The sequence below is a fragment of the Nitrospira defluvii genome (genome assembly GCF_905220995.1).
Classification (GTDB): domain Bacteria; phylum Nitrospirota; class Nitrospiria; order Nitrospirales; family Nitrospiraceae; genus Nitrospira_A; species Nitrospira_A defluvii_C.
The window spans coordinates 287,085-344,447 of sequence record NZ_CAJNBJ010000017.1 but is presented as its reverse complement, the minus strand read 5'-3'; the positions used below and the strand labels follow the sequence as shown (position 1 = coordinate 344,447).

52 protein-coding genes and 3 pseudogenes (2 of these 55 running past the window's edge) are annotated in these 57,363 nt (G+C 59.4%); 40 read left to right on the top strand and 15 right to left on the bottom strand.

Going from position 1 to position 57,363, the window contains the following annotated elements; all coding sequences use genetic code 11:
* Nucleotides 1-640, top strand: partial view of a hypothetical protein gene (locus KJA79_RS16735; protein ID WP_213043203.1) — the 3' portion only. 95 nt of this gene lie to the left of the window's left edge; 640 of the gene's 735 nt are visible here — the last part of the coding sequence; its start codon lies beyond the left edge, outside the window; it ends in the stop codon at nt 638-640.
* Nucleotides 641-877: 237 nt separating this feature from the next.
* A complete protein-coding gene (locus KJA79_RS16730) occupies nt 878-3,004 on the top strand; it encodes a two-component system response regulator (RefSeq protein ID WP_213043202.1) in 2,127 nt (708 codons plus the stop codon).
* Here the strand turns inward: KJA79_RS16730 and KJA79_RS16725 are convergent.
* The 3 genes from KJA79_RS16725 to KJA79_RS16715 all read right to left on the bottom strand — a co-directional run bounded on the left by KJA79_RS16725 (nt 2,970) and on the right by KJA79_RS16715 (nt 7,057).
* Entirely contained in the window at nt 2,970-4,667 is a 1,698-nt protein-coding gene (locus KJA79_RS16725) for a tetratricopeptide repeat protein (RefSeq protein ID WP_213043201.1), read from the bottom strand. The two genes, KJA79_RS16730 and KJA79_RS16725, sit on opposite strands and share 35 nt — an antisense overlap.
* A gap of 102 nt (nt 4,668-4,769) precedes the next feature.
* Entirely contained in the window at nt 4,770-6,191 is a 1,422-nt protein-coding gene (sthA, locus tag KJA79_RS16720) for a Si-specific NAD(P)(+) transhydrogenase (protein WP_246507741.1), read from the bottom strand.
* Nucleotides 6,188-7,057, bottom strand: a complete 870-nt coding sequence (locus tag KJA79_RS16715) for an HDOD domain-containing protein (RefSeq protein ID WP_213043200.1) — start codon at nt 7,055-7,057, stop codon at nt 6,188-6,190. Before KJA79_RS16715 ends, sthA begins: the two co-directional genes overlap by 4 nt.
* Nucleotides 7,058-7,167: 110 nt before the next feature.
* Here KJA79_RS16715 and KJA79_RS16710 point away from each other — a divergent pair, with 110 nt between their 5' ends.
* The 3 genes from KJA79_RS16710 to KJA79_RS16700 all read left to right on the top strand — a co-directional run bounded on the left by KJA79_RS16710 (nt 7,168) and on the right by KJA79_RS16700 (nt 9,056).
* Nucleotides 7,168-7,695: a sll1863 family stress response protein gene (locus KJA79_RS16710; protein WP_213043199.1), complete on the top strand. Its 528-nt coding sequence runs from the start codon at nt 7,168-7,170 to the stop codon at nt 7,693-7,695.
* Nucleotides 7,696-7,818: 123 nt separating this feature from the next.
* On the top strand, nt 7,819-8,721 hold the full coding sequence (locus tag KJA79_RS16705; RefSeq protein WP_213043198.1) for a CoB--CoM heterodisulfide reductase iron-sulfur subunit B family protein: 903 nt from the start codon (nt 7,819-7,821) through the stop codon (nt 8,719-8,721).
* A gap of 17 nt (nt 8,722-8,738) precedes the next feature.
* A complete protein-coding gene (locus KJA79_RS16700) occupies nt 8,739-9,056 on the top strand; it encodes a cupin domain-containing protein (RefSeq protein WP_213043197.1) in 318 nt (105 codons plus the stop codon).
* Nucleotides 9,057-9,105: 49 nt separating this feature from the next.
* Here the strand turns inward: KJA79_RS16700 and KJA79_RS16695 are convergent, their stop codons facing one another.
* The 7 genes from KJA79_RS16695 to KJA79_RS16665 all read right to left on the bottom strand — a co-directional run bounded on the left by KJA79_RS16695 (nt 9,106) and on the right by KJA79_RS16665 (nt 15,822).
* Nucleotides 9,106-9,861, bottom strand: a complete 756-nt coding sequence (locus KJA79_RS16695; protein ID WP_213043196.1) for a Tll0287-like domain-containing protein — start codon at nt 9,859-9,861, stop codon at nt 9,106-9,108.
* 21 nt (nt 9,862-9,882) lie between these two features.
* On the bottom strand, nt 9,883-10,920 hold the full coding sequence (locus tag KJA79_RS16690; RefSeq protein WP_213043195.1) for a substrate-binding periplasmic protein: 1,038 nt from the start codon (nt 10,918-10,920) through the stop codon (nt 9,883-9,885).
* The gene (locus KJA79_RS16685; RefSeq protein WP_213043194.1) at nt 10,920-11,549 is read right to left on the bottom strand and encodes a hypothetical protein; all 630 of its coding nucleotides are present in this window, start codon (nt 11,547-11,549) and stop codon (nt 10,920-10,922) included. Before KJA79_RS16685 ends, KJA79_RS16690 begins: the two co-directional genes overlap by 1 nt.
* A gap of 61 nt (nt 11,550-11,610) precedes the next feature.
* Nucleotides 11,611-11,958 (bottom strand): hypothetical protein, encoded by a 348-nt coding sequence (locus KJA79_RS16680; RefSeq protein ID WP_213043193.1) that lies wholly within the window; start codon nt 11,956-11,958, stop codon nt 11,611-11,613.
* A gap of 105 nt (nt 11,959-12,063) precedes the next feature.
* Complete coding sequence (locus KJA79_RS16675; RefSeq protein WP_343224270.1) at nt 12,064-12,987, bottom strand: multicopper oxidase domain-containing protein; 924 nt, start codon at nt 12,985-12,987, stop codon at nt 12,064-12,066.
* 251 nt (nt 12,988-13,238) lie between these two features.
* Nucleotides 13,239-13,844 (bottom strand): Crp/Fnr family transcriptional regulator, encoded by a 606-nt coding sequence (locus KJA79_RS16670; protein WP_213043192.1) that lies wholly within the window; start codon nt 13,842-13,844, stop codon nt 13,239-13,241.
* A gap of 91 nt (nt 13,845-13,935) precedes the next feature.
* Nucleotides 13,936-15,822 (bottom strand): transketolase, encoded by a 1,887-nt coding sequence (locus KJA79_RS16665; RefSeq protein ID WP_213043191.1) that lies wholly within the window; start codon nt 15,820-15,822, stop codon nt 13,936-13,938.
* A 315-nt stretch (nt 15,823-16,137) separates the two neighbouring features.
* Between KJA79_RS16665 and pyrR the strand changes: the two genes are divergently transcribed.
* From pyrR to KJA79_RS16610, 11 genes are all read left to right on the top strand, one after another.
* Nucleotides 16,138-16,698 carry a bifunctional pyr operon transcriptional regulator/uracil phosphoribosyltransferase PyrR gene (pyrR, locus tag KJA79_RS16660; protein ID WP_213043190.1) on the top strand — a complete coding sequence of 187 codons (561 nt, stop codon included), beginning with the start codon at nt 16,138-16,140 and terminating at the stop codon, nt 16,696-16,698.
* Nucleotides 16,699-16,712: 14 nt separating this feature from the next.
* A complete protein-coding gene (locus KJA79_RS16655; protein WP_213043189.1) occupies nt 16,713-17,633 on the top strand; it encodes an aspartate carbamoyltransferase catalytic subunit in 921 nt (306 codons plus the stop codon).
* A gap of 58 nt (nt 17,634-17,691) precedes the next feature.
* Complete coding sequence (locus KJA79_RS16650; protein ID WP_213043188.1) at nt 17,692-18,984, top strand: dihydroorotase; 1,293 nt, start codon at nt 17,692-17,694, stop codon at nt 18,982-18,984.
* A gap of 12 nt (nt 18,985-18,996) precedes the next feature.
* The gene (locus tag KJA79_RS16645) at nt 18,997-19,500 is read left to right on the top strand and encodes a DUF4149 domain-containing protein (RefSeq protein WP_213043187.1); all 504 of its coding nucleotides are present in this window, start codon (nt 18,997-18,999) and stop codon (nt 19,498-19,500) included.
* 9 nt (nt 19,501-19,509) lie between these two features.
* On the top strand, nt 19,510-20,694 hold the full coding sequence (gene carA, locus KJA79_RS16640) for a glutamine-hydrolyzing carbamoyl-phosphate synthase small subunit (protein ID WP_213043186.1): 1,185 nt from the start codon (nt 19,510-19,512) through the stop codon (nt 20,692-20,694).
* Nucleotides 20,687-21,655 carry a signal peptide peptidase SppA gene (gene sppA, locus KJA79_RS16635; protein ID WP_246507737.1) on the top strand — a complete coding sequence of 323 codons (969 nt, stop codon included), beginning with the start codon at nt 20,687-20,689 and terminating at the stop codon, nt 21,653-21,655. Before carA ends, sppA begins: the two co-directional genes overlap by 8 nt.
* A gap of 50 nt (nt 21,656-21,705) precedes the next feature.
* Entirely contained in the window at nt 21,706-22,686 is a 981-nt protein-coding gene (locus tag KJA79_RS16630) for a M48 family metallopeptidase (protein WP_213043185.1), read from the top strand.
* A gap of 21 nt (nt 22,687-22,707) precedes the next feature.
* The gene (carB, locus tag KJA79_RS16625) at nt 22,708-25,977 is read left to right on the top strand and encodes a carbamoyl-phosphate synthase large subunit (protein WP_213043184.1); all 3,270 of its coding nucleotides are present in this window, start codon (nt 22,708-22,710) and stop codon (nt 25,975-25,977) included.
* A gap of 136 nt (nt 25,978-26,113) precedes the next feature.
* Nucleotides 26,114-26,590 (top strand): transcription elongation factor GreA, encoded by a 477-nt coding sequence (gene greA, locus KJA79_RS16620; RefSeq protein WP_213043183.1) that lies wholly within the window; start codon nt 26,114-26,116, stop codon nt 26,588-26,590.
* A gap of 79 nt (nt 26,591-26,669) precedes the next feature.
* Nucleotides 26,670-27,470: an SAM hydrolase/SAM-dependent halogenase family protein gene (locus tag KJA79_RS16615; protein ID WP_213043182.1), complete on the top strand. Its 801-nt coding sequence runs from the start codon at nt 26,670-26,672 to the stop codon at nt 27,468-27,470.
* A 343-nt stretch (nt 27,471-27,813) separates the two neighbouring features.
* Nucleotides 27,814-28,962: an efflux RND transporter periplasmic adaptor subunit gene (locus tag KJA79_RS16610; protein ID WP_213043181.1), complete on the top strand. Its 1,149-nt coding sequence runs from the start codon at nt 27,814-27,816 to the stop codon at nt 28,960-28,962.
* 22 nt (nt 28,963-28,984) lie between these two features.
* Here KJA79_RS16610 and KJA79_RS16605 read toward each other — a convergent pair whose 3' ends face one another.
* Together KJA79_RS16605 and bioA are read right to left on the bottom strand one after the other, a co-directional pair.
* Nucleotides 28,985-30,211 (bottom strand): hypothetical protein, encoded by a 1,227-nt coding sequence (locus KJA79_RS16605; protein WP_213043180.1) that lies wholly within the window; start codon nt 30,209-30,211, stop codon nt 28,985-28,987.
* 175 nt (nt 30,212-30,386) lie between these two features.
* Nucleotides 30,387-31,769 carry an adenosylmethionine--8-amino-7-oxononanoate transaminase gene (bioA, locus tag KJA79_RS16600; protein WP_213043179.1) on the bottom strand — a complete coding sequence of 461 codons (1,383 nt, stop codon included), beginning with the start codon at nt 31,767-31,769 and terminating at the stop codon, nt 30,387-30,389.
* A gap of 143 nt (nt 31,770-31,912) precedes the next feature.
* On the opposite strand from bioA, the gene lepA reads away from it, so the two are divergent.
* From lepA to KJA79_RS16545, 11 genes are all read left to right on the top strand, one after another.
* On the top strand, nt 31,913-33,724 hold the full coding sequence (gene lepA, locus KJA79_RS16595) for a translation elongation factor 4 (RefSeq protein ID WP_213043590.1): 1,812 nt from the start codon (nt 31,913-31,915) through the stop codon (nt 33,722-33,724).
* Nucleotides 33,721-34,500, top strand: a complete 780-nt coding sequence (lepB, locus tag KJA79_RS16590; RefSeq protein ID WP_213043178.1) for a signal peptidase I — start codon at nt 33,721-33,723, stop codon at nt 34,498-34,500. The genes lepA and lepB overlap by 4 nt, the downstream gene beginning before the upstream one ends.
* A complete protein-coding gene (gene rfaE1 / locus KJA79_RS16585) occupies nt 34,461-35,534 on the top strand; it encodes a D-glycero-beta-D-manno-heptose-7-phosphate kinase (RefSeq protein WP_213043177.1) in 1,074 nt (357 codons plus the stop codon). Before lepB ends, rfaE1 begins: the two co-directional genes overlap by 40 nt.
* Nucleotides 35,515-36,306: a 3-deoxy-manno-octulosonate cytidylyltransferase gene (gene kdsB / locus KJA79_RS16580; protein ID WP_213043176.1), complete on the top strand. Its 792-nt coding sequence runs from the start codon at nt 35,515-35,517 to the stop codon at nt 36,304-36,306. Before rfaE1 ends, kdsB begins: the two co-directional genes overlap by 20 nt.
* A 34-nt stretch (nt 36,307-36,340) precedes the next feature.
* On the top strand, nt 36,341-37,942 hold the full coding sequence (gene pyrG / locus KJA79_RS16575) for a CTP synthase (protein ID WP_213043175.1): 1,602 nt from the start codon (nt 36,341-36,343) through the stop codon (nt 37,940-37,942).
* Between the two features lie 151 nt (nt 37,943-38,093).
* On the top strand, nt 38,094-38,927 hold the full coding sequence (gene kdsA / locus KJA79_RS16570; protein WP_213043174.1) for a 3-deoxy-8-phosphooctulonate synthase: 834 nt from the start codon (nt 38,094-38,096) through the stop codon (nt 38,925-38,927).
* Nucleotides 38,894-39,931, top strand: coding sequence for a KpsF/GutQ family sugar-phosphate isomerase (locus KJA79_RS16565; RefSeq protein ID WP_246507733.1), 1,038 nt, complete (start codon nt 38,894-38,896; stop codon nt 39,929-39,931). Before kdsA ends, KJA79_RS16565 begins: the two co-directional genes overlap by 34 nt.
* 33 nt (nt 39,932-39,964) lie before the next feature.
* Nucleotides 39,965-40,579 carry a CDP-diacylglycerol--glycerol-3-phosphate 3-phosphatidyltransferase gene (pgsA, locus tag KJA79_RS16560; RefSeq protein ID WP_213043173.1) on the top strand — a complete coding sequence of 205 codons (615 nt, stop codon included), beginning with the start codon at nt 39,965-39,967 and terminating at the stop codon, nt 40,577-40,579.
* A gap of 48 nt (nt 40,580-40,627) precedes the next feature.
* Nucleotides 40,628-41,278 (top strand): glycerol-3-phosphate 1-O-acyltransferase PlsY, encoded by a 651-nt coding sequence (gene plsY / locus KJA79_RS16555; protein ID WP_213043172.1) that lies wholly within the window; start codon nt 40,628-40,630, stop codon nt 41,276-41,278.
* A 285-nt stretch (nt 41,279-41,563) separates the two neighbouring features.
* A complete protein-coding gene (gene plsY / locus KJA79_RS16550; RefSeq protein ID WP_213043171.1) occupies nt 41,564-42,199 on the top strand; it encodes a glycerol-3-phosphate 1-O-acyltransferase PlsY in 636 nt (211 codons plus the stop codon).
* A gap of 393 nt (nt 42,200-42,592) precedes the next feature.
* On the top strand, nt 42,593-43,009 hold the full coding sequence (locus tag KJA79_RS16545) for a hypothetical protein (protein ID WP_213043170.1): 417 nt from the start codon (nt 42,593-42,595) through the stop codon (nt 43,007-43,009).
* Nucleotides 43,010-43,169: 160 nt separating this feature from the next.
* Here the strand turns inward: KJA79_RS16545 and istB are convergent.
* Nucleotides 43,170-43,745: pseudogene (gene istB, locus KJA79_RS16540) on the bottom strand (IS21-like element helper ATPase IstB); the annotation flags it as partial.
* Nucleotides 43,746-43,810: 65 nt separating this feature from the next.
* Here istB and KJA79_RS22870 point away from each other — a divergent pair.
* From KJA79_RS22870 to KJA79_RS16520, 3 genes and pseudogenes are all read left to right on the top strand, one after another.
* Nucleotides 43,811-44,489: pseudogene (locus KJA79_RS22870) on the top strand (IS3 family transposase); the annotation flags it as partial.
* A 564-nt stretch (nt 44,490-45,053) separates the two neighbouring features.
* Nucleotides 45,054-46,613 carry a group II intron reverse transcriptase/maturase gene (gene ltrA, locus KJA79_RS16525; RefSeq protein WP_213043166.1) on the top strand — a complete coding sequence of 520 codons (1,560 nt, stop codon included), beginning with the start codon at nt 45,054-45,056 and terminating at the stop codon, nt 46,611-46,613.
* 86 nt (nt 46,614-46,699) lie between these two features.
* Nucleotides 46,700-47,284 (top strand): annotated as a pseudogene (locus tag KJA79_RS16520) (transposase); the annotation flags it as partial.
* A gap of 271 nt (nt 47,285-47,555) precedes the next feature.
* Here the strand turns inward: KJA79_RS16520 and merR are convergent.
* The gene (gene merR / locus KJA79_RS16515; RefSeq protein ID WP_213043165.1) at nt 47,556-47,954 is read right to left on the bottom strand and encodes a mercury resistance transcriptional regulator MerR; all 399 of its coding nucleotides are present in this window, start codon (nt 47,952-47,954) and stop codon (nt 47,556-47,558) included.
* A 222-nt stretch (nt 47,955-48,176) separates the two neighbouring features.
* Here merR and merT point away from each other — a divergent pair, with 222 nt between their 5' ends.
* The 5 genes from merT to KJA79_RS16490 all read left to right on the top strand — a co-directional run bounded on the left by merT (nt 48,177) and on the right by KJA79_RS16490 (nt 50,918).
* A complete protein-coding gene (gene merT / locus KJA79_RS16510; RefSeq protein WP_213043164.1) occupies nt 48,177-48,527 on the top strand; it encodes a mercuric ion transporter MerT in 351 nt (116 codons plus the stop codon).
* Between the two features lie 11 nt (nt 48,528-48,538).
* Nucleotides 48,539-48,817, top strand: a complete 279-nt coding sequence (gene merP / locus KJA79_RS16505) for a mercury resistance system periplasmic binding protein MerP (RefSeq protein WP_213043163.1) — start codon at nt 48,539-48,541, stop codon at nt 48,815-48,817.
* Nucleotides 48,818-48,825: 8 nt separating this feature from the next.
* On the top strand, nt 48,826-49,071 hold the full coding sequence (locus KJA79_RS16500) for a hypothetical protein (RefSeq protein ID WP_213043162.1): 246 nt from the start codon (nt 48,826-48,828) through the stop codon (nt 49,069-49,071).
* A gap of 40 nt (nt 49,072-49,111) precedes the next feature.
* Nucleotides 49,112-50,548 (top strand): mercury(II) reductase, encoded by a 1,437-nt coding sequence (merA, locus tag KJA79_RS16495; protein WP_213043161.1) that lies wholly within the window; start codon nt 49,112-49,114, stop codon nt 50,546-50,548.
* A 196-nt stretch (nt 50,549-50,744) separates the two neighbouring features.
* Nucleotides 50,745-50,918, top strand: coding sequence for a hypothetical protein (locus tag KJA79_RS16490; protein ID WP_213043160.1), 174 nt, complete (start codon nt 50,745-50,747; stop codon nt 50,916-50,918).
* Here KJA79_RS16490 and KJA79_RS16485 read toward each other — a convergent pair whose 3' ends face one another.
* Nucleotides 50,919-51,392, bottom strand: coding sequence for a hypothetical protein (locus KJA79_RS16485; protein ID WP_213043159.1), 474 nt, complete (start codon nt 51,390-51,392; stop codon nt 50,919-50,921).
* 791 nt (nt 51,393-52,183) lie between these two features.
* On the opposite strand from KJA79_RS16485, the gene KJA79_RS16480 reads away from it, so the two are divergent.
* The 5 genes from KJA79_RS16480 to KJA79_RS16460 all read left to right on the top strand — a co-directional run.
* A complete protein-coding gene (locus KJA79_RS16480; protein WP_213043158.1) occupies nt 52,184-52,549 on the top strand; it encodes a hypothetical protein in 366 nt (121 codons plus the stop codon).
* Between the two features lie 151 nt (nt 52,550-52,700).
* Nucleotides 52,701-53,978 carry a TolC family protein gene (locus tag KJA79_RS16475; RefSeq protein WP_213043157.1) on the top strand — a complete coding sequence of 426 codons (1,278 nt, stop codon included), beginning with the start codon at nt 52,701-52,703 and terminating at the stop codon, nt 53,976-53,978.
* Nucleotides 53,979-54,026: 48 nt separating this feature from the next.
* Nucleotides 54,027-55,676 (top strand): efflux RND transporter periplasmic adaptor subunit, encoded by a 1,650-nt coding sequence (locus tag KJA79_RS16470; RefSeq protein ID WP_213043156.1) that lies wholly within the window; start codon nt 54,027-54,029, stop codon nt 55,674-55,676.
* A gap of 13 nt (nt 55,677-55,689) precedes the next feature.
* Nucleotides 55,690-56,046 (top strand): hypothetical protein, encoded by a 357-nt coding sequence (locus tag KJA79_RS16465; RefSeq protein ID WP_213043155.1) that lies wholly within the window; start codon nt 55,690-55,692, stop codon nt 56,044-56,046.
* Between the two features lie 67 nt (nt 56,047-56,113).
* Nucleotides 56,114-57,363: the start of an efflux RND transporter permease subunit gene (locus KJA79_RS16460; RefSeq protein WP_213043154.1), read on the top strand. Its footprint extends 1,921 nt past the window's final position; the window shows 1,250 of its 3,171 coding nt (coding positions 1-1,250); its start codon is at nt 56,114-56,116; the stop codon falls past the right edge of the window.

The following is a 57,363-nucleotide window of genomic DNA, read 5'->3' as shown; positions in this document are numbered from 1 at the left end:
GCTCTACCTGATGTTGGCGGAACATGACCGCGCTCTCGTCGCCCAGCGTAACGCCACCGCCATCCTCACGGCAGAGCGCAGCGCCCACGCCACGGCCAGAACCCTGGCCTGGTTCATTGAATCGTTGGGCGGCGACAGCCTCGCCGCGATCCAGCAGACGCTGGAACAACATGCGCCGCAAGCCAATCTGTTATCGTCCGCCGTCATCACGGAAGACAACGTGGTCGTGGCTGCAGGCAATCCCGCCGCCATCGGCACGCAACTGCACGACGCGGCCTGGATGAACGCGCGTAAAAGCCAGAGCAGCATCATCACATCCGGCATGGAAAAGGGGAGGCCGGCGGTGATCGTGGTTGAGCCGATCCGTCGGGACAACCGGATTGCCGGCTGGGTCCGACTTGCCGTGGCCACGCCCCCGGATGCCGCCGCCCCGCGGTCGGAGGACGATCTGGCCCTGGATGTCGCCCTCGTGATCGTCCCGCTGCTGCTCATGATGGTCACGCTCCTGTTACTGACCATGGGCGGACTCATGAGCCGGGTCCGGAAACTCCTCGGCCGCATCGTGATCGAGGCCCGTGAACAGGTCCCCCAACCTCTGGATGCGGGTATCGACACGCCGAGTCATGGCGGTATCGCATGACCAGGGACCCGACGCCCTTCGCTCTCCCGTGAGTGCCGATTGGCCCCGGGAGATTCCCTAGCAGATGCACGCCTCAACAACTGCTAATTCGCTGGCACTTCCTCAAAACTTTGATAGGCTGATGCGAGTGAAAGGCAGGAGCGTCGTTCCCGTTGCCCCAGGGTCCATAGCCGGGGCCGTCAGTCCCTCGTATGCCGATGTGCGGCACCATCTCCATGTTCGAGTGAGACCGAGATTATGAGTCAAGCCCGTCCGACCATTCTCATCGCCGATGATGACCCTGTGACACGGTTGTTCGTGAAGAACGCGCTGGAGCCGGCCGGCATGGTGGTCGTGGAAGCCACCGGCGGCAAGGAGGCGTTGAGCAAGTTTGAGGCGGAACCGGCTGATCTCGTGATTCTCGACATCATGATGCCGGAGGTCGACGGGTACCTGACCTGTTCCAGGATTCGTTCGTTGCCGCGCGGCAAGCGTATCCCCATTTTGATCCTCACCGGCTTGGACGATGTGAATTCCATTGCCCAGGCCTATCAGCACGGCGCCACCGACTTCATCACGAAGCCGGTGAATGCCACGATCCTGTGCCATCACGTCCGCTACATGCTCCGCACCAACAATGTTCTGCATGCATTGATCCGGAGCGAATCCCGGCTGGAGCTCGCGCAGCGCATCGCCCGCATCGGCAACTGGGATTGGAACCCCAAGACGAATCGCTTCGCCATGTCGAACGAACTCTGTCGATTGGTCGGCGTGCGCCCGCAGGATTTCACCGGAACCTTTGAGGGTTTTTTGAATCTCGTGCATCCGGACGACCGCCCGTTGGTGACGGGCGCGCTGCAAAAGCTGGTCGCCCAGCAGACCCCCTGCGACATTGATCACCGGATCGTGCTGCCGAACGGCACCGACTTCATTATCCATCTGCAGGCCGAGGCCGTGCGGGAAGAGGAAGTGGATGAGGTCACGGTCATCGGCACGGCTCAGGACATCACCGAACGGAAGCAGGCCGAACGTGCCATCCATCAACTGGCGTACTACGACAGTTTGACGGGCTTGGCCAATCGCGTGTTGTTCAAGGACCGATTGTCGAATGCGATCTCCTACGCCGCGAGACACGATCAGCACCTGGCAACGCTCTTCATCGACTTGGACCGCTTTAAAATCATCAACGACACGCTTGGCCACACGGTGGGCGATCTACTCCTCACGCGCGTCGCGGAACGGTTGAGCGAGTCCGTTCGGCAGAGTGACTCCGTCAGTCGGCATGCCGACCATGAGCCGGTCCATGCGCTGGCGCGACTCGGGGGCGACGAGTTCACGATTCTCCTAACGGCCCTGCCGCAACCGGAAGACGCGGGCCGGGTCGCCCGGCGCATTCTGGAATCCTTGGCCCATCCCTTCATTATCGAGGGGCATGAAATTTTTATTTCGGCCAGCATCGGCATTTCGATCTATCCGTCGGACGGGTCCACGGTCGAAGCGCTGCTCAAGAACGCCGACACCGCGATGTACCACGCGAAGGAACAGGGTCGGAACAACTGCCAGTTCTATTCATCCGGACTCAACGCCGCCGCGGCCGAACGGCTCGACCTGGAAAACGAACTCCGCCGCGCGTTGGAGCGGGAAGAGTTCGTGGTCTTTTACCAGCCGAAACTGAACATCCACTCGCGCACGATTTTGGGCGCCGAAGCGTTGGTGCGCTGGAAACATCCCAAACGCGGCCTGGTCCCGCCCGGCGTGTTCTTGAACGCCGCGATCGACACCGGCTTGATTCGTTCCATGGATGAATGGGTGCTGCGTGAAGCCTGTCGCCAGGTGAAGGCCTGGGAGACGGCAGGACTTCCTGCGATCTCGATCTCGGCCAACGTCTCCAACTCCTTGTTTCACGGGCGCACACTGCCTGCGACCGTGGCCGATGCGCTGCGGGATTCCGGGCTGAATCCGTCGCAACTCGAACTCGAGCTCACGGAGTCGATCGCCATGCGGGACGTCGAAGCCTCGGTGACCATGCTGGAAGGCCTGCGAACGATGGGCGTCCGCCTCTCGATCGACGACTTCGGCACCGGCTACTCGTCGCTCAGTTATCTCCAACGGTTCCCGCTGAGCCGCCTGAAAATCGATCAATCCTTCGTCCGGGACCTCTTGACGAACGAAAACAACGTGAAGATCACGCGGGCCATCATCGCGATGGCGCACAGTTTGAACCTCTCGGTGCTGGCGGAAGGCGTGGAGACGGAAGGGCAGTTGGCACGGTTACGAGAAGAAGGGTGCGACGAGGTGCAGGGATACCTGTTCAGCCGCCCTGTCTGCGCGGAAGATTTCGAGAAACTGCTCAGGGGCGATGCCGATGCCCGTACAGCAGCGTGATGTTGATCCGCCGGTTGGTGAATCCTTCCTTAAAGGCGATGTCGTCGGTTTCGTGAAACAGGTCTGAGTTGAACAGCACCGCCCGGTTCGCCCGGTAGGGGATCGTGATCTCGCGAGCACCCTGCTCCTTTAGCCAGTCATAGATCCTGCCGCGGGCGCTGTCGCTGTTGTACGTTTTGAAGTCCCAGTCCCTCGGCGCTTCTTTGTCCCAGACCACCAGACCACCGCTCTCCGGATCGAGATTCGCCTCGTCGGGGGTGATCCAGAAGTTGACGTTCACGGCCGCCGCATCGGCATGGATATTCAGGCCGCGCCTGGCGCTGTCGTGTTTGAAGGCCCAGGCCTGCGTGAGGCGGTGCCTGCCGAAAATGCGCGGGAGCCGCCGGCGGAGTTCCTCCGCAATTTGCAGGAGCAGGGGAGAGGCAAACCCGTCACCCAGAAAGGCCCCGATGTAGCCGTTCTCGTAATCCTTCTTCCAAATCGTCGACGTCCAGCAAAACTCCCGCAGTCTACGCAGCGCCTCCTCCGACAAGAGTCCGTCGATCGTCGTGACTTCCGGCTGGGTCCCCAGATACCGCGCCTCGATCGCGGCACTGTCCAGATCGGACGCCAACGCGCCTTCCGGCATCGTGTCACAAGGCGCGAGGTACAACAGCTGGTTGAATGAAGGTGCGATCGGCTGGAGATCGGCAGGGGAGACCAGGACCCGGTTTCCAGGGGTCGCACCGGGCGCCGCCTCAATCTGCGCCAGCACATGAATGAGCGCCTCATGGTACCCACGCCAGGTGTCTCCCAGAAGGCCACGCTCAAGAAGATAGGCGACCTGCTCGGCGTCATGCTTGAGCCGGGAACGGAAGACCGAGGTGTCGGTGACCGGTCGCCCATGCGCATGTTTTGCCTGGGCCGTTTCGGCAAAACAGCGCAACGCCCGCGGCATCTCCTCCCGCCAGATCCAGGCGATCCCCAGGTTATAGAGTGCCGTGCCATAGCCGGGATGGGCCTGCAGGGCCCGTTCAAAACTGCGGATGGCCTCGTCGGTCTGCCCCTGTTCCAACAGCACCAGCCCGAGATTGTTGTGTGCCTCGGCATGATTCGGCTTCAACGCGATGGCTCGCCGGTAGGCCCCGGCTGCTTCCTCTAGGCGGCCCTGTTCTTTCAACACCACCCCGAGATTGTTGTGCGCCTCTACATGTTCGGGATTGAGCCGAAGCACCTCTTCATAGGTGGCCTGCGCTTCAGGCAATCGACGCAAATCTTTGTAGGCGTTGCCGAGATTCGTGCGAGCTTCGATGTAGCGCGGATTGAGTTGGATGGCTCGGCCGTACGCTTCGAGCGCCTCGTCTAACAGCCCGGCCCGCTGCAAGACGACGCCGTGATTGAAACAATAGACCGGATTGCGGGAGTCGGCGGCGCGGGCCTCGGCAAGCCGGGACAGCGCTTCTTTGAGGTGGCCCCGCCGGTACAGGAGGAGACCCAAGCCGTGAAGGGCATCAGGATTCGACGGGCGCCGGTCCAGCAGGAGGCGATAGCCGCGTTCCGCTTCATCCAACCGGCCGGCCTGGTGATGCAGTTGGGCGTCACGCAGGAACGTCGACTCACCAACTGCGTGTTTGGCCTGCTTGCCGTGCAATTTTTCTTCGCGGCGCCGCTCTTCACGGTTCATGCGAACACCCTCCAGTGATCGGACGACCGGCCGATCCGGAGAGTAGCGCACATTGGGTGTGGGGGTCAAAGCGGAAGGGGAGAGGGACGGCCAGAACGGACGTTACGCGGCTTTGGCCAGTTCCTGTCGTTTGCGGCGCTGTCCCAGAATGTCCAAGGCGGCAACGCGATAGGCTTCGGCGAACGTGGGGAAGCCGAAAATGGTATCGATGAAGCGATCGATATTCGCACCGTCCTGCAAGGCCATCTGTCCCAGGTGAATCAGTTCGGTGGCATTCTCACCGACGATTTGCACGCCGAGGAGACGTTCGCCCGAAGGATCGGTGACGAGTTTCAACAGGCCGTCGCAAGCACCGGTAATCTGCCCCTTGGCGATTTCCGTAAACGGGGCACGACCCACGAGAGGCCCGCGATAGCGGGCCGCGGCTTGCTCCTCATCGAGTCCGATGGACGCGATTTCAGGAATAGTGTAGATCCCGATAGGGACCTGGTTGGCCGAATCTCCGACGGGTAGCCCGAGCGCCTGACTGACGGCGCGCCGGCCGTCCTCCATCGCCTGTGACGCCAATGCCGGGGGGCGCCCCAACATGTCACCCGCGGCATAGATGTGCGGGACCACCGTCTGCCCATGATCGTTGACCGGCAGTAGCCCCTTCTCATCCAACGACAGGCCCGCCGCCTCAAGGTTCAGCTCCTCGATATTCGGTTGACGTCCCAGCGCCACCAGCATCTTTTCACTCTTGACCACCATGCCGTTCGCCAACCTCGCGACAACGGACGACACACCGTCCCAGGCCACCTCAGTCACGGTCTGGCCGAGGTAAAACCGTCCACCCTGGCGTTCCAGTCCACGCTGGAAGACTGAGACGATCTCCGAATCCATAAACGGCAAGGGACTTTTAGCCCGATCGATCAGCGTCACCTCCACGCCGAGCAACGCGAACGTCGAGGCATACTCACAGGCAATGGGCCCTCCGCCGAGCACAGTCAGCGAGCGAGGCAGGTAGATCATCGACAAAATGGAATCGCTGTCCAACACGTGCTCATGATCGACCGGCACTTCCGGAATCGAGCAGGGACGGGATCCCGTCGCCAACACGATGGTCTCGGCGAGAAGGGTCTGGGAGGCCCCGTCGATCGTTTCCAATTGCACTTCATGGGGCGACACCAGCCGCGCACGGCCATGCCGGTAGGTGACGCCGTTTCGGGCGAGTTGATCGGCCATATAACATTCGTGGGCCTTGACCACTTCGTCCAACCGGTGTAGGAGGACGGTCATGGGGAGATCGAGCCGCAGCCGGCCCTCGAACACTTCGTTCGAACGTTTTAGCCGCTCGAACTGTAGCGCGGTCTCGCGGAGCGTCTTGCCGGGAATGGTACCGCGATAGACACAATTACCGCCGATGCCTTGTTCCTGCTCGATCAGCACGACCTTCTTGCCGGCCTTGGCGCCCTGAATGGCGGCCTTTTGGCCGGCTGGTCCGCTCCCGACTACCACGATGTCATAGGCGCTGCTCGGCATCATAACGGCATCGCCTCCACGACGGCGCGGATCTTGTCCTTGTGAGCCAGCAGCGCATCAACATCCTTAGGGTACAGATTGAGATCGGCGAAGACCACATGCTCACGCAAGGTCGCCTCATCCAGGGCTTCCGGATCGAGAAAATGTTTGGCCATGCGACCGGCGAGGCAGGTGGTCATACATTCCTGCTTGGCGGTTTTGGCATAATTGTAGTCCGAATGAAACCCGATCGACTCCACAACCGGCGGCGGCAAGCCCCATTCGTCTGCGACCAGGAGGCCAACCTGGATATAATAGCCGTCTAACAATTGATGCACCAACTCTTTGCTGAGGGTTGTCCCTTGCTCCTTGGACAGGGCGACCAGGGTTTGCAACACGACGGGCCGACCGATGCCATGCAGAAGGCCGCACAGGTAGGCGCTTTCCACATTGAATCGCCGCATGCGCGCAATTTCCTTGGCGTAGGCGCCGCTGGCGAGCGAATAGTGCCAGAGCCCCTTGACTTCATCGTCCCATCCCGGCACTTTGAAGGCGCTGCCTTTGATGGACGCGGAGAAGGCCAGCTCGGACATCAGGTTCATGCCCAGCATGGACACCGCATGTTGAAGCGAGACGACCGGATTGCGGGTCATATAGGCCGGAGAATTGGCGATTCTGATCACATGGGCGGCCAAGGCCTGGTCCTGGTGAATCAAGGCGGCGAGTTTGGCCGCCTCTGCATCGGGATCGTAGACCATCGCCAGAATCCGTGAAGCGACCTGCGGCAGGAGCGGCAATTCAATGGCGCCCTTGCGGATACGTTCAATCAGGAGTTGTTCCAACGGATCGGTAGGAACGGGGGTTGTTGCTTGAGGAAGTTCACCGCTCATAGGTCTTACACCACGGGTCAAGGTTGCGGGACGATCGTCGTTGTAGTTCCTTCTCGGCTCTTCTTGCCGAAAACCTTAACCGGCCATGGAACGGGGGGAGGGCAGAGAACATGCCACATGCATTGACGAATTCGCCTCCGGTCCGTACCCTGACTGGCCGATCATCGCATCCTGCCAGGACCATCCTGGTGCTAGCCGGCAGAGCCCTGCTCTGTTGGTCTTTCGTGGCACCGTCGCCGGCGATCATCGGGACGGAAGCGCTCGCCGCCGCGGACCAGCCACAACCGTCCACAACGGACAAGGTCCTGCGGGACACCAAAGAAGCCGTCGAGTCCACCAAACAGTACACGCTGCAGCAAAAAGAGGCGTTTCAGAAGACCTTTCAGGCCGAACTGACCGAGATGCAGGGAAAGATCGCCGAGCTGCAAAAGAAGACCAACGCCGCTTCGGTGGAAGCCCGATCAGAAATGCAGAAAGCGCTCCAGGACCTCGAACGCAAGAAGAACGAGGCACGGAAGCAGCTCGATGACGTGAGCCAGTCCACCAGTTCAGGCTGGAGCAAACTGAAAGAGAACCTGAGCCGGACCCTTGACGATTTAAAGCAGAGCTACAAAGAGACGGTGTCTAAACTTCCGTAACCGTGGCCGGCGTGATGCGGCCTCCCTGTCGTGGGCTTGACTCCTTCGGCCAGACACTGTTCATTGAGGGGGGAAATCGGCTATCGTGACGACGAGAGCCCGGCTCCAAATACGACGAGACCTATGCCATTAAAATTTGCCCTCTATCCCGGGTGCGCCGCCAAGGGCGCCACTCCAGAACTGTATCAATCCACCATGGCCATCGTCGGTCGCCTGGGCATCGAGGTCATCGAGCTCGCCGCCTCCTCCTGTTGCGGAGCCGGGGTGATCGGGGAAGCCGACCCGGACCTTGCCCTCGCGCTGAATGCCCGCACCTTCGCCCAGGCCGAGCGCTTGGGGTTGGACGTGATGACTATCTGCGGCACATGTCAGGGGGTGATGAGCGCAGCCAATCGACGGTTAAAACAGGAACCGGCCACACTGGAACGAATCAATAAGATCCTGGCACAGGACGGTATCACCTACGGCGGCAGCGTCCAGGTCAAGCATCTCCTCTGGATCGCCGTGCGCGATCTCGGGATCACCCGGGTGACCGATACCGTCCGTTCGTCGTTTCGTGATTTTCGCATCGCTCCCTTTTACGGCTGCTACATGCTGCGCCCCTCCTGGGAACTGGGCTTCGACGATCCCGAGAACCCCAGCTCCTTGGAAAAGATCATTCGCGCCGTCGGGGGAGAACCGGTGGCCTATGCGGGGCGGACCAAATGTTGCGGGTTCCCCATCATCCTGGAGAAAGAGGCCATCGCCGTGGCCATGGCCGGTACCAATATGAAGGATGCCCGGGACCATGGAGCCGACTTCATGGTGACGCCCTGTCCCCTGTGCCACATGAGCCTCGACATTTACCAGGAACGCGCGGGGCGGGCGGTCAAGACGGCACTGAACCTCCCCATTCTCCATCTCCCGCAACTGCTCGGCCTGGCCATGGGCATTCCCGCACAGGACTTGGGACTGTCCAGACATTTGATCTCAGTCGATAGCATCGTGACTCGGTTACAGTCACGTCACACGGAACATTCAACCTGACCCGCGGAGCGCCCAACATGAAGGTGATCGCCCTTTCGGATATTCAGCAGTTCAGTCCAGACAAGATGAAGAAGAACAATCTGTTCGAAACATCCCGGTTTTTTTGTGACGTGTACTGTTTTGAACCGGGGCAGGAACAGAAGGGACATATCCACGGCGAACAGGACAAGGTCTACATCGTGCTGGAGGGCGAAGGCACCTTTCAGGTCGGGTCGGAGAAGCAAGTATTGGGACCGGGACAGGGCACGATGGCGCCGGCAGGGGAGGAGCATGGCGTGAAGAACCATACTGCACAGCGGCTGCGAGTACTCGTGTTCGTCGCGCCGAATCCCTGACAGGCCACGACTCACACCTTCGACGACAACGCGCAGAAGTCCTAGGCGGTTAGCGGTTGCTCAGCGGGGCGGTCACCGTGATCGCACCGGCGAGATCCCCTTCCTTATGGCCTTCCTTCGGATAGCCTGAAATATCCAGCATCCCCTTGGGTTCTCCGTGGCAGGCGAGACAATCCTTGGCGTAGTAGATCGGCATCACCACGCGCAGCGTCTTTCCCTCCTCGGTCAATTCGCTCACATAGGCCTCTGCGCGCGGCCTGGCAGCCAGCCACTTCAGCACGGACGCCTCGTACTCATCCGGTTCGTTTTTCGGATTTCGCGCGTCAAGCGCAGTCTGTTTAAGACGCACGTGCGAAGACTTGGAAAACCGTGCCGAAGCCTGGCTACCCCAGGTGGCCGGAATAAAGTTTTTGTATCCGATCCCGCGCTGATTGATGACGACTTGCGCATCTCGCACCACATCGCGGCTGGCCTGCACCAACACAGGCAGCAGTTCCTTGGCAAGCGGGGGAATGACGATGGACACGGGAGCCGTCGGCAAGGCGGTCAGATCGATGCCGGACTTAGCCCGGAACTCCCGGACCAACTCCGCCTCAAACAATTCCGGCGTCAGTCCCTTATCCCCTTTGTGAGGATCGTCGATCAAAGTCTGATTCCGTTCGATCACGGCGCGCCCCGACTCCAGCAGTCTTGCGAGGAGCCGCGCGGTTTCCTCCACCTCAGCTCGCTCAACCGCCCAGGTCAGCGGCGGCTGAAGCAGGACGGATAGCATGAGCACCGCCTTCACCATCATGCGACTGTTCATGTCACGCTCCTCTTTCACGCCTCACGGCAACGGTTTGAGACGACAGGTTCCCTGGACATAGTGAGCCGCCATTTTTTCCACATCGAAGGGTAATCCTTCCAACGAGGCACGCCGGGGGAAGGCATAGTCCTCGTCGAGCCATCGCACCCGCATCTCCCGAAGCCGGCCCGACTCATCCAACTTCAGCAGCAGGTCGTTCAGCAGCCATCTGAGCCGGTAACTTTCTTCCGCCACGACAACCCCATACTCGGCCTTGGTCAGGAAGAGCGGCAGCCCGTTGTCACGGGTCAACAGCGCCCAGTCCCTGCGGACTCGTTTGACCATATACTCCAGCACCGGTTGCGCGCCAAGGATCACATCGATGCGCGGCTCGGTCTGGGCGTCGGCATATTCGAACGCCGCGGGCAGCGAATCACAGACCAGCAAGCGATTCGCACCCAAATTGGCCTCGGCGTAATAATACGCGCTCGTTTCACCCTGCACGGCAATCGTCAGCCCGTCCAAGGCATGACTGGTGGCGGTCAATCGATCGGCAGCCGGATGGAGCGTTTGCTCCCTGACATTGGCCTGTACACGATCGATCACGGCAGAGCTCCTCGTGATCCCGCTGATGCCGCCGCCGTAAAAATAGGGCAGGGAATAGGCGACCCCGGCGCGGCTCGGTGCCGGCGTATTGGTGGCCACCGCCGAGACAAACCAATCCAAATGGCCCTCGTTCAGCAGCCTGAAGAGGTCTCGGAACCGCACCAGGTGGAGCACCGGGGTGATCGGGCGACCGCAGCGTCGGGAAAGTTCATCGGTCATCGCCTTGATCAGTTCGACATCGAGCCCGGTCACCCTGGCGCCTTCATCGGTCCAGATGGTCGGAAACACGAACGGTCGAAACGGCTCCATGGTCAACCCGACTTGGACCCGTTCACGCTCACAGATGATATCGACCCTGTTGCCGGTCACGGGCCAGACCTGTTCGACCACATCGATGAGGAGTCCGCAGCCCGGCAGCAGCGGGGCGAGCAAGGCCATCATGGCTACCCGGTACCCTGACCGCCGCATCCACATTAGAAGCGAACCCCCGTCAGAAAGACCCATTGTTGCGCCTGCCCCGCCTCACCACGAAAATCCACACCATACTGACTGTATTGCACGCTGATATCGACCGACAGGCTCTGTGCGACGGGAAAGCGGACCCCCACCTGAGCGCCGATCAAATGCCCCGGCGCCCGGTTCCCCGGACCGGGCAACACGCCTCCAGCCAGCGCGCCGATGTAGGGGACGGCCCGGTCTTCCAATGGGCCGAACAATGCATGGCGGATGAGGCGGCTGATCGGTTTATGTGTGGGAAAATCCAAAATGTCGATGAAGTTGTTCCAACGAGGATTCAGAAATACAGAATGCTGGTCCGTCTTGAATTCCTGGGAATGGATACTGAAGTACTGATAGATGGTCCGCACTTCCACATTGCTGTACCGCAGCGCCGTGATCCCCAGTTGCACGCCGATCTCGCGGTCGTCCGGGGCGAAGGTCTGCTGCCGCAACATGACATCGACATTGAACGGACGGATGGGGAATTCAAGTACGGCCTCCTGGGCGACTGCGTTGACAGCCGACAGAACCAAGACGCTTGCCGCCGTGGCCAGACACCGGGCCAAGACTCTCCTGACTTTTCCCATGACTCCGGTCGAAGGCATGATGTCTTGTTGACTGCGCGTCGGGAGTCTCCCTGAATCGTCGGCTCATTGCAAGGGCCGGTCAAGGCTGTGTCGAGGAGGGGCCGGCGGAGATACAGGACTTCATAATATCGACCTGACAACTCACGGCCGATGGGAGAGCACGACGCGCGGCCGCCAGCAGTTCCTCCGGAAGGACGACCCCGCTCGACACATCGATTAAGACATGCTCAGGAATGCTGTCCGGATCCACGCGGGCGACGCCTGAAATCGGAGTCAAGGCCGCCACGATAGACTGGTATTGAGCGGAACAGTCTGGTCCTGACAAGAAAAGCGCCACGCGCTCCTGTGAGGTTTCGGCAACGGCCGGGATTGCGAGGCATCCGCTCAGCAGGACAAGGAAGAACCCTATCATCCCAGGATTCCGCATCGGCATCTCCCAGAAACCATGAACGTTGGACATCTGAATGGATCACGGTGTGCCCTTTTCCAAGGAGGGCCGGCGGTCCGCATGGACGGCCGGCCCCCACGACGGTCAGTGACCCGGCGGTGGCGTGGTCTCGGTCTTCGAGGCCGGCAACTCCCAGGGCACCATCGGCATCAACGGAGCCGGCTTTGCATCCGGTCCCGCCAACAGAACCGCGATCGCTCCGCGCAATGCACCAGTCAGCGAATGGGTCACCAGCGGGTAGGCTCCGGCGGATTCCACGACGACATCGAACGTGGCCGCGCTGCCAGGCCCCACGACATAGGTCTGCACCCCTTTCAGGTTATTGGCGGGATTGCCGCTCTCATACACGTTGTCCCAGATTTCGCCGATGGGGTGGAACGACGAAAACTCGTTCGGCCCCGCATTGACAAAATAGATGCGCACGCGCTCTCCCGGTTTGGCATCGAGCTTGCCCCCTCCGGTTACGAAAGGGTGATACTTGAAGATGCCGCCGTTGAACATGATCCCGTCATACTTTCGATCAAACATCGCTTGCACATCGTTTGGATTCTTGTAGTACTCCGATTGCACCAAGACATACTCGCGATCGGCTTTCGGCCAGACCTTGGCGTCCTTCGGATCGACAATGATCGCGCCAAACATGCCACGCGCCACATGTTGGATCATCGGCGGCGCGCCGCAGTGGTAGAAGAACAACCCTGGCTTTTTCGCCACAAAGGTGAAGCTGATGCTCTCTCCGGCATTAACGGCCCGGTAATTCTTCAAGAAGTCGATTTCCGCCGCATGGAAGTCCATTGCATGCGGATTCTTATTCGTGGCGGGGTTCGTCAACGTGAAGTTGATCGTATCGCCCTCCGTGACTCGGACAACCGGACCTGGAAACTGCCCATTGAAAGTCCAAGCCGCATACTTTTCCCCTCCGCCGTCAATGACGATGTCCGTCTCAACGGCGGTCATCTGGATGTCGTGGGTCTTGGCCTGAACGGACAACGCCATGCTTGCCAGCATCCCCAACGTCAATCCCAACACGGACGCTGTCTTACACCGACTGCGATCCTGCCTGTTATGTCCTACCTGCTCTTGCATGTCTGCCTCCCGTAGTTCTGTTGATTCACTCAGCGCCTGAGAGCCCTTCACTCTCAGATCCACATTCGTCGTCATCGAATGCTGCGCCTCTGCCTGCACCATACTCAGGCCGTCGGCAATAAAACATGACATTTGTCATATTTGGGACGATAGTGGCGCTGTAGTGGGAAAAATTACGAGGAAGCGAGGAGTTTCAGCTTGGGGAGATCACGAATGACGAGACGCGCGGCGGTGCCGGTCACCAAACGATCCTTCTTGAAGCGCACCATGATCCGGATGGCGGTTTCCGTCGTCACGCCCACCATGTTCGCCATATCCTGACGCGTCAGACGAACGGTCACCCGAATCCCGTTGGGGTCCTTGATACCGCTGCGTTCTGCCAGATTCACGAGCAAGGACGCCAATCGTTGGTCGGCCCGATCGAGGGCGAGCACCTTGGCTTTTTCCTGGGCCTCATTGAGGCGGTTTCCCAGATACCGGATGACTTCCATCGCGGCATCCGGATTCGCCCGGAGCATCTTGAAGTAGGCTTCCTTTTTCATGCGAAGCACACTGACATCGCCCATGGGTTGGGCCGTGCCAGGATGGGACGCACCATCGAAGGCCGAAGCATCGCAGCAGAACAGGTCGCCCGGCATGAGCACCTTGAGCGTACACTCCTTGCCGTCGAGCGACGATTTGACGCACTTCACCGACCCTTCCTTCACAATGTGGAAGTATTCGGTCGGATCGCCCTCGCGAAAGATGTACTCGCCCTTGCCGTAGCGGGTTTCTGTCATTTCGCCCAGGACCTTTTGTCGATCCTGGGCGCTGAGAATCTGTAGAAGGGGAATTTGGTTCAACCCGGCATGCGCACCAGGACTGGACCGTTCAACGGTTGGCGGTGCTGGCGATTTCTTTGGCGGCTTCGACAATCGAGCGTACTCCAATTCCGAAATGGTCCACGAGTTCATCCGGCTTGCCGCTGCGCGGGATTTCGCGCACGGCCAGCTTGCGAACCCGCACGCCCTCTGAAGCCAGGGCGCTCAACACGGCATCGCCGAGGCCGCCATGCGCATAGTGATCTTCGACGGTCAGGAATCGTCCGCCGGTCGCACGTGCACACTCGATCAAGGTCGCCTGATCCACCGGCACGATGCTGTAAAGATCCACGACGCGGGTCGCGATGCCCGCCGCCTTCAACTGGTCATGGGCCTTCAACGCCTCAAAGAGCGTCACACCAGCCGCAACAATCGTCAACCGATCGGCCGCGCTCTGCCGCAGGACTTTAGAACCGCCGATCCGGAATGTCTCCTCTGCGCCGTAGATCACCGGCGTCTTGGGCCGACCGGCACGGAGATAGACCATCCCTTTGTGGCTCGCAGCTGATTCTACCAGCTTATACATCGACATTGCGTCGGACGGGTACAGCACGGTCACACCAGGCTGAGCCGACATCATGGCCAAATCTTCCAATCCCATCTGGGACGGGCCGTCCTCGCCGATGCTGACACCCACATGGGTGCCGACGAGCTTGATGTTTGATTGACTGATCGCCGCCATACGAATGAAGTCATAGGCCCGGGTGAAGAAGGCGGCGAAGGTCGCCACAAACGGAATCTTCCCGCAAGCCGCCACTCCGGCCGCCGCGCCCAGCATGTTCTGTTCGGCGATGAAATTTTCGAGGAATCGATCGGGAAACCGCTTTCCGAATTTGTCGCTGTAGGTGGAGTTTTTCACGTCCGCATCAAGGGCGACCACCTGCGAGTTGGCTTCCCCCAAGGCCAGGAGCGCTGCGCCGAAGGCTTCGCGCGTCGCGGCGGAGTCACCGACTTTGTAGGGCGCCGGTGCCATCGCCCCTTTGGTGGGAGGAGCACCCTTGGTCGCAGTCGATGCCTTGATCTGTGGCTCCACAGAGACAGGCTTCAGCTGACGCGTCAATTCATCCAGGGCCTTCTGGGTTTCTTCGCCCTTCTTCAATGGTTTTCCGTGCCATTCCGGATGATTCTCCATAAACGAGATGCCGCGACCTTTGAAGGTCTTGGCCAACAGCACCGTCGGCCGGCCCTTGGTTCGTGCCGCCTCGTCGAACGCCGCCAGGAGCGCGCCGATGTCATGACCATCCACGACGATGGCGTTCCAGCCAAAGCCACTCCAACGAGCGCGGTAAGCGTCCATGTCGTGCTGCAGCATGGTCGGGTCGCTTTGCCCCAGACGATTCACATCAACGATCGCACAGAGATTGTCCAACCCCGCGTGCCGGGCCACTTCCGCCGCTTCCCACACCGATCCTTCAACGGATTCGCCGTCGCCCATCAACACATAGGTGCGATAGTCGGTCTTATCGATCGATTTCGCGTTGAAGGCGAGCCCCACCCCGGCCGGAAGCCCCTGTCCCAACGAACCGGTCGCCATATCGACGAATGAGAGACGGGGAGTCGGATGGCCTTCGAGATCGGAGCCAAGCGTACGCAATTTCAGCAATTCCGACTTGGGAAATAGTCCCGCTTCCGCCCAGGCCGCATACAAGAGCGGCGCGGCATGGCCTTTCGACAGAACAAAGCGATCGCTGTTAGGGGCCTTCGGATTCTTCGGCTCATACCGCATGACCGAGAAGAACAACACCGCCAGGATGTCTGCAGCGGAGCAACAGCTGGAAGGGTGTCCGCTTCCGGCCTCACTTGTCGCCTTTACGCTCTCGATACGCAGGTGTGTCGCTTTGTTGGCCAGGGCGGTCAGGAGATCAGGCGTTGCGGCGGAACCAGACGAGGAAGTCATGCGCGATCCTTTCACGATGGGAGCTGATGATTCTGATGCTGTGGAGAGACCGACCGGCTCTCAAGGGCACGAAGCTAACAAATGGCATGCAGGGAGTCAATGAAGGGAATCGCCTGCAACAATCCTGTCGCCCGCCAGACATTCTTGACACAGTAGAGGCAACTCGCTAAGATCGGCTCGCCTTTAACGCTCATCCTGTGAGGTGGGTAAGGAGTTCATGATGACGATCCGCGGCCCCAAGCCGTCCGACAACCTGTACCTTCTCATCCAAACCGGTGGGAAGGTTTTTTTATGCCTCCGGCAGATCGGCCCCAGATGACGACCGAACCGACACCAGACAAACGACAGGAGCGGGTGGTCATGGACGCCGGCGATATCGCCCGCGCGGTGACCCGCATCGCCCACGAGATTTTGGAGCGTAACAAAGGTATTCAGGATCTCGCGCTGGTGGGAATTCGAACCGGGGGCGTGCACCTGGCCCATCGCCTCGTCCGCCGCATCCATGACATTGAGGGGACCCAGATCCCGATCGGCGAACTGGACATCACGCTCTACCGAGACGACCTCTCGCTACGGAAAGATCAACCGATTCTCCGCACCACCTCGGTCCCCTTCAAAATTTCCGATTTGAAAGTGGTACTGGTCGACGATGTGCTGTTCACCGGGCGGACCATCAGGGCCGCCATGGACGGACTGATCGATCTAGGGAGACCGGCGGAGATTCAATTGGCGGTGTTGGTCGATCGAGGCCACCGGCAATTGCCCATCAAGGCAAATTACATCGGCAAGAACATTCCCACCTCGCGCGACGAGGCCATCGAGGTCCACCTCGAAGAAAACGGGGAAGAGGACCGCGTGGTCATCCTCAGGGCGTAACCGGAGACATTGTCGTGGGGCTCAAACGGAAAGACCTGCTCAGCCTGACCCATCTGTCTGCTGACGATATCTCCTTGATCCTGGAGACAGCGGATTCCTTCAAGGAAGTGTCGGGGCGGGAAATCAAGAAGGTGCCGGCGCTGCGCGGCAAGACGGTGGTCAATCTCTTTTTCGAGCCGAGCACGCGAACCAGAACCTCCTTCGAACTGGCCGCCAAACGGCTCAGCGCCGATGTCATCAACTTTTCTCCGTCCTCCAGCAGCGTGGTCAAAGGGGAGACGCTCCTGGACACGGCACGAAATATCGAAGCGATGCAGGCGGACATCATCGTCCTGCGACATTCCTCAGCCGGCGCGGCCGAGACGCTCGCACGCGGGGTGAAGTCGTCGGTCATCAATGCCGGAGACGGGTGGCATGAACATCCGACTCAGGCACTGCTGGATCTGTATACGATTCGCAGCAGGGGAATGGGGTTCGCCGGCCTTCGCGTGGCGATCGTCGGGGACGTGGCGCACAGCCGTGTGGCGCGCTCAAATATCTTTGCCCTCACCAAACTCGGGGCGGAGGTGCGGGTCGTGGGCCCGCCGACCATGATCCCTCTGCACATCAGCCAACTGGGTGTGCGGGTCTATCACAACCTCGACGAAGGGTTGCGCGGCGTGCATGTGATCATGATGTTGCGGCTGCAACTCGAACGGCAGGGTCGGGCCCTGTTCCCGACCATCCGTGAGTATGCGCGGCAGTACGGATTGACCGGCGACCGGGTGAAACTGGCCGAGCCCGGCGCGATCGTCATGCATCCTGGGCCCATCAACCGGGGTGTGGAAATCGCACCGGACGTGGCGGACAGTCTGTCGTCCGTGATCCTGGATCAAGTCGCCAACGGCGTCGCGGTGCGAATGGGCATTTTGTATCTCATGTCGGGAGCGGGATGAAACCATCTGAGTCGGCGACCTCGACGTCGATCTATATCTTTGATTGTATGAGTGAACAATGACACTATTGATTCAAGGCGGTCATGTCATCGATCCCGGACGCGTCAACGGCGTCGCGGATGTCCTGATTAACAACGGCACCATCGCGGCGGTCGGGCCGAACCTCGCCGTCCCATCCGGTGCGACGGTGATTCCTGCCGCTGGCCGGCTGGTCGTTCCCGGCTTCGTCGACCTTCATGTGCACTTTCGTGAGCCGGGATTTGAATACAAGGAAACGATTCAGTCGGGCACGGACGCGGCCGTCGCCGGCGGCTTCACCAGCGTCTGCGCGATGCCCAATACCAACCCGGTGAACGACAACCAGGCAGTCACCGAGTTTATGTTGGAACGCGCGAAGGCTGCGGGCACGGCCCGCCTGTATCCGATCGGCGCCATCACGAAACGATCCGAGGGCAAAGAACTGGCCGAGATCGGCGACCTGCGCCGGGCCGGGTGCGTCGCGATTTCCGACGACGGAAAACCGGTGATGAACAGTCTGGTCATGCGGCGGGCGATGGAATATGCCCGCGCGTTCGACGTGCCGGTGGTGGACCATTGCGAAGATCTGCACCTCTCAGAAGGCGGCTGCATGAACGAAGGGGTCATCTCGACCGAACTCGGCCTGCCCGGGATCCCCTCTGCGGCGGAGGATGTGATGGTCGCGCGGAACGTCTCGCTCGCGGAACTGACCGGGGCGCGGCTGCATCTGGCTCACATCAGCACGGCGGGCTCGGTTCGCATGGTGCGCGAAGCCAAAGCGCGCGGACTCAAGGTCACGGCGGAAGCCTGCCCGCACCATTTCACCCTCACGGAAGAAGTGACGCGCGGCTACAATACCCACGCGAAGATGAATCCGCCGTTGAGGACGAGTCTGGACGTGCAGGCGATCAAAGAGGGTTTACGCGACGGCACGATCGACGTCATTGCCACCGACCATGCGCCGCATGCGACGCAGGAGAAACAGCAGGAATTTACCGAAGCCCCGTTTGGTATCGTTGGTCTCGAAACGGCCTTGCCGCTGACGCTGGCCCTGGTCGAGGAAGGGGTGCTCACGCTGGAATCTGCCGTGGACAAACTCTCGACCGCGCCCGCCAAGGCGTTCAGTCTCAACGCCGGCACGTTGGCCGTCGGCGCACCGGCGGATGTGGCCATTGTCGATGCCAACCGCGAGTGGCACGTCGATCCCTCGCGGTTTCGTTCCAAGAGTCGCAATACCCCCTTCGCGGGCTGGAAGGTCAAGGGGCGCGTGACGACCACGATCGTCTCGGGCCGGGTGGTCTACGAACTGGATCGTCCCGGGCAACAGGCGTAGGAATCGACGACGGTGCGCCAAGGATTGATCGCCTGTATCACCTGTGAGTTGCTGGCCCTGGCCGTCTGGATTGGCGGACTCCTGGTGCTCGTGGCGGCCGTGATCCCCGCTGTGTTCAACACGTTCGGCGGCCAGGATACCGGCGGATTCTTTTTGACGCGCGCATTCGACGGCTACAACCGGCTTGTGCTCGGCGGAGCGGCGATCCTGATCGCGGGTATTGTCTGGCGAGCCTGGTTGTTTCAAAAAGGGCTGGCGGAGCAGGAAATCACGCGCACCGAATGGCTCCTGCTCGGCGCGATGTTGCTCACTGCGGGCGTGATCACGTTTGTGCTGCATCCCCAGGCGGCGGCCCTGCAAGCCCAGGCGTTTGCCTCCAAAGGGGACGAGGCGAGGAAAGCGGCCTTCGAGGCGTTCTTTCAGCTGCACAAACCGGTGCGGGTTTTGTATATCGTGAATGTGGGACTTGGAATCGCGCTGCTGACCGTCCGCGTGCGATCCTGGATCCCTCGGTAAGGAGTGAGAGTGAAAAAAGCGATTCTGGCGCTCGCCGATGGAACCATCTTCGAAGGACGCGCCTTGGGTGCGGAAGGGGAGACCGGCGGCGAAGTTGTCTTCAACACGGCCATGACCGGCTATCAGGAAGTACTGACTGATCCGTCCTATCGCGGTCAAATCGTGACCATGACGGCGCCGCACATCGGCAACTACGGCGTCACGCCGGAAGACGTCGAATCGACGAGAATCTGGGCCGAAGGGTTCGTGGTCAAGGAATCCAGCCGGCTGGCGAGTAACTGGCGCGGCAAGGCGACGTTGCAGGAGTATTTGCAGACCGCGCAGATCGTCGCGATTGAGGGCATTGATACCCGGGCGCTCACCAGACATCTGCGGGAGCGGGGCGCGCAGCAAGGGGTGATCTCCCACATCGACTTGGACCCGCGCCGCTTGGTGGAAAAGGCCCGTCAGGCCCCGAGCATCATCGGGCGCGATCTGGCGGCGACCGTCACCTGCGATCGACGGTATGCCTGGTCGGAAGGCACGGGCAACTGGGCGCCCAAGATCATTCTGCCATCGCCCGACGCCGCACAGCCCCCACGTCAGTCCTGGCGGGTGGTCGCCTATGACTTCGGCGTGAAGCAGAACATCCTCCGGCGTTTGGTCGATGTCGGGTGCGAGGTCACGGTCGTGCCGGCATCGACGCCGGCGAGCGACGTGCTCGCCCTCAATCCCCACGGCATCTTCCTCTCCAACGGTCCCGGCGATCCCGAAGGGGTGCCCTATGCGATGACGGCCCTGCGCGAGTTGATCGGCCTGGTGCCGATATTCGGCATTTGTCTGGGACATCAACTGCTCGGACTCGCGCTTGGGTTTTCCACTTACAAACTGAAGTTCGGACACCATGGCGCCAATCATCCGGTAATCGACTTGCGGACGAGAAAGGTGGAAATCACGTCCCAAAACCACAATTTCGCCGTGCGGTTTCCCGCCGAGGCGCCGGCCGCGGGGCATGCCCTTCCGGTTGTGGAGACGCCGTTCGGACGGGTGCAACTCAGCCATACCAGTTTGAACGACGGATCGGTTGAAGGCATGGTGTGTCTAGATCGTCCGGTCTTTTCAGTGCAATATCACCCCGAAGCATCGCCAGGCCCTCATGACTCCGCCTATCTGTTCGAACAATTTGCCGCAATGATGGAGACTCACCATGCGTAGAGCTTGGCCTTTCTGCAGCGGTTTTGTCGTGCTCACTCTGGCGCTGATGCAGGCCGCCTGCGTCACGATCAACCTGCCGCCGGGCCCCGGCGCCCTCGAAGAACACAAGGTCAGCGGAACGGGAAAAGACAAGGTCCTCTTGATGGATGTGTCGGGCGTGATCAGCTCCGAAAACAAAGACGGGTTTTATCCCTCGCCGGGCATGCTGGCGACCGTGAAGGAGGAGCTCGAGAAGGCCGCAAAGGATGAGCGCATCAAGGCCGTGGTTCTCCGGATCAACAGTCCGGGCGGCACGGTGACGGCCTCCGATATCATCTATCACGAGTTGAAACGCTTCAAGGCCAGCCGGAAGATTCCGATTGTCGCCTCGATCATGGATGTGGGAGCTTCCGGCGGGTACTACATCGCGGCGGCAGCCGACAGCGTCTTCGCTCATCCGTCGACCGTCACCGGCAGCATCGGCGTCATCATGCTGACCGTGAATGCCAGGGGATTGCTCGAGAAGGTCGGCGTGGAAACGAATGCCGTGACCTCCGGCCCGCGCAAGGATATGGGATCGCCGTTCCGGGCGATGCTGCCGGAAGAACGGGCGATTTTTCAGGGTGTGATCGACGGTTTTTATCAGCGGTTCCTCCAAGTCGTGCAAGATGGTCGCCCGAACATGAACGCCGACACGATCAAGAAGCTGGCTGACGGCCGGATTTATTCCGGCGAACAGGCCAAAGCCGCCGGGTTGGTCGACGAGATCGGCTACCTCGATGATGCGATCGAGCTGGTCAAAAAGAAAGCCGGCCTCATCGAGGCCCGAGTCGTGACCTACCGCCGGCCGGGGGAATACCAGAACAATGTCTACTCCCGATTGGTCGCGCCGGCGCCAAGCCTGGCGAACCTGGCGAATATTGACCTGCTGTCGGTCGTGAGAGGCGGGTCTCCGCAGTTCATGTATTTGTGGATGCCTTGAGGCGGTGAGTTGCATCCCGGGCCCGATGTTGATTGAATGCAGGAGACGTGATGGATCCGTCAAACCGACATTCAATCGAGAGTCTCTTGAACACCCCGATGGGTCGCCGGAGACTTTTGGCGCTTGGGGCACGCGCCGCCTCCGTCCTCTCGACCGCCGCATTCATAGGCGGGGCGACCGGACTGATGCAATCGCTCGCCGGCTGCCAGCGGGCGCCCGGCACCGCGCGGGAGCAGTTCATCTACATTTCGGAAGAAAAAGAAATGGCGATGGGGCTCTCGGCCTTTCGAGAGGTGCTTCGGCAAGCGCCCTTGAGCGAAAATCCGGAACTCAACGAAATGGTGCACCGGGTGGGGAACCGCATCGCAAAGGCGGCGAATAAACCCGAGTACCAATGGGAATTCGCCGTGATTCAGGACGATCGCACCGTCAACGCGTTCGCTCTGCCAGGAGGCAAGGTCGCCGTGTTCACCGGCATTTTGAAAGTGACGAAGACAGAAGACGGGCTGGCGACCGTGATGGGGCATGAAGTCGCGCATGCCCTCCAGCGCCATGGAGCCGAACGGATGAGCCGCAGCGTGCTCGAACAGATCGGACAATTAGCAGCCCTGGGCGCCGGCGCGGCAGCGGGACGGCCGGATGCCGCCATGGCGGCCATGACCGTCTATGGCGTCGGAGTCTCCTTGCCCTTCGACCGACGGCAGGAATCGGAAGCGGATTTCATCGGCCTGCGCTTGATGGCCGAGGCCGGTTACGACCCGCGCGAAGCAGTGGCCTTTTGGGAGCGGATGAGCGGTTGCCCACGCGCCATGATCAACAAACTCTGTTTCCGTTCCCAGCAGGCGATCCCGGAATTTCTCTCGACGCACCCGTCTGATGTCACCCGCATCAATCAGATCGAGGCCTGGATCCCCGACGCTATGAAACACTATCATCCAGCGGGAAAAACCCCGGCAATCCCGTCCGGTCCGATCCAACCCTACCGGCCCCCGGTGGGGCCCATGCCCGAGGCACCATTGCCGACCGGCTAACTTTTTGATTCGAGGTCAATTGTGCCACGACGGACAGACATTCGCTCCATTCTCTTGATCGGCTCCGGCCCCATTGTGATCGGACAGGCCTGTGAATTCGACTATTCCGGTACCCAGGCGTGTAAAGCCCTCAAAGAAGAGGGCTACCGCGTCATCCTGATCAACAGCAATCCCGCCACAATCATGACCGACCCGGATTTTGCCGACCGGACCTACATTGAACCGATCACCCTCGACGCGGTCGAAAAGGTGATTGAGTGCGAACGCCCCGACGCGCTCCTGCCGACGATGGGCGGACAGACCGCGTTGAACACGGCGATCGGATTGGCCAAACGGGGCGTGCTGGAGAAGTTCGGGGTGAAGCTCATCGGCGCGTCGATCGACGCCATCCATAAGGCCGAGGACCGCGATGCGTTCAGGCAAGCCATGTGGAAAATCGGCCTGCGCGTGCCGGACAGCGGCGTCGCCACCTCGCTCGCCGAAGCCGAACGCGAGCTGGAGCGGATTCGTTTCCCGGCGATTGTTCGCCCGTCGTTCACGATGGGCGGAACGGGCGGAAACATCGCCTACAACATCGAGGAATTCCGCACGCAGGTGGAATGGGGTCTGTCCATGAGCCCGGTCCGCCAGGTGCTCATCGAACAGTCCGTCATCGGTTGGAAAGAGTTCGAGCTCGAAGTGATGCGTGACCTGAAAGACAATGTGGTCATCATCTGTCCGATCGAGAATCTCGACCCAATGGGTGTGCATACCGGCGACAGCATCACCGTGGCACCGGCCCTCACGCTCACCGATAAGGAATATCAACTGATGCGCGACGCGGCGGTGCGCATCATCCGGGAGATCGGCGTGGACACCGGCGGATCGAATATTCAATTCGGCATGAACCCGGTCAATGGCGAGATGGTCGTCATCGAAATGAATCCGCGCGTCTCTCGCAGCTCGGCCTTGGCGTCGAAGGCGACGGGCTTTCCCATCGCGAAAATTGCCGCCAAGCTGGCAGTCGGGTATACGCTGGACGAGATCACCAACGACATCACCGGCGTGACGAAAGCCTCCTTCGAGCCGACCATCGATTACGTCGTCGTGAAAATTCCCCGCTTTGCGTTCCAGAAATTCCCCGGCGCTGATCCGACCCTGACCACGCAAATGAAATCGGTCGGCGAAGTGATGGCGATCGGCCGGACGTTCAAGGAGTCGCTGCAGAAGGCGATCCGGTCGATGGAAGTAGATCAGTTCGGATTCAGCTCCAAGATGGGTCTGGATCTCGGCGTGCCGCCATCGCTCGATCGGGAAGAAGCGATGGAACAGGTCCGCAAAGCTGTTCGCACACCGCTCCCGGACCGGCTGTGGCGGCTGGCCGATGGCATGCGGCTGGGCATGGCCAATCAGGAACTCTTCGCCCTGACGAAGATCGATCCCTGGTTCCTCGAACAGATTCGCGAAATCATTGAGTTTGAACCGAAGATTGTCGCGGAACGGGCGAAACTTGGCGCAGCCGGACTCCGACCGGAGCTCCTGCTGGAAGCCAAACAATTGGGATTTGCCGACGAACGACTGGCGCAGCTCCTCGGCGTGTCACAGGGCACCGTTCGAAGCTGGCGGGCGGCACTGGGGCAAGGGACCGCTCCCCGCGGCGTGACGTACAAACGCGTCGACACCTGCGCCGCGGAGTTTGAGGCTCATACGCCATACCTCTACTCAACCTATGAACAGGAATGCGAAGCGCGGCCGACCGACAGGAAAAAAGTCGTGATTCTCGGCGGCGGCCCGAACCGGATCGGGCAGGGGATCGAGTTCGACTATTGCTGCGTGCATGCCGCAATGGCGTTGCGCGAGGAACAGATCGAAACCATCATGGTCAACTGCAACCCAGAAACGGTCAGCACGGACTATGACACCTCCGACCGGCTCTACTTCGAGCCACTCACGGAGGAGGATGTGCTGAACATCGTGGAGCGAGAACAGCCCATGGGGGTGGTGTTGCAATTCGGCGGACAGACTCCGTTAAAGCTTGCCCTCTCCCTGTCTCGCGCGGGGGTCAATATTCTGGGGACCAGCCCGGATGCCATCGATCGCGCCGAAGACCGCGCCCGCTTCCGCGAGTTGCTCGACAAACTCGGCTTACGCCAGGCGGAAAGCGGCATGGCCCATTCCGTCGAAGAAGCCTTGACGATCGCGGCCGCCATTACCTATCCGGTGATGGTGCGGCCCTCCTACGTCCTGGGCGGACGCTCGATGCAGATCGTCTATGACGAAGCCGGCTTGCTGCATTATATGCATTCCGCGGTCAAGGCCTCGGCGCAACATCCGGTGCTGATCGATAAGTATTTACGCGATGCCATCGAAGTTGATGCCGACGCGATTTCCGACGGCACGACCGTGGTCGTTGCAGGCATCATGGAACATATCGAAGAAGCGGGCGTCCACTCAGGCGACTCGGCCTGTTCGCTGCCACCCTATACCCTGGACTCCGCGACGATCGAAGAAATCCGCCGGCAGATGACCGCGCTGGCGCTGGAACTGGGTGTCATTGGACTCATGAACGCCCAGTTTGCCGTAAAGGATCAGACCATCTATGTCCTGGAGGTCAATCCGCGCGGCTCACGCACCGTGCCGTTCGTGAGCAAGGCCATCGGCGTTCCCCTGGCCAAACTGGCCATGAAAGTGATGGTGGGCAAGTCACTCCAGCAATTGAATTTCACGACCGCCCCCAGGCCGGCTCATCTGTCGGTGAAGGAAGCCGTGTTTCCATTCACGAAGTTCGCCGGGGTCGATGTGCTGCTCGGTCCGGAAATGAAGTCCACCGGGGAAGTCATGGGCATCGACAGCGATTTCGGCTGGGCCTTCGTGAAGTCCCAAGCCGGCGCGGGCGCCATCCTGCCCACATCCGGCACCGCTTTTCTGAGTGTAAAGAGCGAGGACCGGGCCGGGGCCTGCGATGTCGCCCAACGCCTGGTCGCGCTAGGGTTCCGGATCACCGCCACATCCGGAACCGCTGCCTACCTGACCGAGCAGGGAATGCAGGTGGACATTGTCAACAAGGTGCAGGAGGGACGGCCACACATCGTCGATCATATCAAGAACGGTGAGGTCGCCCTGGTGGTCAACACCGTACGGACGGCGTCGGCGCAGACAGATTCCCTGTCCATTCGACGTGAAGCGTTGCACAAGGGCGTGCCCTACTACACCACGATGCGCGGTGCGCTGGCTGCCGTGATGGGGATTGAAGCGTTGCTCAAAAAGGGACTTGCCATTCGAGCGTTGCAGGAGTATCACCGGGTGCACTAAGCGGAGCGCGGGCAATCAGACATGCGTCAATAGGTACCGGAAAGGCCTCCGGCTGAATGAGGCCCCGCCTGAATGCGAGTCGGCAGACTGACTCACCATCCAGGGCACCGGTTTCAATGGTCATCGGGGGGAAGATATGCCGACACCGATCACGAGAAAAGGGTACGAAGCGCTGAAGGCCGAATTGGATCGGCTGCACAAGGTGGAGCGACCGCGGGTCATCGAGGCCATCGCGGAAGCCCGCGCACACGGCGACTTGAGCGAAAACGCCGAATACGATGCGGCGAAGGAACGCCAGGGCTTCATTGAGGCTCGATTGGCCGAGCTGAAGGGCAAGCTGGCCGACTGCCGGATCATCGACATCGCCGGCCGTACGAGTGAGACTGTGGTGTTCGGCGCCACCGTGGTGCTGATCGAACAGGAGGCACAGGCCAAGAAACAATACACCCTCGTGGGACAGGATGAGGCGGACCTCAAGTTTTCCCGTATTTCGGTGCAGTCGCCGGTCGGCCGGGCCCTGATCGGCAAGCGGGTCGGCGATGTGGTGGAAGTGACGACTCCGGCTAAAGTCGTCGAATATGAAGTGATGGAAATTCGCTTCGAGGAATTCTAGCGATCATGCCACTGGTTACCACATCAGCCCTCAGCACGCCGGTACAGCGATCCGTTGGATTCTCCATCTTACGCCTGCCATGCCGGTAACCATTCCTCTCATTACCCTGCTGACGGATTTCGGCGACCGGGACTACTTCGTGGCCAGCATGAAGGGGGTGATCCTCAACATCAACCCGCAGGCGCAGATCGTGGATCTCTCCCATCACGTCACGCCGCATGATGTCGCGGACGCCGCGTACCTGTTGAAATCCTGTTATCGCTACTTTCCAGACGGCACAATCCATGTCGCAGTGGTCGACCCGGGCGTCGGCACGACCAGACGGCCGCTGCTCGTCTCCTCGTCGCGGTATTGTTTTCTCGGACCGGACAACGGAATCCTGACTCATGTCTGTCAGGAGGAAAGCGGCGTCGAAGTCCGGCACATCGAAAACCGGCAGTACCGCTTGGACTCGGAGGGCGCCACCTTTGATGGTCGGGACCTCTTCGCACCCGCGGCCGCCTGGTTGACCAAGGGGCAGCCGCTCGGCTCGTTCGGCAGAATTGTGCCGAATTACGAACGGCTTCCGCTGGCGGAGCCAGGTTGGGACAAACATGTGATGGCAGGGGAGATCACATACATCGATCGGTTCGGCAACGTGATTTCCAACCTCACCTCCTACCACATTCGTGAAGTCCGCGCAGTGTCGAAACGGTCCGAGCCGTTAATACGAGTGGGCGGCATGACCATCGACGGACTTGTCCGAACCTATGCGGAAGGGTCCACCGACACCCCCCAAGCCCTCATCAACAGCAACGGGTATGTGGAAGTCTTCCTGAAAGAAGGTCGAGCATCGGATCGGTTGAACCTTTCGCGCGGCGCGCGGATCGAACTATGTTAGCGTCGGGTGTTACCCTTTCTCACGCCGCTCTCAATGCTCACCTCCTTCCGCCCCTCCTCGATTGACAGGCCAAACTTGCCTTTGTTGTAATAAGTTATAGGACATATCTCCCCTGTGCTCACACCCGGCCGGCAGGGAGGATGCCGATAATCCGACAAGGTTGGAGGGCTGGCTTGTTGGCCTGCATGCCCGCTATGCATATCGGAGCGGGTGGGGATACATACCCGTGAGGGATTTCCTGCAGGAAGAGGCATCGGACTGGCGCCCGTGGTCGTCAGTCGGGGAAACAGGCTCTGGTTGGACAAGAGAATGACCGATAGACAAGAGAAGTACACGGAGTGCCATGAAACGATCCTTGCGCCATCTGCTGTTCCTCCTGGTGGGGTTTGCTCTCACATCGTGCACCCAACCGGATGCACCAGCGCCGTCGGTCAAACCGGCTGTGCCTCCCGCAACAACCGCTCGCCAACGCGACCTCCAGACCATGCTGGTCGATGCCTCGTCCTCGCTCCCGGCCTTGACCCTGCCGGCTCGCGTCACCTATTCCGAGGACGGCTACTCGAAGATCTCCTCGCCCCTCCAGGGACCCGTGCTGGATGTGCGGGTGAAACTCGGCCAGGCTGTAAAAGCCGGTGAGGTATTGATGGTCATCGACGCGGCCGACATCGCCCGGGCCTATGCCGCCTACGTGGAAGAAATTTCAGAACTGGGGTTAGCCGAGCGGAACTACGAATTAACGAAAGACCTGTACGACGCCCAAGCGATGTCCCGCAAAGATCTCGAACATGCGGAGAATGATCTGAATCGCGAACGGGCCGAATTCAAACAGGCCAAGGAGCGGCTGCTCTCGCTGCGTGTGCCGGCCGCCGAACTCAGCAAACCCCTGGCGCAACAGCAAATCACCTCGCGCTTTGAGCTGCGCAGTCCGCTCACCGGCACTGTCGTGGAGCGCGCCGTGACGCCGGGGCAAATCGTCGGGGCGGGGACAGACACCCCGCTCTTCACCGTCGCGAATCTCGATCGGTTGCAGGTGGTGGCGGATGTCTACGAGCATGACCTGTCGGGGATCCGGGTCGGTGCGGTGGCCATGATGACGGTTGAGGCCTATCCCGGCATCGAGTTTCCCGCAAAGATTGCCGTCATCGGCGATGTCGTGGACCCGGCGACCAGAACCATCAAAATCCGTGCGACCGTCCCAAACAAGGATCGACGATTGAAACCGGAGATGTTCGCTCGATTGACCATCGCGGGCAATACCATGCGCCCCAAGATCGTCATTCCCAAGCAGGCGGTGTTCGAACGCTCCGGGAAACAGTGGATCGTGGTGCAGAATGAGAACGGCCGCTTGGAAGATCGCGCGATCACGATCGACAGCATCGCCGACAACCAGGTGACGATTCGCGAGGGTGTGACTACGGGAGAACGCATCGTTCTAAGCCCCGCGTCTCTCAATCGTCTTGCAGAGGGTGACACGGCAACGGAGGGAGCGTAGCCAGGTAAGAAGCGTAGAGGGTTTACAACGCCGCGACGAGAATTCTGACCAACCCTGAGAGGTCCTCGGTATCGACGCCTACCACCGTTCGGTTGGTCGTGTTGCTGTAGGAGGCTTCCAGCGACAAGGTGGTGGGATGACCGTAAATCGGATTCAGGCTGAACGCACACATTCCCCGCCCCACGATACTTTCCGTCTCAATCAGGCCATCCGTCGACTTCGTGCTGGTGTATCCTCCCGCCGCGCTGACGAGCAAGCGCTGGCTCTGTTTGTAAAGCAAGGAGACCGACGCCGTCGGGGTCTGAATCTTGGCGCCCGACCAACTCTGCGTTTCCATTCGATAACTGAAGGTGGGGGCCAGAGTCAGCGTGTTGATAGGACGATAGGTCGCGACGAGGGTCTGGGCGAACGTCGTTGATCCCGCGCCCCCCCGCACGTCGTCGCTGGTCAAGATATAGCTCGACGACAGCCGAGCGTTCCAGGTCAACCCGGCATAGGCTAGGGCAGCTTCCATGCTATTGCTCCGGTTCCGCTGCCGCTCCATGCCGGCCGGTGTGAAACTGCTCGTCATGGCACTCCGCGCATACGTCAGACTCAATTCCGGCCAGGCCGGCTTCACCAAGGCAATCCCGATCCGGTTCACCTGCTGTTCAATCCGCGGACGACTCGGGTCGAGATCCACGTTATTCCAGCTTTGGCCTGAGGAACTTCGAAGTTTGGCGATGCCCAATCCCCATTCAGCCCACATCTCGCGCACTGTTTGATCCGGGGAATTGAAAAAGGCCTTTCCCGCGGAGCGGTACGCGATACCGTATCGCATCGGACCATTATTACCCGTTAACGCCATCCGCACCATGCGCGTGGCTCCGTCCTCGCGCCGGTCGATGCGGGAGGACATGCCTGCTTCATTGGTCGCGTTATTGGCCACTTCGCCTTCCGCAGTCAGCTGTCCCTTCATCCAGGTCGAGTTCGCACCGATGCCCTTGGTCTGCGGCCGTTCAGAGTCAGGCACCAGGTCCTTCAGCCTGGTGGGTGTCGTCTGGGGCGCGAAGGACGTCGCCTGAAAGGAGGTGTGCAGCACCGGGGATGCGATCGAAAAGGGAATGGCCGCGCTCCCCGGTACACGAGCAGTGTCGCTGAATTGGATACGTTGGAGCAGCAGTTCCGACTGTTGACTGTCTTCTGCGAGCACCGTCAATGGGAGGATCAAAAGCAGGAGCAGGACCCCGATCACTCGACCGGCTCTCATGACAAGCGGCTCGCCGAGGCCATCGCGTCACACAGCATGCCATCAAGTCTAGCACTCGATGTTCGGCATTCAGCCCGGCATCGGGCGTGCACAAAAACCGTCACTGCGCTGTTCGAGCGTGAACAGACCACGACTGAACGCGACGAGCGAAAATCAGCGGAAATGACAGGAGGTTCTACGATGCTGAGGCAAGATTCTCTGTCGTCTCACGGATGGCACTGTGCAAAATTGCCACCATCTTCGTGAGCTCGCGTGGCCGCATGGAGAGGGGAGGCACGAGGGCAATGACGTTACCGAGCGGTCTCAGGAGGAGGCCGCGGACGCGGCACATCTGCGCCACTCGATGCCCGATGCGACGTTCGAGCGGATAGGGGGCTTTGGTTTCACGATTCTCCACTAACTCGATGCCGACCATGAAACCGCATTGACGGATGTCGCCCACATGCGGCAACTCCGCCACTGGTTGTAACAGACGGGCCAGCAGGCGTGATTTCTTCCGCACCTGCGCGAGGGTCTGTTCGCGCCGGAAGATTTCGAGGTTGGCGAGGGCCACGGCGCAGCCCAGCGGATTGCCCGTATAGCTGTGCCCATGAAAAAAAGTCTTCCACTCGTCATATCGTCCCAGGAAGGCGCGATAGATCGCTTCCGTCGTCAGCGTCGCGGCCAGCGGCATGTACCCGCCGGTCAACCCCTTACTGATCGCCATGAGATCCGGCGTCACCCCCTCATGCTGGCAGGCGAACATCTTTCCGGTCCGTCCGAATCCGGTCGCTACTTCATCCACGATCAACAGCACGTTGTATCTGGTACAGAGCTCACGTACGCGTGCCAGATACCCCGGCGGAGCCACCATCATCCCGGCTGCCGCTTGCACCAACGGTTCGATGATCACGCCGGCCAACTCGCGATGCCGGGTCTCGAGTAGGCGTTCGAGCGGATCGATGCACGCCATGTCGCACGATGGATACGTCCGACCAAGCGGACATCGATAGCAATATGGCGGCTCCACCTGATGGGTCGGAAAGAGCAGCGGCTTGAATCGCGCATGGAACAATTCGATGTTGCCCACGCTGACTGAACCGATGGTGTCGCCGTGGTACGCCATTTTTAAATGGGCGAAGGACTGTTTCGGTCCCGCCGTCGGCTGGATCTGTTGCCAGTACTGCACGGCCATTTTGAGGGCCACTTCGACCGCCGTCGAGCCGTTATCGGAATAGAACACTCGTCGCAGACCCTTCGGGGCAAGGCGAATGAGTTCTCGCGCCAGACGGATAGCCGGCGGGTTCGTGAGCCCGAGAAAGGTGGAGTGCGCGATCTGTCGGAGTTGCCGCGTGAGCGCGCGATCGAGATGCGGATGCCGGTGTCCGTGGAGATTGACCCAGATCGAGGAGGTGCCGTCGAGATACTTCCGTCCCTGCGCATCAATGAGATAGGAGCCCTTGCCTTTTTCAATGATCAGCGGGGTGTCGGCCTCCCACTCCTCCATCTGCGTGAAGGGGTGCCAGAGATACCTATGATCCCAGGCGGCCAGCGGAAGACGGGTGGATGATCGTGTCATGGGATGACGGGGCGTGATACAACGACAGCACGGCAGGAGCGCGCCTGATGCGTGAAACGCCGCGCCGCGCGCGGATTATACCGGCGGGCGATTTCTTTGACAACCTTGGAGGCGGTCACTATAATGAACCGATTTTGGGGAACATGAGCCAGGATTTGCAAAGTCTCATCCGAAATTTCTCGATCATCGCCCATATCGATCACGGTAAATCGACCCTCGCCGACCGGCTCCTCGACGCAACTGGCGCAGTGACTGCCCGGGAAGCGAAGGAGCAGATCCTCGACGCGATGGACCTGGAGCGTGAGCGTGGTATCACGATCAAAGCTCACGCGGTGGCCATCCGCTACAAGGCGCTGGACGGGAAGATCTATTTACTGCATCTGATCGATACACCCGGACACGTCGATTTCACGTACGAAGTGTCGCGCAGTCTCGCGGCCTGCGAAGGATCTCTCCTGCTGGTGGACGCCACGCAGGGCGTGCAGGCGCAAACGATCGCGAACGTGAACCTGGCGATGGGCAGCCATCATACGATTATCCCGGTCATCAATAAGATCGACCTCGCCAGCGCCGATGTGGAAGGGACGAAGCAGCAGATCTCCGACGTGTTGGCCCTGGACGCGAGCGATGCCATGCTGGTCAGCGCCAAAGAGGGCCTCGGCGTGCCGGAGGTCCTCGAGGCGATCGTGAAGCGGATTCCGCCCCCGTCCGGCGACCCCTCGCGTCCGCTCAAGGCGCTCATCTTTGATTCCTGGTTCGACAACTATCAGGGTGTGATCGTGTTGACTCGCATCATCGACGGCGCCGTACGCCCGGGTATGAAAATCAAAGTGATGTCGAACGATCGCCTGTTTGAAGTGACGGAAGTCGGACAGTTCACCCCCAAACGAACCAAGGGCACGCAACTGCTGACCGGTGAGGTCGGGTATCTCTGCGCGAATATGAAAGAGGTGGCCGACGTGAAGATCGGCGATACCATCACCGACGCCGCCCGACCGACCGATCAGCCGTTTCCCGGCTATAAGGAGGTGAAGCCGCTGGTCTTTTGCGGCCTCTATTCCACAGATACCGCCCGCTACGAAGACCTGCGCGACGCCCTGCTCAAACTGCGGCTGAATGACTCCTCGTTCATCTATGAGCCGGAAACCTCGCTGGCGCTCGGGTTCGGGTTCCGCTGTGGCTTCCTTGGCTTGTTGCACATGGAGATCATTCAAGAACGCCTGGAACGCGAGTACGGACTGACGCTCATTACGACTGCCCCGACCGTCATCTACCGGATCCTCACCACCAGCGGCGACGTGCTGGAGCTGAACAACCCGGCGGATCTGCCGGAGCCCAGTTCCATCGAGTCGTTCGAAGAACCATTCATTCTGGCCACACTGATCGCTCCGGAACGGTATCTCGGCGCCTTGTTGCAACTGTGTCAGGAACGGCGCGGCATCCAGCGGAGCATCCACTATTTAGACCCGACCCGCGTGGTCGTCACCTATGAACTGCCGCTCAATGAAGTCATCCTGGATTTTTACGACAAGCTGAAGTCCAAGACCCAGGGATATGCGTCACTCGACTACGAACTCCTCGGGTATCGGGAATCCGAGTTGGTCCGCCTCGACATTCTGCTCAACGGCGAGCCGGTCGACGCCCTCTCGTTCATCACGCACAAGGAACGGGCCTATCAACGTGGACGGCAAGTCGCCGAGAAAATGAAGGAACTGATTCCGAAGCAAATGTTCGAGATCGCGATTCAGGCGGCCATCGGCAACAAGATCATCGCGCGCGAAACCATCGGCGCCATCAAGAAGAATGTCACGGCCAAATGCTACGGCGGCGACATTTCCCGTAAGCGAAAACTGTGGGAGAAGCAGAAGGAAGGTAAGAAGCGCATGAAGGCGGTGGGCCGCGTGGAAGTGCCGCAAGAGGCGTTTCTCGCCATCCTGAGGGTGGGCGAGGAATGAGCGTCGACCCTAATCCACGCCCCGACGAAGTCCCTGCCTCGACGAGCCCTGTTCCGCCCCCCACGCAGTCGGACCCGTCGGCCGGGGAACCCCGCGCTGCGGTTGCCGACCAGCCGACACACAAATCGATCCTGCGAGAGTATGCGGAAGCGATCATCATTGCGATGCTGCTCGCCTTCGCGATTCGCGTCTTCGTGGTGCAAGCCTTTAAGATTCCTTCCGGCTCGATGATACCCACGCTTCTGGTCGGTGATCATATTCTGGTCAGCAAGCTGTCGTATGGATTGCAGTGGCCGACCGACTGCAAGTTTCAGCCGGGGTTTCCCCCGGTCACCTGCTATTCCTCGCGTACGCTCATTCCCTTCGGATCGATCCAGCGCGGGGACATCATCGTGTTTCGCTTTCCGGAAGATGAGGACAAGGATTTCATCAAACGCGTGATCGGGTTGCCCGGCGATACCATCCAGGTGCGCAACAAAGTGGTGCACATCAATGGGACGCCGTTCGACGATCATGCCTTTACGCAACACACGGACCCTCCTATCCATGACGGGCACATCAGCCCGCGAGACAACTTCGGGCCTGTCACCGTGCCGGAGGACGCGTATTTCGTCATGGGAGACAACCGGGATCACAGTCTCGACAGTCGGTTTTGGGGGTATGTCCGCACGGAGAAGGTGCGCGGCAAAGCATTTCGCATTTACTGGTCGTGGAGCGGCCAAGGATCGTGGACGGAATGGGTACGATGGGAAAGGTTAGGAAAAGCCATCCAGTAGGGCGGTCCGGGCAAACCGGAGCGTCGAACGGGCAGGCGGGCGAGGATCCGACGGTGGATCAGGCTGCCCTCGCCACATACATCCAGCGCTTTCCCCAAGCCAGTGTCCTGGTCATCGGGGACCTGATTCTGGATCACTACGTCTGGGGCAGGGTCAGCCGCATTTCGCCGGAAGCCCCTGTGCCCGTCGTGCACGTCGAGTCGGAATCTCTGAAGCTCGGCGGCGCAGCCAATGTGTTCAATAATATTCTGGCGCTCGGCGGCCAAGCGGATATTTGCGGCGTCATCGGCGCGGACGAGAGCGGGCGACTCTTGTTGAAGGAATTAGGCGGACGCCGCCAAGGGCGAGGCGGGGTCATTATCGATCAGAGCCGCCCGACCACGAGGAAGTCCCGGGTCGTCGCCCACAACCAGCAGATCGTCCGCTACGACGTGGAACGGCGTAACGAACTCTCCAGTCTCCTGCAACGTCGCATGCTTCGCTATGTGGAATCCCGCTTGAAAGAGCTCTCCTGCCTGGTCGTCTCGGACTATGCCAAGGGTGTCGTGACGGCCTCGCTGATGACGGAGTTGACTCGCCTGGCCGGACAGCGCAAGATCCCCATCATCGTCGATCCCAAAGTGGAACATTTCAGCTATTACAAAGGTGTGACCGTCGTTACCCCCAACCATCTTGAGGCCACCCAGGCCGCCGGCGTGCAAGGGGAGGATGACAAGACGATCAACAAAGCCGGAATGATCCTTCGCCAGCGACTGGGGTGCCAGACTGTTCTCGTGACCAGAGGGGAACGGGGCATGAGTGTGTACCAGAGTCACGGCGACCACTGGCACATTCCCACGCGTGCCCGTCAGGTGTATGACGTCACGGGAGCCGGCGACACGGTCGTCGGGACGTTGGCCTTGGCCCTTTCGACCGGCGCAAGCATGCGGGAAGCCGCCATGCTCGCGAATCAAGCCGCCGGGGTGGTCGTGGGCATGGTCGGCACCGCCACCGTCACCGCAACCCAGCTGGCGGATGCCCTGGGGCAGAGCTGACGTGAAACGTTCGGTCACGGTCGTGATTCCAGCCCGCTACGGATCGTCGCGGTTTCCCGGTAAGCCGCTGGTGAACCTGATGGGCAAGCCAATGATCCAACATGTCTACGAACAGGCCAAGGCATGCCGCGTGGTGGACGAGGTGCTGGTCGCCACGGATGACGAACGTATCCAGACAGCTGTCGAGCGATTCGGGGGGAAGGTGGTCATCATGACGGAGCCCTATCGCACCGGCACGGATCGCGTGGCTGCCGTCGCGCAGGCCAGAGGTGGCGACTGTTACGTCGACCTACAGGGAGACGAAATTCTTCTCCATCCCGACCTGATCACCGACCTGGTGGAACCGTTTCTGGCGAGCGACGCGCCGATGGGAACCTTGAAGCGACAGATCGAGTCCGACCAAGACCTTCATAACCCAGGTGTCGTGAAGGTGACCACGGATCGCGACGGCTATGCCTTGTATTTTTCACGAGCACCGATTCCATTGGTGCGCGACGACCCGAAACGAGCCGCCGTGCCAGGCTTACATTTCATTCACCTGGGCCTGTACATCTACACCCGCGAGACGTTGAGCCGGCTCACCGCGTTGCCGACGGGAACATTGGAAGAAGCGGAAAAGCTCGAACAATTGCGCGCACTGGAACACGGCATTCGGATCCGCGTGTGGGAAACCGCCCATCAGTCGGTCCGCATCGATAGCCCCGACGACGTGCCGGGCGCGCTGGAACAACTATGCGGCGGCACGACCAGTCTCGGGATCACTCAAGCATGAAGTTACGCCGCATTCACACACAGAAGGTGCCACGATGAGCAAGCTGATCTTTGTGACCGGAGGAGTCGTCTCATCGCTCGGAAAGGGGCTGGCTTCCGCATCCATCGGCAACCTCTTGGAAAGCCGGGGATTGAAGATCACGTTCTTGAAGCTCGACCCGTACATCAACGTCGATCCCGGCACCATGAACCCCTACCAGCATGGCGAAGTATACGTCACGGAAGACGGGGCGGAGACAGACCTGGATCTTGGGCACTACGAACGGTATACCTCGTTGACCTTGACGCGCGAGAACAACTACACGACCGGCCGGATCTACCATTCCGTCATTTCGAAGGAGCGTCGCGGCGATTACCTCGGTGGAACCGTACAGGTCGTGCCGCATGTCACCGATGAGATCAAGCAGTGCATCATGCGGATCTCGCAGGGCATGGACGTCACGATCGTCGAAATCGGCGGGACGGTGGGCGACATCGAAAGTCTGCCGTTTCTGGAAGCCATTCGCCAGATTCCCTACGACGTGGGGCGCGACAACGTCCTCTATGTGCATCTCACCTTGGTGCCGTACATCGGGGCCGCCGGTGAGCTCAAGACCAAGCCGACCCAGCATTCCGTCAACAAGCTGCGTGAAATCGGTATTCAGCCGAATATTCTACTCTGCCGCACCGACCGGTATCTCCCGCCGGAGCTCAAGGCGAAGATCGCCATGTTCTGCAACGTGGAGAAGGACGCGGTGATCACCGCCAAAGACGTCGAGACGATCTACGAAGTCCCCATCGTCTTCCGTAAGGAGGGGCTGGATGAACTGATCGTGCGCCAGCTCAAACTGGAGACGGGTCCGCCCAACCTGCGCGAGTGGGATGCGATGGTGCAGAAGATCAAGCATCCCAAACACGAAGTGTCCATCGCACTCGTCGGCAAATATGCCGGGCTGAAGGAATGTTACAAGAGCCTGGCGGAAGCCCTGGTGCATGGCGGAATCGACCACGAAACCCGGGTCAACGTCACCTGGATCGAATCCGAAGATGTGGAACGTCAGGGGACGGAACGGATCCTGCGCGAGGCCGACGGCATTCTCATCCCTGGCGGGTTTGGCGCGCGCGGCATCGAGGGCAAGATCATCACGATTCAGTATGCGCGAGAGCATCAGATTCCGTTCCTCGGGCTCTGTCTGGGCATGCAATGCGCCACGATCGAATTCGCGCGGAATGTCGCCGGTCTGGCAGGCGCCAACAGCGCTGAGTTCGATGCGCAGTCGCCACATCCGGTCATTCATCTCATGTCCGACCAGCAATCCGTCAACGAGAAGGGCGGCACGATGCGACTCGGGGCCTATGCCTGCAAGTTGGGTGAGGGCACCTTGGCGCAAAAAATGTACGGTGTCAGCGAGGTGCGGGAACGACACCGGCATCGGTACGAGTTCAATAACGCCTATCGTGAACAACTGACGGCCAAGGGATTGGTGCTCAGCGGCTTGTCGCCGGATGGACGCCTGGTGGAAATCGTCGAACTGCCGAACCACCCTTGGTTCCTGGCTACGCAGTTTCATCCCGAGTACAAATCACGGCCCCATCACCCCCACCCGTTGTTCAGCGGGTTTGTGGGGGCGGCGTTGCGCCGCAAGTGCGGCCACTGAACAGGAATGCTGAAACTGCCTTTCAACGGCGTTCTCGACTCGGCACAATCCTCGACGTAGCTCCGCTACGCCTGCGGTTCTGTCTCGTCTGCGGCCTTGCTGAAAGACCAGTTTGAGCATCCCCTGACTTACACGACACTCATTGGAGACTATGGCGCACGAAGTGGATTTAGGACAGTTTAAGATCGGGGCAGGGCATAAGCCATTTTTGATCGCGGGCCCTTGCGTGATCGAGAGCGAACAACTCGTCATGGACACGGCGGGACGCATCGCGGACATCACCAAGGCGCTCGGCATGCCCTATGTGTTTAAATCGTCCTTCGATAAGGCCAATCGCACCTCCATCACCTCGTTCCGAGGGCCCGGTCTGGACAAGGGGCTGGCCATCCTCGCCAAGGTCAAGCAACAGATCGGTGTCCCGGTGTTGACCGATGTCCACACGGAGGAGCAGGCCACCGAGGCGGGACGCGTGGTGGACATTCTGCAGATTCCGGCCTTCCTCTGTCGCCAGACCGATTTGTTGATTGCCGCCGCCAAAACCGGCAAGGTCGTGAACATCAAGAAGGGGCAGTTTCTTTCGCCTCCGGAAATGGGCAACGCCGTCAAGAAAGTGGAAGACGCCGGCAACCGCCGTATTGTGCTGACGGAACGGGGCTCGTCGTTCGGCTACAACAACCTGGTGGTCGACATGCGTTCGTTTCCCATCATGCGTCGCTTCGGATACCCCGTGGTCTTCGATGCCACGCACAGTGTGCAGCTGCCTGGTGGGGGCGGCACGAAATCCAGCGGCCAGCGTGAATTCGTCGAACCCTTAGCTTGCGCGGCGGCAGGAGCCGGCTGCGACGGGTTCTTCATGGAAGTCCACCCTGACCCCGACTCCGCCTTGTCCGATGGACCGAACATGGTTCCGCTCAACGCGCTTCACTCACTTCTCTCACGGGTACTACGTATATGCGACGCAGCCGCAACACCGCCAAGCCGATAAACTCCACGCATAACCCCCGCGCCTCACGGCGTCCGTCTGCCGACGCGAGCGTGCGGGAGGGGATTCGCGTATTGGACATCGAGGCTCGCGCCGTCCAGGACCTCAAAGCTCGACTCGACGACCGATTCGCCCAAGCCGTCAATTTTCTGTTTGAATGCCAGGGGAAAGTCGTCATATCAGGCATGGGCAAGTCGGGCCTCATCGGTCAGAAGATTGCGGCAACCTTAGCCAGCACCGGAACCCCATCGTTCTTTTTGCATCCGGCCGAGGGCGTGCATGGCGATTTGGGCATGCTGGCACGCCGGGACGTGCTGATCGCAATTTCAAACAGCGGGGAAACGCAAGAGGTGCTCCAACTGCTGCCCTTCGTGAAACGGTTGAATGTGCCTGTCGTGGGCATGACGGGCAAGATGACCTCGACGTTGGCGAAGAACAGCGATGTCACGCTGGACGTCTCGGTCGATGAGGAGGCCTGCCCGCTGGGCTTGGCCCCGACCGCCAGTACGACCGCGACCCTCGCCATGGGCGACGCCTTAGCAGTCGCGCTGCTGCAGAAGCGGGGATTCAAGCACGACGATTTTGCACAATTCCATCCTGGCGGCAGCCTGGGCCGCCGGTTGCTCGTCAAGGTGCGTGATCTCATGCATCGGGAAGCACATCTGCCTCGTGTGCGCGCCGATGTATCCGGCGCGGACACGATATTGGAGATGACTTCGAAGAAACTCGGACTGACGACCGTCGTGAATGCCAAGGGCACCTTGTACGGGATCGTCACCGACGGCGACCTGCGTCGCTTTATCCAGGCAGGCGGGGACTTCAGCAAGGTCACGGCCGGCGATCTCGCGAGTCGCCATCCAAAAACCATCGGACCGGATGAACTGGCCACGACGGCCGTGGCGATGATGGAACAATATTCGATCACGGCCTTAGTGGTCATCGAACCACCGAATCGGCTGGCTGGTGTGATCCACTTGCATGACCTGCTCAAACACGGCATTGTGTAAGGAAGTCATTACGCAGACAAAGCAGACAGGATCATGGGAGAAAGCTGGAAAGAAGCCGGGCTGGTCTTGATGCGGTCGGCAGGGCAGGAAAGTAATATCAATCTGCCCAACGTACTGACGCTCGTCCGGATTCTGCTGATTCCGGTGTTCGTCATGCTCCTGCTCGACCCCACACCGGATCGATCCCTTGCGGCCGCCATTGTGTTCGTTATCGCGGCAGTGACGGATTTACTGGACGGCTACGTCGCACGGAAAACCGGCCAGATCACGAAACTGGGCCGGCTCTTGGATCCCATCGCCGACAAGCTGCTCGTCCTTTCCGCGTTGATCCTGCTGGTGCAGGTTGATCGGGTCACCGCGCTGGTGGCGATTCTGATCATCGCTCGGGAAGTCGCAGTCACCGGCCTTCGCGCGATTGCGGCTTCCGAAGGGATGATCATGTCGGCCGAAGTCACCGGTAAATACAAAATGGCCTTGCAGGTAGTCGCCATCGTCCTACTGCTCCTTGAAGGCACCGTGGTGGAAATGATCGGCAACTTGCATCTGGCCGGCATTGTCACCTTGTATCTCTCCCTCATCCTGGGCTATGTGTCAGGCGCGCAATATGTCTGGAGTTTCTGGCGTCAGGTCGGGGCGAAGGGCCTGTAGTCACTCAGGCCGTCGGTCGCCGACATTCGACGATCCGGTCAACGATTGATGGACAGTCCCTGGCTCATCGGTTTTCTCACTCTCTTCGGCTATCTCCTGGGGTCCATTCCGTTTGGCGTGGTGGTGTCACGCCTGCTGGGCACTGTCGATCCACGATCAGCAGGCAGCAAGAATGTCGGATTTACCAACGTCCTACGGGTGAGTGGGAAAAAGGCCGGCGTGCTGACATTAGCCGGTGACATCGGGAAGGGATGGGCGGCAGGGTGGGCGGCAACCCTGCTTCTGCAGCAAGAGGCAGCCGTGTTGGGCGTCGCCTTGGCCTCGATCATCGGCCATTTGCACTCCCTCTTCCTCGGATTCAAAGGGGGAAAAGGCGTAGCGACGGCGCTGGGCGCCGCATTGGGCGTCGCTCCGTGGATCGGACTCACGCTGATGGGGCTCTGGATTGGCGCAGTGGTCCTCTGGAGGTATTCCTCAGGAGGCGCGCTGTTTGCCTTTGCCATGTTTCCGATCGTGTCGCTCCTGTTTCATCGCTCCTGGCTCTTTATCGGATTTGCCTGCACCGTGAGCCTCCTTATTTGGACGAGACATAAGGACAATCTCGTTCGTCTGTTGTCCGAAGAAGCAAAATCCTTACATGTCGAATCTCGCAAGCTCTTGATTATCCAAGAATGTATGAAAGTTTTTCCCAGACGGTAACAGTAATTACGCGAACTAAATCTGTTGACAGAGGCGCGGTCGGAAGTAATTTTCCATACAAAGATGCGGCATGATAAGACCATGATTTTTCTATGAAAATAGCGACGAATGAGTTGGACGTTCTCTGCTGTTTCAGACACGCTCCGCGTCGAAGCGCGTATCAAACGCAGTATCGGTAGAGAAAACAGATTTGCCAGAATGTTTCTCTCAAGTATGAGGCAACAGGATCAGCTACTTTCGAGTCTTCAGCCAATAGGCTAGTAAATCCTTAGAATATTTCGAATCGTGTTTGGAGAGAGCTCTTTGATTTGGGTGGTGTTCTTGGCAAGTATCGGAGGGTATCTTTTAGGATCGATTCCTTTCGGCGTCGTCGTATCACGATGGTTGGGCTCGCCTGATCCCAGGCTGGCGGGGAGCCGGAATGTCGGATTCACCAATGTCTTGCGGGTCGGCGGGAAAAAGGCTGGGATCCTGACGTTGGTCGGTGACATTGGGAAGGGATGGCTCGTCGGATGGATAGGTACTCTACTGTTCCACCAAGAATCCGCTATTCTGCTCGTGGCTCTGGCGTCTATCGTTGGGCATCTCCATTCCGTCTTTCTGAATTTCAAAGGAGGGAAGGGCGTGGCCACGGCCTTAGGAGCGGTGCTGGGGGTCGCCCCCTGGGTCGGGCTCACCCTCATGGGCATATGGGTCGGAGTGGTTTTATTGTGGAAATATTCTTCCGGTGGCGCACTCGTCGCCTTTGGATTGTTTCCAGTTGTGGCGCTGCTGTTTCATCGATCCTGGCTCTTCGTGTTATTCGCCTGTCTGGTGACTATCCTCATCTGGTCCAAGCATACCGATAATCTTGTCCGTCTCTGGATGGGTACAGAACGGCGCATTGGTGATCGTCCCTCTGATCAAGTCGCTCCTCGTTGAGGAGTAGGTGCCATTCCAATCGATAGACCGCTAAGGGTGTTAGGCAGGCCTACACTCCGATGCGTGCTGAACCACTAATGGCTGCAATAGTCTGGAAATTGATGCAGCCTGGCACAGACCTGCGCTATTCCTTTTTCCCGGATACTGCAAACGAAGCCTGTGGCGTAGATGAAAGACCCATAGGTTGGTGATTGGCTTTGGCTCGTCTGGCTTGCTGTCCTGAGTAAAAAGCTGTGCTAAAGCTTCATCGGTTAGCGCCTTGCTAAGCGTATCCGCAGCTGTTCGCGTTCGTTGAAATCACCTGCCAAGTGTATTTCCAAGCTGGCAGGAATCCCTGCCATTTCACAAGTCTCAGTCACACTACGCTTCTTTAAAGATAAACTGGAGGTGAAGATGTTGCAGCTTTTGACTTCGTTATCCCAAACAGAGCGACCACCACGACCCTACTCCACCATCGATCCAGGCATTGCCCCATTGGTGGCAACCATGAACCGCACCGGTCTCATGCGCACGATCGCCTCTTGCGAGGGACATCGGTATCGTGGACTCGGTCCGTATGTGGTGTTTGAAACCTCGATTCAAATTGGTCGTAAATTAGCTCGTCTTCTTCGCGAAGACCCGATCGCTCAACCGCCACAACTGTTTTACCATTGGTGTATCGAACCTTACTTTGATCAGGATTATGACATTCGTTTCAGGCTGTCATCTCCCCAGTTATCCAGCCTTTATATCTGGCGGGCAACGCGATTGCGGCATGACTTCGAGACTCTTGCCTCAATGATCCAGAAATTGGGCTTTCAACTCCGGTAATAGGACCATCCACCCGTACAACACGCCACCCAAGAATAGAAGTCCAGGGATAATATAGCGAACAAGTAAATGACACCGATGCTTTTTGCGTATTCCGCTGAATCCGGCCGCCGATTCCGAGCGAATCCGGCCACCCCTCGGAGCCCCGCGACGCAGGGCCTCAGTGATCTGTCTTCGGTGGCCGACTTCCGCCTGATTTCGCCAGTCGTTTGCGCATCGATTCTCCTTTCAACGTGATCTTATAGGCATTGTGCACGAGCCGGTCAAGAATGGCATCGGCGAGCGTCGGCTCCCCGATCGCCGTGTGCCAGTGATCGATCGGGAGTTGACTGGCCACGAGGGTGGCCCGCCGCCCGTGGCGATCATCGAGGAGTTCCAAGAGATCGCGGCGGTGCTCGTCGGTCAAGGGAGCCAGCCCCCAGTCGTCCAGCACCACGAGGTCCGTCTTGGCGAGACTCCGGAGCACGCGGCCATAGCGGCCATCGCCTTTGGCGATCGCCAGGTCCCGGAAGAACCGCGGCAGTCGCAAATACAAGGCGGAGAAGCCCAGCCGGCAGGCCATCTGGGCCAACGCACAGGCCAGATACGTCTTGCCCGCACCGGTCGGCCCCACGATCAACACATTGTCATGACTGCGAATCCACTGACCCGTGGCCAGGGACGCGATCACGCTTTTCTCGATTCCCCGCGGGTGTCGATAATCGAGAGCTTCCAACGTGGCGCTGCTGGGGAACCGTATAGTGGACCCCAATTTCCGGACAGTCGTTTAAGGTGGTAGCCTGCTGTAAAAAGGAGCAGGTCATGAGTGCACGTCCGCGCAAACATTTCAGTGGGACGTTCAAGGCCAAAGTGGCCCTGGAGGCGACCCGAGCGGTCAAGACGGTGAACGAGATTGCCCAGGAATACGGGGTTCATCCGACTCAGGTGGGGCAGTGGAAGAAGGAACTGCACGCCCAGGCGGCAGACCTCTTCGACGCCAAGCGCGGTCCGAAACCGGCGGACCCGTCGGCGAGTCCGGAACGGCTCTATTCCGAGATCGGGCGGCTCAAGATGGAGCTGGACTGGCTCAAAAAAAGTCTGGGCTATGCCTGTAGCCGCGCGGAGAGGCTGGGTGGGCCCTCATGAACCACTGCCCCTGACCCGGCAATGTGCCCTGACCGGGGTGACGCGGTCCACGCTCTATGCGCCACACTCCGCCGCCACACCGGACGCGCAGGAATGGACATTGCTCGGACTGATTGACGCGGAATACACCCGGCATCCGTTTTACGGCAGCCGCAAGATCCGGCAGTACCTGCGCGGGGTCGGGCACCCGATCAACCGCAAGCGGGTCCAGCGGTTGATGGGCATCCTGGGTCTTTCGGGCATGGCCCCGGGGCCGAATACCAGTCGCCCACACCTGCAGCACCCGGTGCATCCGTACTTGCTTCGAGGCGTGGTGGTCACACGGCCCAACCAGGTCTGGAGTACGGATATTAGTGCGCCATGCAGGCGCGGTTGGAGAAAGACCAATCACGCCGGCTGGTTGCCGACCGGCAGCTGGAATGCTGCCCCGCTCGGGAAGGAAACCGAGCGGAAGGGGGCTGCAAAGCTCCGCCACGTGCCGATGGCGGGGTGTCATAAGCAGAGCAGCCTGAACAGTACCGGGCGTGGGCCACTCCCCACGAGCCGGGCTACCACAGGGTCTATGGTGAGACAACGAAGCGTGCGCCGGAAGCCTCTGTATTTAGAGCAGCCAACCCTCAATGACGGAATGGCGTGGAGGGATTGTGGTGCGATTCGGTTGGTCTTGATGTTGCCAACTGAAGGATGCGCCCCGCGCATCCGACGATGGGATGTCCTCTGAGCCATCGTCCAGAGCCACCAGGGGTAGAGCACGTCACCTACAGACACACAGGTCGGGAATCGGAACATGGGAACCTATTGGCATTCGCCTTTGACGGACAAGGGCTATCCGCGGCGACCGGGTACGAAGGTCAATGGGGACGGAGTCTCCGTAGTAGTCCGAGGTCGGGAAAACCGGCCACATGGCGAAGGGGGACAGGTGAGCGATACGCGTTTGAAGCCGGAGGAACGATCCGTGGACTCGGATCTTCACACCGATACGGTGTGGCTACTCGGCGTGCAACGAACGCTGTATCAGTGGAGTCAACAGCATCCCGGCGAAGCGTATCGTGAACTGTGGAACTGGATCACAGATATCCGTAGCTTACGATGCGCCTGGGATCGCGTGGCCCGGAACAAAGGGCAGCGCACACCAGGTATCGACGGGATGACCGTGGGCCGCATTCGCCAGCAACAGGGTGAAGGCGCTTACTTGGGAGCATTGCACCGAGCACTCAGGCGCGGCGTCTACTGGCCGAGTCCGTGCCGTCGCAAACTCATCCCCAAGCCGGGCAAACCAGGGCAATTCCGACCCTTGGGAATTCCCACGGTCACTGATCGCGTCGTGCAAGCGGCGATCAAGCAGTTTCTGGAGCCCATACTCGAAGCACGCTTCTGGCATGTCTCGTACGGATTCCGTCCGGGGCGGGGCTGCCACGGCGCACTCGAGCATATTCGCATGGCCACGCGGCCACGCAAGACAAGCACAGTAGACGGAAAGCGTCACGACACCCCGTATCAATGGGTGGTCGAGGGGGACATTAAGGGCTGCTTCGATCATATCGACCACCACCTGCTGATGAACCGCGTGCGTCAGCACTGCGCGGATCGCAGGGTGAATCGGTTGCTGGTGCAGTTCCTGAAAGCCGGGGCACTCTCGGAAGAGCAGTTTCTGCGAACCGACGCTGGCACCACTCAGGGCGGAATCATCTCGCCCTTGCTTGCCAACATCGCTCTGTCAGTCATCGAAGAGCGATATGAGCGCTGGGTCAATCATCAGACCAAGCGCAGGGCGCGACGGAGTTGCGATGGCATCACCGCGGCGATGGAGGCACGTTCTTCCGACCGCCGGGCCGGCCGACCGGTGTATTTCCCGGTCCGCTATGCCGACGACTTTATCGTCCTTGTCAGTGGTGCTGCAGAGGATGCAGCGGCTGAACGGGAGGAGCTGGCGACCGTACTGCAGCAAAGCATGGGGTTGACACTCTCACCCGAAAAGACGCGCATCACTCCTCTGACCGATGGGTTCGAGTTCCTTGGACACCGGGTCAGAATGCGATGGGATACGCGGTATGGATGGACACCGCGCATCGAGGTTCCGAAGGAGAAGGTTGCCGATCTGCGGTACAAGGTCAAGCAACTCACTGGACGAGCAACCACACCACTGCCGTTGATCGAACTCCTCCAGAAACTCAACCCCATCCTGCGTGGGTGGGCCCACTTCTATCGTCACTGCACCGGAGCCAAAGACATCCTGTCGAATCTGGACTGGTATGTCGGCGACCGACTCTGGCGATGGATGTGCAAGAAGTACCCGAAGGCCCACGTACGCACGCTGTTACGCCACCGCCGTCCCAGTCGTATCCGACGCACGCGTCGGGTCTGGCAAGAAGATGGTTGCGAGCAATTTCAGATGTCGTTGCTCAAGGTAGAGCGCTACAAGCGGGGTTGGATGCAACATCCTGACTTCACCACGTTTGCTGGAGAGCCGGATGCATAGCGAAAGGTGCATGTCCGGTTCGGCGAGAGGGCGTGCGAAACCGCTGGTCGCAAGACCGGAATGGCGCGCGCGTCCTACTCAACCCGTACATCCGCCTCGCGCGTGGATTTGTGTACCTGATGGCCGTGCTCGACTGGTATTCGCGTCGCGTGCTGGCCTGGCGCTTGTCGAACATGCTGGAGAGCGGGTTCTGCGTGGACGGTCTGGAGCACGCCTTGCAGAGCTACGGCACCCCCGAGATCTTCAACACCGATCAAGGCTGCCAGTTCACCTCAGAGGCGTTCACCGGTGTGCTCACGGCGCACGGCATCGCCATCAGCATGGACGGGCGCGGGCGGGCCTTGGACAACATCTTTGTGGAACGGCTCTGGCGGAGCGTCAAGTACGAAGACGTTTATCTGAGAGGGTACAGCACGCTGTCTGAATTACAGCGGGGATTAACGGACTACTTTGTGTTTTACAACACGGAGCGACGACACCAGTCGTTGAATTACGTGACGCCGGACGAGGTCTACCGGACCGCGAGTGGAGGCGGAGCCAGGATTGTGGATCAATTCGGTAAGACCGAACACCCTCGCCCAGAAACACAACAAGACACAGAACACCGGGGCAGCGCCGTTCCGCTGCATGTAAACGGTTACCCTCTTAAACTCACTGCATTAGTGTCTTGACGGAGGGGTCCACTGTACAGTACATCGGCCAGGCAATAATCCATATCTACCGTGGGCATTATAGTCACCACAATGAATATGGCTCCGGGGTATCGATCTACTTTAACGAGCAAGTCAATGGTAAGCCTTTGAGCGTTTGGATCGCTAATGCCTTGGGTGCGTATTCGCGCCAAAACAGCCACCTGTTCGCATTCAAACTGGCCACCTGTTTGCAACGAAAGTAGCCATCCTTTCACATTCAAAGTAGCCACCTCTCTGATGAAGGGGACACTTAATCCTGTTCGAGCACATGAATGATCGGGCAGCCCTTCGCCGGTTGTTTCCTATCGCACTGCTGAACCAGACCAGCTAACGCTTTCCGCATCGCCGCGAGGCCCGTCAGTTTCCAGTCAATCAGCTCCATCTTGTGGGCAGCCAGGGCGCGAGTCTCCGCACAGGCGCGGGCTTCCTCCAGCCGTAGCAGTTCGGCGATTTCCTCCAATGTGAACCCAAGGGCTTGCGCCCGCTTAATGAAGCGGATGTGTTTCACGATGTCCGCCGAATACCGCCGATAGCCCATGTGCGGCTTGTCCGGCTCGGCTAGCAGCCTCCGTCTCTGGTAATAACGGATCGTCTCGACATTCACCCCGGCCAGCTTCGCCACTCGGCCTATCGTTAATTCTGAAGCCATGAAGATTCCCCTTGATTCCGTACCGTAGTACGGAGTTTAGACTGGAATCAATGGGCAAGAGTTGGAGAAACAGGCCGTGGCTTCATGGAGTGGAAAGGGACCGCTGAGTGGGATCGTGCTGGGTACCGATAGCTGGTCTGCTGTGTCTGGCCGCGTGTCCTGCGGGCGCTCGAAAATAGGTGGTGCATGGAGAGGTTGTCCAGGTCGGAGAAAGAGAACCCTGTGTCTGAACCGCACAATGGTCGCGGCGCCTTGGGTATCGGCGGCCTCGCGGCGATCCTCGCCTCGATCTGCTGTCTCGGCCCGCTCGTGTTGGTGGCGATTGGCTTCAGCGGCGCGTGGATCGGCAATCTGACGGTGCTCGAACCGTATCGTCCAATTTTTATCGGCGCAGCACTCGTGGCGCTCTTCTTCGCCTACCGGCGTATCTTCCGACCCGCGCAAGCCTGCAAGCCGGGGGAGGTCTGTGCCGTGCCGCACGTTAAGACGGCGTACAAGACCATCTTTTGGATCGTGGCCGCACTGACGGGGATCGCGCGTGCCTTCCCCTACATTCTGCCGCTGTTTTGCTGAAAGGAAAACGCATGAAAAAGTTCATCACTGTCATCGCCCTCTCGGCCGTCTTAAGCGCGCTCGCCTGGGCCGCCACGCAAACGGTCACCCTGTCGGTGAGTGGCATGACCTGCGCGGCCTGCCCGATCACGATTAAGAAAGCGCTGAACAAGGTCGAAGGCGTCGAGAACATCGATGTCAACTTGGAGAAGAAGGAAGCCCTTGTCACCTTCGATGACGCCAAGACCAAGGTCGAGGCGCTGCTGGAGGCCACCAAGAACGCGGGCTATCCCTCCACCGTTCACCCGTAGGAGACGCAATGGACGGGAAAACACATAGTCACGAGGCGCCATCATGGGTGGGCCGAACGCTCATGGCGGTCGGCATAAGCGGCGCAGCGTTTGCAGCACTCTGCTGCTTCGCGCCGTTTATGGTCGCCGGTCCGGTCACCGCTCTTGGCCTCGGGTTCATTCTCAACGATGCCCTATTGATGGGCCTTCTTGTTCTGTTCATCGGAGTGGCCGTGCTGGGCTATTACTTCGTGCGGCGCCAGAAGTGCGCGTGACCCTGAAGCCAATTCTCGGACAACACACCCAGGAGGGGAAATGATGGCGGAGGAATTTGACCTTGTGATTCTCGGTTCCGGCTCGACGGCGTTTGCTGCAGCGCTTCGTGCGGCAGAAAGAGGAAAAACGGCCGCGATGACCGAGGTGCGAACGCTCGGGGGAACATGTGTAAACCGTGGCTGCTTGCCGTCAAAGAACCTCATCGAAGCCGCGAAAATACTCTACGATTCGAAGAATCCGCGCTACCCAGGGCTCTCTCCTGCCTCAATGAGCTTCGACTTCCGCGCGCTTATCCAGCAGAAGGATGCCGTGATTGAAGACTACCGGGGCAAGAAGTATCAGAGCATTATCTCCAACTCTAAAAGCATCCGCATTGTTGAAGGAGCAGCCCGCTTCAGCGGCCCCAACGAGGTGACAGTGAACGGACAGGTTCTCTCAGCGCCTCGGTTCCTTGTCGCGACTGGAAGCTCGCCCACAGTGCCAGACATTCAAGGGCTTCATGAAACGCCTTATCTCACAAGCGACCTGCTCACCAATCACGAAGACATCGAGCTCACAGAACTTCCGGCGTCGCTCATCATCATCGGTGGCGGCTACATCGCTCTTGAGCTGGGCCAGATGTTCTCGCGCTTCGGCACCAGCGTCACTATTCTGGAACGCGGAGAGCAAATTCTTTCGGCCTACGAGCCGGAGATTGCCCAATCAGTGGCAGCCGTCTTTCGTGAGGAGGGCATTGCCATCCATACGAAAGCCACGGTGAGCCGGGTGCATGGCGATGAACGGCAAGTCGTTGTCACGCTCCAGGTGGATGGGCGGCAGAAGGAACTGAAGGCGGCGAAGCTGCTTGTTGCCACGGGGCGCACACCGAATACGGAACATCTCGGGCTTGAATTTCCAGGAGTCGATCTGGATGAACGTGGCTTCGTGAAGGTGAATGAGGAGCTGCGCACTTCTGCCGGGCACGTGTATGCTGCCGGAGACGTGATTGGTTCCTACACTGGAAGCCAGATGGCGACTCCTGTGGGTGCGCAGGACGGCGGGATTGCCGCCGAGAATGCTCTGAACGGCAAAGGGGGCCGTCAGGTAAATCACGCCGTGATTCCGCGAGCGATTTTTACCGACCCGCAAGTGGGCGTAGTCGGACTTTCGGATGCGGAGGCCAATGCTCGCGGGTACGCGTGCGATTGTCGCCTTATTCCTATGTCCCTCGTTCCCAGAGCTGGGGCGGTCCGGGAGGCCAGAGGGGTCCTGAAGATGGTGGCGGACCGGAACACGAAGAAGGTGCTGGGGGTGTCAATGCACGGCATGAACGCGGCGGAGGTGATTCACGAAGCGGCAATGGGGCTTCGTTTTGGTGCGAGTATCGACGACTTCGCCCACATGCTGCACGTCTATCCAACAATGTCCGAGGCGCTAAAAATAGCCGCGCTGTCGTACACAAAAGACGTGTCAAAAATGAGCTGCTGTGCAGAGTAGAGGAACGCCGAGATTGGGACAGCATCAACCCGTACTATCGTAAGCTCCCTCGTTAAGGAGACACTGTCTTGTTACCGATTTGCATTGATCCGGTCTAACTAGGTCCAACAATTCCAAACATGTAGCGCAGTATCATTTTCGATACAGTGGCCGTTTTCCATGCGAACGGGTGGCTACTTTGATTGCGTGTATCCACTTGGGACCAGAGCTGATTCGATCTGAATTGATTAAACGATTACACCAGGCGGCAGCAGGCTGTTCGGCAATGGTGTATGTACTTGGGAATTTCATCGCCACCCATGGCAAATATGCCATTGAGGTTCTTGCCATCAATGACGTATGGGTCACGCTAACGGATGAGCAGAGCTAATTACGTTCCGTACGAGAGCGTGAGACTCTGAACCTTGAGTCGTTGGCCCAGAAGGCAGACAATTCTCCAGGCCTCATCGAAATTGATGGCCGTCAAGTTAGTGAGTAGCGGATTGTGGCGCTCTCTTTGCCAGGCCTCCGATTCGAACTCCCTCCGTACTGGATAACCTTCTGGATTCTTCTCACCAAACACAATTCCGATTGCGACCTCAGGTAAGTCATGAGTATAGAGACTGATATCCAGGAATCCCTCTGGGTAGGTCCCAGGCTGGTATGGAGGGGTATACCCTCCAATGTTCATGATGCATCCTTCGTAGTCTTTAAGCACTTCAACGAGCAGAGTGACCATGTGGTCAGCAAAATTATGGTTTGATTTGGGACAGTACGTCGCCCCACGACGGGCAGCTGAATAGTGAATAAGCCGCTTTGGCAGCATCTGGCCTTGTTCCAATTTTGTTATCTTGTCTGGTTGCATACAATTGAAGTGGTTTAAATATTGTGTTTACTCAACAAATCATCCGAAAGCGTGCGCGACAGACAGCTATTGGGAGGCTGCAACCGCAGGTTTAAGCAATGTGGATGATGTCATGACAAATATATGGGAGTCACTCTACGCCGTAGCAAAGTTATGGCCCTCAGCTCTTGTAATGGGTAATTCATCGGCTACCTGTTCTCCATCTTTTCCTTTGACCATCTAATTTGGACAGCATGACGAGCCGCCGCACGTCGCTGTTCGTGTGTCATGGCAAGGGTTCTTGCTCGGCCTCCCTTCTGAGCCCCAAACGGCCCAATGCGACGGCATGGGGGTTCTTCACTCGTTTCTTCTCCATGGCTCACCCCGTTGTTGAGTGGTGTACTGTTGAAAAAGGATAGCCAACAAATTTCTCTGTCGGAACGGAATCTCACGCCAGTTTCCTACAGTTTGTGGCGTGCCTGATGGTCCTTCTTGTTCTGTCCGAAGATGCAATCTCTTTGCATGTCGAATCTCGGAAGTTCTTAATTGTTCAAGAATTCATGAAAGTCTTGCCCAGACCGTCAGAGGAGGTGGAAATGGCGGGAGAATCGACGAAACCGATTGAACGGTGGATAGCCAACGTGGTTACGATGTGCTGCGACTGCAAAGTTTCCGGCACCGGTCCGCAATGGATCGAACCTCAGGCTCAGACGTTCATCGATTTTGCGACCAGTGGTATAACAGTCAGAGGCGGGGCACTCTTGCGAGCAGACTGAAAGAGTGGTAAGGTTTCCCTGTTCAGGAGACGCTCCATGCGCCGCTTCCGTCCTTTCCTCTCAACGACCTTGGTACTGCTTCTTCTCGTGTTGAGCTTCAACGCCTATGCCTGCCTCTTGCCGGTGAGCAGCAGTTCAAGCACGGAGATGGGCAATGGCTGTTCCACACCTGAAGAGCAACCGGCACGGCAGGTCTGCGACGCGTTTAAGACGTTCACTGTCGAGGCATCGAGTCAGCCCCAGCCGTCCTATGATGGCCCACTGCTGTGGGTGGAAGACGCGCTTTTGGGTTCTCTCCTCTCATCGCCGCCGCTAGACGGGATTTTCAAGCCTCCGTTCCCCTTACCTTCAGACAGTTCGTCTCAACTGCTTCGGACGAGCACCATCGTGCTTCGCATTTGATCCTCCCATCCTGAGTTTTCTCAACCTGTTCTAAATCCTACTGCTCAGTCTTCGTGCTGGACGACTTAGGCCGTTCTGCTCGGTCGTTTGCACCGAGAACCGGTTGTTCAGCTGGAGTACCGAGCCCAAGAGTTTGTGAAGGAGGATTCTCATGAGATGGAATCCATTACGCCAGTGCCTCACGATGGCCGTGGCCGGAGTGATGTGTGTCGGTGGACTCCCAGACCGTGCCGATGCGGATGAACGCGTTCAGTCAGCGACGTTGGGCTTGTCAGGGTTGATCCAGGACGTCTTGGCGCGGAATCCTGAAATCCAGGCGGCGCGGCAGCACGTGGAAGCGGCCACACAACGGGTGCCGCAAGCGCGGTCGCTGGATGATCCGACACTATCAGTTCAGCTCTGGAATTTCCCCCAGACCTTCAACGTGACACAAACGCAGAATGCGATCTTTGGTGTGTCGCAAACATTTCCGTTCCCAGGCAAGCTGGCCCTCAAGGGGGAAGTGGCCAGTCGCTCGGCCGACATGACTGAGCAGGCCTTGCGCGCGAAGGAACGGGACCTGATCGCCCGCCTCAAGCAGGCCTACTACGACCTGTTTTTTGCACATAAGGCGCTCCAAATCCACCACGAGCAAATCGACCTGCTCAAACAGTTGTTTGAGATCGCGACGGCGAAGTTCCGCACTGGGAAGGGCAGTCAGGTCGATGTATTGAAAGCCCAGGTCGAGCTCTCCACCCTGTATCAGCAACTCCCCCTTCTGGAACAGCGTCGCGACAGCGCCCAGGGTGGACTGAACACACTGTTGGATCGGGACCCACGGTTTCCGTTGGGGCCTCCACAGGAGCCGCGTGAGGGGCGGTTCGAGAAAGACCTTGAGGACCTGTATCCGATGGCGGTGCAGGCCAGACCGGAACTGAAGGCTGCCGAATTGTCCATTCAGCGGAGTGAACAGTCTCGTGCGCTGGCCCAGCGCCAGTACTACCCGGATGTCAGTGTGGCGTTCCAGCGTTTCCAGAACTTTCATGCGAACGACGGGTTCGGCGCCGTGGTGTCCATCAACATGCCGTTCGCCTTCTGGACCAAGCCGAAGTACGACGCCAGAGTGCGAGAGGCTGGGGCGGCGGTCGCGGCGGCACGCGCAGACCTCCACCTAGCGGAAAACCAGACCCGCTTCCAGATCCGGGACCTGCTGGCAAAAGTCCGGGCGAGTTGGGAAGTGGCGGTGCTGTACCGGACCACGGTGCTGCCCCAGGCCGAGCAGGGCGTGGAAGCCGCGCGGGCCGGGTATCGCACTGGGAGGACGTCCTTTCTGGATCTTATCGACGCAGACCGGGCCTTGCGGGAGTTTCAACTGGCGTACTGGCGAGTGCTGGTCGATCGCGAATCCCGCGTGGCTGAGCTCGAACAGGTCATCGGCACGGAATTGTAAAGAGTGAGGGATGTCATGATGACGAAAATGTGGAGTCAAAGACGAACCATGTGGATCGCGACCGGAGCTGGAATCGTGATGCTGACGCTCGGGTCATGGTTCATGACCGGATGGGAGCGACACCAAGTCCTTCCCCCTGACGAGAAGACGTCCGATCAAAGCCAGACGGAGCAGAAGGAGCGCAGCCTGCAGGGGATGCCGATGTCTCCGAGCCAGGAAACCGGTCCTCCCCAGGCCTATGCCATGGTGACGCCGACGAAACAGCAGTTGATTGGCGTGAAGACAGCGGTGGTCGAAACACGTCCGCTTGAGACCACCGTCCGGGCGGTCGGCAGAGTGGACTACAACGAAGAACGCATTACGCATATCAACCTGCGGGTCTCGGGATGGGTGGAAGAGCTCTTGGTGGACTATACGGGACAGGTCGTGCACAAGGGTCAGCCGCTGTTCACACTGTACAGCCCTGACTTGGTCGCCAGCCAGGATGAGTACCTGCTGGCGCTGCGAACGCAAGCCAAGGTGAAAGACAGTCCTCTTGCCGAAGTGCAAGAGCAGGCGGAGCACATGGTGGACGCGGCACGCGACCGGTTGCGCCTGTGGACGGTCTCGGATCAACAGCTCGACGAGTTGGCTCGGAGGGGCAAGGCCAAGACCGCGATACCGATCTATTCGCCCTTCAGCGGCTACGTCACCGAGAAAAAAGTCTTCAGGGGGATGTTTGTGGAGCCCGGGATGAGGCTCTACACGATCGCGGACTTGTCGACGGTCTGGGTGAATGCCGAGATCTACGAGTTCGAGGTCCCGTTTGTCAAGGTGGATCAGCAAGCCGCTATCACGTTCTCCTCGTATCCAGGACAACCGTTTTATGGACGGGTCTCGTACATCTACCCCTACCTGAACGAGCAAGCTCGTACCGTCAAAGTCCGCCTGGAATTACCGAACCCTGGTTTACGACTCAAGCCGGAGATGTACGGAGACGTGCTGCTCAAGATCAATCGCGGAAACCAGGTCGCGGTTCCCGAACAGGCGGTGCTGGACTCTGGAACGCGGAAGCAGGTCTTTCTGGTTCGCGGGGAAGGGCTTTTTGAACCACGGGAAGTCAAGGTGGGACCAAAAATCGGAGCCTTTTATGAGGTTCAGGAGGGGATCGAGGCAGGTGACCGGGTGGTGACATCCGGAAACTTTCTGATCGATTCGGAGAGCAAGCTCATGGCCGCCATGGACATGATGGGTTCGCTGGGGATGGGCGGCATCAAAATGGAACAGGCGCAGATGGGACAGATGGACATGGGTGGCATGCCAATGGGAGAAACACAGCCGGAGAAGACTACGCAAATGGCGAAGGCGTCGGGAGACAAGAAGGCAGGGGGACTGACTCTTGCGCTCTCGACAGAACCCGCCTCACCGCGGATTGGCGAAAATCTCATCCGGGTCACCGTGAAAGGTGAGGGAGGCAATCTGGTCGTCAACGCAAAAGTTCAGCTCACCTACACGATGCCGATGCCGGGTATGATGCCGGCCACGGTGCCGATGAAACCCGGTAAGGACGGGGCCTATGAGGCGAAGGTCAATCTTGGCATGGGTGGCCGGTGGGACCTGACCGTCACCGTGCAGCGTGCTGGCGAGGCCGATGTGAAGGAAATGTTTTCCGTCACCGCAGGCGGCGGCGGGGGTATGTCTGGCATGCAGGGAATGTGAAAAGGAGACGACCATGGAAAGCGTTTGGCGAACGAGACTTATCACAATGCTTGTATTTCTGGTGGCGCTGGGATTGTCAGCCTGCTCATTCGTCGCCACTCCTCCTGCTGAGCTGTTAGCCAGGAATGATCATGTGGCGTTGGTCGCTTGGTATGAGAATGAAGCAGCCAGGCTCCGTCAGAAGGCGAAGGAAATGGATCAGATGGTGGAGGAATACCGGAGGGATCCAGAACGAGCACAGCGGATGATGTCCCACGGCAGTCCTAAGGTTGATTTTGTCCAACAATGTACGATCCTCGCCGCGGCCTATAGGAATGCAGAAAAAGAAGCTGAGAACTTGGCCAAATCTCATCGTGGGTTCATCCCGTGATGCGACAGAGAGAAGGGCATCCGGCCTGCGGCCTTACCAGAGGCATTCGGAACGAGATGGGTGAAAAATGATCGAACGGGTCATCGAGTGGAGTACAAAAAATACATTTCTGGTCTCGCTCGCGCTGCTCTTCCTGATGGGTTGGGGGGGATGGGCCGTCTATCACACGCCATTAGATGCGATTCCGGATCTGTCTGATGTGCAGGTGATCATCTTCACCGAGTGGCCGGGACGCAGCCCAGACCTCGTGGAGGACCAAATCACCTATCCGATTGTGACCTCGATGCTGGGGGCGCCCCGAGTCAAAAATGTCCGGGGCCAGTCCTTTCTTGGGCTATCGTTTGTCTACATCATTTTCCAAGATGGAACGGACATCTACTGGGCCAGAAGCCGAGTCGTGGAGTACATGCAAGGGGTCAAGGGAAAGCTGCCGGAGGGCGTCTCGCCGACGCTTGGCCCTGATGCGACCGGTGTCGGCTGGGTCTTTCAGTATGCCCTCGTCGACAAGTCCGGCCAGCACGACCTCGCCGACCTGCGGACCTTTCAGGACTGGTATCTGCGTTACTGGTTGCAAAGCGTGCCGGGTGTGGCGCAGGTCGCGTCCATAGGCGGGTTCGTGAAGCAGTATCAGGTGCAGGTGGACCCCACGAAGCTGCTCGGGTATCACATTCCGCTCAAGAAGGTCATCGAGGCGATCCAGCGGAGTAACAACGATGTCGGAGGACGGGTGCTGGAAGTCACGGAGCGCGAATATATGGTGCGCGGGCGAGGGTATATCCGGTCGTTGGATGATATCCGCAAGATCGCCGTTGGGACGGATCAGCAAGGCACACCGATTACGGTGCGGGATCTTGCCCAGGTCGTGCTGGGGCCGGATATGCGCCGGGGAGTGGCGGAACTGGATGGTCAAGGCGAGACGGTGGGCGGGATCATCGTCATGCGCTATGGGGAGAACGCGCTGGCGGTGATCGAGCGGGTCAAGGACAAGTTGGCCGAAATCGGCCCGTCGCTCCCACCGGGTATGGAGATCATTCCGGTCTACGATCGGTCGGAATTGATCCGTCGAGCCATCGCCACGCTGAAGGAAAAACTGATTGAAGTGAGCGTGGTCGTCAGTCTGATCAGCCTGTTGTTTCTGTTTCATCTCCGCTCGGCCCTCGTGGCCATCCTGACATTGCCGGTCGCGATCCTGCTGTCGTTTCTCGCCATGTACTATCTCGGGATCACCTCCAACATCATGTCCCTGGCCGGTATTGCGATTGCGATCGGCGCGATGGTCGATGCCGTGATCGTGATGATCGAGAATGCCCACAAACG

Excerpts from the sequence above, each read along its gene's own strand:
- KJA79_RS16730 (WP_213043202.1), top strand. The coding sequence starts at position 878 with ATGAGTCAAGCCCGTCCGACCATTCTCATCGCCGATGATGACCCTGTG.
- KJA79_RS16725 (WP_213043201.1), bottom strand. The coding sequence starts at position 4,667 with ATGAACCGTGAAGAGCGGCGCCGCGAAGAAAAATTGCACGGCAAGCAG.
- sthA (WP_246507741.1), bottom strand. The coding sequence starts at position 6,191 with ATGATGCCGAGCAGCGCCTATGACATCGTGGTAGTCGGGAGCGGACCA.
- KJA79_RS16715 (WP_213043200.1), bottom strand. The coding sequence starts at position 7,057 with ATGAGCGGTGAACTTCCTCAAGCAACAACCCCCGTTCCTACCGATCCG.
- KJA79_RS16710 (WP_213043199.1), top strand. The coding sequence starts at position 7,168 with ATGCCACATGCATTGACGAATTCGCCTCCGGTCCGTACCCTGACTGGC.
- KJA79_RS16705 (WP_213043198.1), top strand. The coding sequence starts at position 7,819 with ATGCCATTAAAATTTGCCCTCTATCCCGGGTGCGCCGCCAAGGGCGCC.
- KJA79_RS16700 (WP_213043197.1), top strand. The coding sequence starts at position 8,739 with ATGAAGGTGATCGCCCTTTCGGATATTCAGCAGTTCAGTCCAGACAAG.
- KJA79_RS16695 (WP_213043196.1), bottom strand. The coding sequence starts at position 9,861 with ATGAACAGTCGCATGATGGTGAAGGCGGTGCTCATGCTATCCGTCCTG.
- KJA79_RS16690 (WP_213043195.1), bottom strand. The coding sequence starts at position 10,920 with ATGTGGATGCGGCGGTCAGGGTACCGGGTAGCCATGATGGCCTTGCTC.
- KJA79_RS16685 (WP_213043194.1), bottom strand. The coding sequence starts at position 11,549 with ATGCCTTCGACCGGAGTCATGGGAAAAGTCAGGAGAGTCTTGGCCCGG.
- KJA79_RS16680 (WP_213043193.1), bottom strand. The coding sequence starts at position 11,958 with ATGCGGAATCCTGGGATGATAGGGTTCTTCCTTGTCCTGCTGAGCGGA.
- KJA79_RS16675 (WP_343224270.1), bottom strand. The coding sequence starts at position 12,987 with ATGCTGGCAAGCATGGCGTTGTCCGTTCAGGCCAAGACCCACGACATC.
- KJA79_RS16670 (WP_213043192.1), bottom strand. The coding sequence starts at position 13,844 with ATGACAGAAACCCGCTACGGCAAGGGCGAGTACATCTTTCGCGAGGGC.
- KJA79_RS16665 (WP_213043191.1), bottom strand. The coding sequence starts at position 15,822 with ATGACTTCCTCGTCTGGTTCCGCCGCAACGCCTGATCTCCTGACCGCC.
- pyrR (WP_213043190.1), top strand. The coding sequence starts at position 16,138 with ATGACGACCGAACCGACACCAGACAAACGACAGGAGCGGGTGGTCATG.
- KJA79_RS16650 (WP_213043188.1), top strand. The coding sequence starts at position 17,692 with ATGACACTATTGATTCAAGGCGGTCATGTCATCGATCCCGGACGCGTC.
- sppA (WP_246507737.1), top strand. The coding sequence starts at position 20,687 with ATGCGTAGAGCTTGGCCTTTCTGCAGCGGTTTTGTCGTGCTCACTCTG.
- KJA79_RS16630 (WP_213043185.1), top strand. The coding sequence starts at position 21,706 with ATGGATCCGTCAAACCGACATTCAATCGAGAGTCTCTTGAACACCCCG.
- greA (WP_213043183.1), top strand. The coding sequence starts at position 26,114 with ATGCCGACACCGATCACGAGAAAAGGGTACGAAGCGCTGAAGGCCGAA.
- KJA79_RS16615 (WP_213043182.1), top strand. The coding sequence starts at position 26,670 with ATGCCGGTAACCATTCCTCTCATTACCCTGCTGACGGATTTCGGCGAC.
- KJA79_RS16610 (WP_213043181.1), top strand. The coding sequence starts at position 27,814 with ATGAAACGATCCTTGCGCCATCTGCTGTTCCTCCTGGTGGGGTTTGCT.
- KJA79_RS16605 (WP_213043180.1), bottom strand. The coding sequence starts at position 30,211 with ATGAGAGCCGGTCGAGTGATCGGGGTCCTGCTCCTGCTTTTGATCCTC.
- bioA (WP_213043179.1), bottom strand. The coding sequence starts at position 31,769 with ATGACACGATCATCCACCCGTCTTCCGCTGGCCGCCTGGGATCATAGG.
- lepA (WP_213043590.1), top strand. The coding sequence starts at position 31,913 with ATGAGCCAGGATTTGCAAAGTCTCATCCGAAATTTCTCGATCATCGCC.
- lepB (WP_213043178.1), top strand. The coding sequence starts at position 33,721 with ATGAGCGTCGACCCTAATCCACGCCCCGACGAAGTCCCTGCCTCGACG.
- rfaE1 (WP_213043177.1), top strand. The coding sequence starts at position 34,461 with ATGGGTACGATGGGAAAGGTTAGGAAAAGCCATCCAGTAGGGCGGTCC.
- kdsB (WP_213043176.1), top strand. The coding sequence starts at position 35,515 with ATGCCCTGGGGCAGAGCTGACGTGAAACGTTCGGTCACGGTCGTGATT.
- pyrG (WP_213043175.1), top strand. The coding sequence starts at position 36,341 with ATGAGCAAGCTGATCTTTGTGACCGGAGGAGTCGTCTCATCGCTCGGA.
- kdsA (WP_213043174.1), top strand. The coding sequence starts at position 38,094 with ATGGCGCACGAAGTGGATTTAGGACAGTTTAAGATCGGGGCAGGGCAT.
- KJA79_RS16565 (WP_246507733.1), top strand. The coding sequence starts at position 38,894 with ATGCGACGCAGCCGCAACACCGCCAAGCCGATAAACTCCACGCATAAC.
- pgsA (WP_213043173.1), top strand. The coding sequence starts at position 39,965 with ATGGGAGAAAGCTGGAAAGAAGCCGGGCTGGTCTTGATGCGGTCGGCA.
- plsY (WP_213043172.1), top strand. The coding sequence starts at position 40,628 with ATGGACAGTCCCTGGCTCATCGGTTTTCTCACTCTCTTCGGCTATCTC.
- KJA79_RS16545 (WP_213043170.1), top strand. The coding sequence starts at position 42,593 with ATGTTGCAGCTTTTGACTTCGTTATCCCAAACAGAGCGACCACCACGA.
- merR (WP_213043165.1), bottom strand. The coding sequence starts at position 47,954 with ATGGCTTCAGAATTAACGATAGGCCGAGTGGCGAAGCTGGCCGGGGTG.
- merP (WP_213043163.1), top strand. The coding sequence starts at position 48,539 with ATGAAAAAGTTCATCACTGTCATCGCCCTCTCGGCCGTCTTAAGCGCG.
- KJA79_RS16500 (WP_213043162.1), top strand. The coding sequence starts at position 48,826 with ATGGACGGGAAAACACATAGTCACGAGGCGCCATCATGGGTGGGCCGA.
- merA (WP_213043161.1), top strand. The coding sequence starts at position 49,112 with ATGATGGCGGAGGAATTTGACCTTGTGATTCTCGGTTCCGGCTCGACG.
- KJA79_RS16485 (WP_213043159.1), bottom strand. The coding sequence starts at position 51,392 with ATGCAACCAGACAAGATAACAAAATTGGAACAAGGCCAGATGCTGCCA.
- KJA79_RS16480 (WP_213043158.1), top strand. The coding sequence starts at position 52,184 with ATGCGCCGCTTCCGTCCTTTCCTCTCAACGACCTTGGTACTGCTTCTT.
- KJA79_RS16475 (WP_213043157.1), top strand. The coding sequence starts at position 52,701 with ATGAGATGGAATCCATTACGCCAGTGCCTCACGATGGCCGTGGCCGGA.
- KJA79_RS16470 (WP_213043156.1), top strand. The coding sequence starts at position 54,027 with ATGTGGATCGCGACCGGAGCTGGAATCGTGATGCTGACGCTCGGGTCA.
- KJA79_RS16465 (WP_213043155.1), top strand. The coding sequence starts at position 55,690 with ATGGAAAGCGTTTGGCGAACGAGACTTATCACAATGCTTGTATTTCTG.